This is a genomic window from Streptomyces hokutonensis, from assembly GCF_000376565.1.
Classification (GTDB): domain Bacteria; phylum Actinomycetota; class Actinomycetes; order Streptomycetales; family Streptomycetaceae; genus Streptomyces; species Streptomyces hokutonensis.
The window spans coordinates 56,264-102,324 of the sequence record NZ_BARG01000017.1 but is presented as its reverse complement, the minus strand read 5'-3'; the positions used below and the strand labels follow the sequence as shown (position 1 = coordinate 102,324).

The 46,061-nt window shown below is 69.7% G+C and carries 43 protein-coding genes (1 of these 43 cut by a window edge); 24 read left to right on the top strand and 19 right to left on the bottom strand.

Annotation, left to right across the window (positions count from 1 at the left end; genetic code table 11):
• Window positions 1-88: 88 nt before the first annotated feature.
• Window positions 89-1,087: an NADP-dependent oxidoreductase gene (locus SSP08S_RS08120; RefSeq protein ID WP_019067078.1), complete on the bottom strand. Its 999-nt coding sequence runs from the start codon at window positions 1,085-1,087 to the stop codon at window positions 89-91.
• Window positions 1,088-1,209: 122 nt separating this feature from the next.
• Here SSP08S_RS08120 and SSP08S_RS08115 point away from each other — a divergent pair, with 122 nt between their 5' ends.
• Window positions 1,210-1,674 (top strand): MarR family winged helix-turn-helix transcriptional regulator, encoded by a 465-nt coding sequence (locus SSP08S_RS08115; RefSeq protein ID WP_019067077.1) that lies wholly within the window; start codon window positions 1,210-1,212, stop codon window positions 1,672-1,674.
• Window positions 1,675-1,706: 32 nt separating this feature from the next.
• Here SSP08S_RS08115 and SSP08S_RS64770 read toward each other — a convergent pair whose 3' ends face one another.
• Entirely contained in the window at window positions 1,707-2,468 is a 762-nt protein-coding gene (locus SSP08S_RS64770) for an SCO2400 family protein (RefSeq protein WP_078532370.1), read from the bottom strand.
• Window positions 2,469-2,691: 223 nt separating this feature from the next.
• On the opposite strand from SSP08S_RS64770, the gene SSP08S_RS08105 reads away from it, so the two are divergent.
• The 8 genes from SSP08S_RS08105 to SSP08S_RS08070 all read left to right on the top strand — a co-directional run bounded on the left by SSP08S_RS08105 (window position 2,692) and on the right by SSP08S_RS08070 (window position 13,272).
• Window positions 2,692-3,849, top strand: coding sequence for a mandelate racemase/muconate lactonizing enzyme family protein (locus SSP08S_RS08105; protein ID WP_019067075.1), 1,158 nt, complete (start codon window positions 2,692-2,694; stop codon window positions 3,847-3,849).
• Window positions 3,846-4,850 carry a zinc-dependent alcohol dehydrogenase gene (locus SSP08S_RS08100; protein WP_019067074.1) on the top strand — a complete coding sequence of 335 codons (1,005 nt, stop codon included), beginning with the start codon at window positions 3,846-3,848 and terminating at the stop codon, window positions 4,848-4,850. Before SSP08S_RS08105 ends, SSP08S_RS08100 begins: the two co-directional genes overlap by 4 nt.
• 122 nt (window positions 4,851-4,972) lie before the next feature.
• Window positions 4,973-5,947 carry a hypothetical protein gene (locus SSP08S_RS08095; protein WP_019067073.1) on the top strand — a complete coding sequence of 325 codons (975 nt, stop codon included), beginning with the start codon at window positions 4,973-4,975 and terminating at the stop codon, window positions 5,945-5,947.
• A 296-nt stretch (window positions 5,948-6,243) separates the two neighbouring features.
• Window positions 6,244-7,356, top strand: a complete 1,113-nt coding sequence (chvE, locus tag SSP08S_RS08090; RefSeq protein ID WP_019067072.1) for a multiple monosaccharide ABC transporter substrate-binding protein — start codon at window positions 6,244-6,246, stop codon at window positions 7,354-7,356.
• 47 nt (window positions 7,357-7,403) lie between these two features.
• Window positions 7,404-8,954 (top strand): multiple monosaccharide ABC transporter ATP-binding protein, encoded by a 1,551-nt coding sequence (gene mmsA / locus SSP08S_RS08085; protein WP_019067071.1) that lies wholly within the window; start codon window positions 7,404-7,406, stop codon window positions 8,952-8,954.
• Complete coding sequence (gene mmsB / locus SSP08S_RS08080; RefSeq protein ID WP_019067070.1) at window positions 8,951-10,195, top strand: multiple monosaccharide ABC transporter permease; 1,245 nt, start codon at window positions 8,951-8,953, stop codon at window positions 10,193-10,195. The genes mmsA and mmsB overlap by 4 nt, the downstream gene beginning before the upstream one ends.
• Before the next feature lie 73 nt (window positions 10,196-10,268).
• A complete protein-coding gene (locus tag SSP08S_RS08075) occupies window positions 10,269-11,423 on the top strand; it encodes an aldose epimerase family protein (protein ID WP_019067069.1) in 1,155 nt (384 codons plus the stop codon).
• Between the two features lie 181 nt (window positions 11,424-11,604).
• Window positions 11,605-13,272, top strand: a complete 1,668-nt coding sequence (locus tag SSP08S_RS08070; protein ID WP_019067068.1) for a pyridoxal phosphate-dependent aminotransferase — start codon at window positions 11,605-11,607, stop codon at window positions 13,270-13,272.
• Window positions 13,273-13,338: 66 nt separating this feature from the next.
• On the opposite strand, the gene SSP08S_RS08065 is transcribed toward SSP08S_RS08070, so the two are convergent.
• From SSP08S_RS08065 to SSP08S_RS08045, 5 genes are all read right to left on the bottom strand, one after another.
• Complete coding sequence (locus tag SSP08S_RS08065) at window positions 13,339-14,943, bottom strand: methyltransferase (RefSeq protein WP_019067067.1); 1,605 nt, start codon at window positions 14,941-14,943, stop codon at window positions 13,339-13,341.
• A gap of 27 nt (window positions 14,944-14,970) precedes the next feature.
• Window positions 14,971-16,146 (bottom strand): 4-hydroxybenzoate 3-monooxygenase, encoded by a 1,176-nt coding sequence (locus SSP08S_RS08060; RefSeq protein WP_102133301.1) that lies wholly within the window; start codon window positions 16,144-16,146, stop codon window positions 14,971-14,973.
• A 125-nt stretch (window positions 16,147-16,271) separates the two neighbouring features.
• A complete protein-coding gene (locus tag SSP08S_RS08055) occupies window positions 16,272-17,648 on the bottom strand; it encodes a DUF3500 domain-containing protein (RefSeq protein ID WP_019067065.1) in 1,377 nt (458 codons plus the stop codon).
• A gap of 71 nt (window positions 17,649-17,719) precedes the next feature.
• A complete protein-coding gene (locus SSP08S_RS08050) occupies window positions 17,720-18,028 on the bottom strand; it encodes a hypothetical protein (RefSeq protein ID WP_019067064.1) in 309 nt (102 codons plus the stop codon).
• 144 nt (window positions 18,029-18,172) lie between these two features.
• A complete protein-coding gene (locus SSP08S_RS08045; protein ID WP_019067063.1) occupies window positions 18,173-18,565 on the bottom strand; it encodes a DUF302 domain-containing protein in 393 nt (130 codons plus the stop codon).
• A 119-nt stretch (window positions 18,566-18,684) separates the two neighbouring features.
• Here SSP08S_RS08045 and SSP08S_RS08040 point away from each other — a divergent pair, with 119 nt between their 5' ends.
• Together SSP08S_RS08040 and SSP08S_RS08035 are read left to right on the top strand one after the other, a co-directional pair.
• A complete protein-coding gene (locus SSP08S_RS08040) occupies window positions 18,685-20,853 on the top strand; it encodes an MMPL family transporter (RefSeq protein ID WP_019067062.1) in 2,169 nt (722 codons plus the stop codon).
• A 76-nt stretch (window positions 20,854-20,929) separates the two neighbouring features.
• The gene (locus SSP08S_RS08035) at window positions 20,930-21,217 is read left to right on the top strand and encodes a metal-sensitive transcriptional regulator (RefSeq protein ID WP_026178287.1); all 288 of its coding nucleotides are present in this window, start codon (window positions 20,930-20,932) and stop codon (window positions 21,215-21,217) included.
• Window positions 21,218-21,247: 30 nt separating this feature from the next.
• On the opposite strand, the gene SSP08S_RS08030 is transcribed toward SSP08S_RS08035, so the two are convergent.
• Window positions 21,248-21,613, bottom strand: coding sequence for a MerR family transcriptional regulator (locus SSP08S_RS08030; protein ID WP_026178286.1), 366 nt, complete (start codon window positions 21,611-21,613; stop codon window positions 21,248-21,250).
• 61 nt (window positions 21,614-21,674) lie between these two features.
• Here SSP08S_RS08030 and SSP08S_RS08025 point away from each other — a divergent pair, with 61 nt between their 5' ends.
• Window positions 21,675-22,070 (top strand): hypothetical protein, encoded by a 396-nt coding sequence (locus tag SSP08S_RS08025; protein ID WP_019067059.1) that lies wholly within the window; start codon window positions 21,675-21,677, stop codon window positions 22,068-22,070.
• A 7-nt stretch (window positions 22,071-22,077) separates the two neighbouring features.
• Entirely contained in the window at window positions 22,078-23,055 is a 978-nt protein-coding gene (locus SSP08S_RS08020) for a catalase (protein ID WP_019067058.1), read from the top strand.
• A 25-nt stretch (window positions 23,056-23,080) separates the two neighbouring features.
• Here SSP08S_RS08020 and SSP08S_RS55000 read toward each other — a convergent pair whose 3' ends face one another.
• Window positions 23,081-23,599, bottom strand: coding sequence for a hypothetical protein (locus SSP08S_RS55000; protein WP_019067057.1), 519 nt, complete (start codon window positions 23,597-23,599; stop codon window positions 23,081-23,083).
• 146 nt (window positions 23,600-23,745) lie between these two features.
• On the opposite strand from SSP08S_RS55000, the gene SSP08S_RS08010 reads away from it, so the two are divergent.
• Complete coding sequence (locus SSP08S_RS08010) at window positions 23,746-24,513, top strand: intradiol ring-cleavage dioxygenase (RefSeq protein WP_019067056.1); 768 nt, start codon at window positions 23,746-23,748, stop codon at window positions 24,511-24,513.
• A gap of 57 nt (window positions 24,514-24,570) precedes the next feature.
• Here SSP08S_RS08010 and SSP08S_RS08005 read toward each other — a convergent pair whose 3' ends face one another.
• The 3 genes from SSP08S_RS08005 to SSP08S_RS07995 all read right to left on the bottom strand — a co-directional run bounded on the left by SSP08S_RS08005 (window position 24,571) and on the right by SSP08S_RS07995 (window position 27,265).
• Window positions 24,571-25,227 (bottom strand): DUF4360 domain-containing protein, encoded by a 657-nt coding sequence (locus SSP08S_RS08005; protein WP_019067055.1) that lies wholly within the window; start codon window positions 25,225-25,227, stop codon window positions 24,571-24,573.
• A gap of 353 nt (window positions 25,228-25,580) precedes the next feature.
• Window positions 25,581-26,504, bottom strand: a complete 924-nt coding sequence (locus SSP08S_RS08000; protein WP_019067054.1) for a sulfite exporter TauE/SafE family protein — start codon at window positions 26,502-26,504, stop codon at window positions 25,581-25,583.
• A gap of 302 nt (window positions 26,505-26,806) precedes the next feature.
• On the bottom strand, window positions 26,807-27,265 hold the full coding sequence (locus SSP08S_RS07995; RefSeq protein WP_019067053.1) for an RrF2 family transcriptional regulator: 459 nt from the start codon (window positions 27,263-27,265) through the stop codon (window positions 26,807-26,809).
• Between the two features lie 119 nt (window positions 27,266-27,384).
• Here SSP08S_RS07995 and SSP08S_RS07990 point away from each other — a divergent pair, with 119 nt between their 5' ends.
• The gene (locus SSP08S_RS07990) at window positions 27,385-30,360 is read left to right on the top strand and encodes a glycoside hydrolase family 35 protein (RefSeq protein ID WP_019067052.1); all 2,976 of its coding nucleotides are present in this window, start codon (window positions 27,385-27,387) and stop codon (window positions 30,358-30,360) included.
• A 12-nt stretch (window positions 30,361-30,372) separates the two neighbouring features.
• Here the strand turns inward: SSP08S_RS07990 and arfA are convergent, their stop codons facing one another.
• Both arfA and SSP08S_RS07980 read right to left on the bottom strand, forming a co-directional pair.
• A complete protein-coding gene (gene arfA / locus SSP08S_RS07985; RefSeq protein WP_019067051.1) occupies window positions 30,373-31,893 on the bottom strand; it encodes an arabinosylfuranosidase ArfA in 1,521 nt (506 codons plus the stop codon).
• Window positions 31,894-31,913: 20 nt separating this feature from the next.
• Window positions 31,914-32,882, bottom strand: a complete 969-nt coding sequence (locus SSP08S_RS07980) for an arabinan endo-1,5-alpha-L-arabinosidase (RefSeq protein ID WP_019067050.1) — start codon at window positions 32,880-32,882, stop codon at window positions 31,914-31,916.
• Window positions 32,883-33,368: 486 nt separating this feature from the next.
• Between SSP08S_RS07980 and SSP08S_RS07975 the strand changes: the two genes are divergently transcribed.
• Genes SSP08S_RS07975 through SSP08S_RS07960 form a run of 4 tightly spaced genes read left to right on the top strand, consistent with a single transcriptional unit; the run spans window position 33,369 to window position 37,687 of the window.
• Window positions 33,369-33,905, top strand: coding sequence for a hypothetical protein (locus tag SSP08S_RS07975; RefSeq protein ID WP_019067049.1), 537 nt, complete (start codon window positions 33,369-33,371; stop codon window positions 33,903-33,905).
• A complete protein-coding gene (locus SSP08S_RS07970) occupies window positions 33,902-35,074 on the top strand; it encodes an MAB_1171c family putative transporter (RefSeq protein WP_019067048.1) in 1,173 nt (390 codons plus the stop codon). Before SSP08S_RS07975 ends, SSP08S_RS07970 begins: the two co-directional genes overlap by 4 nt.
• A complete protein-coding gene (locus SSP08S_RS07965) occupies window positions 35,071-36,246 on the top strand; it encodes an MAB_1171c family putative transporter (RefSeq protein WP_019067047.1) in 1,176 nt (391 codons plus the stop codon). The genes SSP08S_RS07970 and SSP08S_RS07965 overlap by 4 nt, the downstream gene beginning before the upstream one ends.
• A gap of 49 nt (window positions 36,247-36,295) precedes the next feature.
• Window positions 36,296-37,687, top strand: coding sequence for an NAD(P)/FAD-dependent oxidoreductase (locus SSP08S_RS07960; RefSeq protein WP_019067046.1), 1,392 nt, complete (start codon window positions 36,296-36,298; stop codon window positions 37,685-37,687).
• A 218-nt stretch (window positions 37,688-37,905) separates the two neighbouring features.
• On the opposite strand, the gene SSP08S_RS07950 is transcribed toward SSP08S_RS07960, so the two are convergent.
• The gene (locus SSP08S_RS07950; RefSeq protein WP_019067044.1) at window positions 37,906-38,520 is read right to left on the bottom strand and encodes a TetR/AcrR family transcriptional regulator; all 615 of its coding nucleotides are present in this window, start codon (window positions 38,518-38,520) and stop codon (window positions 37,906-37,908) included.
• A gap of 105 nt (window positions 38,521-38,625) precedes the next feature.
• Between SSP08S_RS07950 and SSP08S_RS07945 the strand changes: the two genes are divergently transcribed.
• Together SSP08S_RS07945 and SSP08S_RS07940 are read left to right on the top strand one after the other, a co-directional pair.
• Window positions 38,626-39,360 carry an SDR family NAD(P)-dependent oxidoreductase gene (locus SSP08S_RS07945; protein WP_019067043.1) on the top strand — a complete coding sequence of 245 codons (735 nt, stop codon included), beginning with the start codon at window positions 38,626-38,628 and terminating at the stop codon, window positions 39,358-39,360.
• A 39-nt stretch (window positions 39,361-39,399) separates the two neighbouring features.
• On the top strand, window positions 39,400-40,023 hold the full coding sequence (locus SSP08S_RS07940; protein WP_019067042.1) for an NADPH-dependent F420 reductase: 624 nt from the start codon (window positions 39,400-39,402) through the stop codon (window positions 40,021-40,023).
• Window positions 40,024-40,080: 57 nt separating this feature from the next.
• On the opposite strand, the gene SSP08S_RS07935 is transcribed toward SSP08S_RS07940, so the two are convergent.
• The 4 genes from SSP08S_RS07935 to SSP08S_RS62475 all read right to left on the bottom strand — a co-directional run bounded on the left by SSP08S_RS07935 (window position 40,081) and on the right by SSP08S_RS62475 (window position 43,268).
• Window positions 40,081-40,923, bottom strand: a complete 843-nt coding sequence (locus SSP08S_RS07935; RefSeq protein WP_019067041.1) for an SMP-30/gluconolactonase/LRE family protein — start codon at window positions 40,921-40,923, stop codon at window positions 40,081-40,083.
• Window positions 40,920-41,693 (bottom strand): IclR family transcriptional regulator, encoded by a 774-nt coding sequence (locus SSP08S_RS07930; protein ID WP_026178285.1) that lies wholly within the window; start codon window positions 41,691-41,693, stop codon window positions 40,920-40,922. The genes SSP08S_RS07935 and SSP08S_RS07930 overlap by 4 nt, the downstream gene beginning before the upstream one ends.
• Before the next feature lie 146 nt (window positions 41,694-41,839).
• Window positions 41,840-43,111 carry a PucR family transcriptional regulator gene (locus tag SSP08S_RS07925; protein ID WP_019067039.1) on the bottom strand — a complete coding sequence of 424 codons (1,272 nt, stop codon included), beginning with the start codon at window positions 43,109-43,111 and terminating at the stop codon, window positions 41,840-41,842.
• A 4-nt stretch (window positions 43,112-43,115) separates the two neighbouring features.
• Window positions 43,116-43,268: a hypothetical protein gene (locus SSP08S_RS62475; protein ID WP_019067038.1), complete on the bottom strand. Its 153-nt coding sequence runs from the start codon at window positions 43,266-43,268 to the stop codon at window positions 43,116-43,118.
• 174 nt (window positions 43,269-43,442) lie between these two features.
• Between SSP08S_RS62475 and pgfA the strand changes: the two genes are divergently transcribed.
• The 3 genes from pgfA to SSP08S_RS07905 form a co-directional block, all read left to right on the top strand.
• Window positions 43,443-44,420 carry a cell envelope lipid trafficking protein PgfA gene (pgfA, locus tag SSP08S_RS07915; RefSeq protein WP_026178283.1) on the top strand — a complete coding sequence of 326 codons (978 nt, stop codon included), beginning with the start codon at window positions 43,443-43,445 and terminating at the stop codon, window positions 44,418-44,420.
• Window positions 44,421-44,621: 201 nt separating this feature from the next.
• On the top strand, window positions 44,622-45,773 hold the full coding sequence (locus SSP08S_RS07910; protein WP_019067036.1) for a glycosyltransferase family 4 protein: 1,152 nt from the start codon (window positions 44,622-44,624) through the stop codon (window positions 45,771-45,773).
• Window positions 45,770-46,061: the beginning of a class I SAM-dependent methyltransferase gene (locus SSP08S_RS07905; protein WP_043259321.1), read on the top strand. 443 nt of this gene lie beyond the right edge of the window; the window shows 292 of its 735 coding nt (coding positions 1-292); it begins with the start codon at window positions 45,770-45,772; the stop codon falls past the right edge of the window. The genes SSP08S_RS07910 and SSP08S_RS07905 overlap by 4 nt, the downstream gene beginning before the upstream one ends.

Genomic DNA, 46,061 nt, shown 5'->3' with positions numbered 1-46,061 from the left:
GCGCGGGCGCCTACCCAACACCGGCCCACCTCCGCAGGCGCCCACCAACACCGACCCACCTCCGCAGGCGCCCACCAACACCACCCGCTCAAAGCTTGACGATCATCTTCCCCGTGTTCTCCCCCCGCAGCTGCCCCAGGAACGCCTCAAGGTTGTTCTCGATCCCCTCGACGACGGTCTCCCGGTACTTCAACTCCCCGGAAGCCACCCAAGCGCCGACCTCCCGGACGAACTCCGGCTGAAGGTCGTAGTGGTCGCCGACGAGGAAGCCCTCGATGCGCCCCCGGGTCTGGATGAGCCGCCCGAGGTTCTTCGGCCCGGGAGCCGGCTCGGTGCTGTTGTAGACGGAGATCATGCCGCAAATGGCAATGCGCCCACGCTCGTTCAACGAACCGATCGCGGCCTCGAGATGGTCGCCCCCGACGTTGTCGAAGTACACATCGACACCACCCGGAGCAGCCTCGCGCAGCTGCTGGCTCACCGGCCCGTTCTTGTAGTTGAAGGCAGCGTCGAACCCGTACTCCTCGACCAACAGCTTCACCTTCTCGTCGGACCCGGCGGACCCGATGACCCGAGACGCCCCCTTGAGCTTGGCGATCTGCCCGACCTGGCTGCCGACGGCACCAGCCGCACCGGAGACGAAGACCGAGTCGCCCTCCTTGAAGGAGGCGGTGCGCAGGAGCCCGGCGTAGGCGGTGAGGCCGGTCATGCCGAGGACGCCGAGGTAGGTGGAGAGCGGGGCGAGGTCGGGGTCGACCTTGACGGCGCCCTTGGTGTCGATGGTCGCGTACTCGCGCCAGCCGCCGAAGTGCAGTACGTGGTCGCCGGCGGCGAACCCCTCGGCGTTGGACTCGACGACCTCGCCGACCGCGCCGCCCTGCATGACCTTGCCGAGCTCGAACGGGGCGACGTACGACTTGGCGGCGCTCATGCGGCCGCGCATGTACGGGTCGACGGAGAGGTACTTGTTCCGCACCAGCACCTGGCCCTCGCCCGGGGTACGGGTCTCGGTCTCCACCAGGGCGAAGTCCTCGGGCTTCGGCCAGCCGACCGGACGGCTGAGCAGGTGCCATTCGCGGTTGATCATCACAAGCGCCTTTCTTCGTGTCTCCGTGCACTCCGTGCGGGGAGCCTCAAATACTTCAGTACCTGAAACAACCATGCCTCTGAATATTTCATGATGTCAAGTAACGGGGTACGCTGGAGCGCATGTCCACACCCGAAAAGACGCGCTCCGAGACGCGCTCCGACAAGACGCGCCGCGCCGACCCCGTGACCCTGGAGGTCGTCGAGCTGATCGGCGATGTCGTGGCGCGGTTCTACGAGGACTACGAGGAGGCGGCGGGCGACCACTCGCTGACCGGCGCACAGGCGCGGCTGCTGAGCCTGCTGTCGCTCGAGCCGCTGCCGATGCGCAAGCTGGCGCAGAAGCTGAAGTGCGAGCCGTCGAACGTCACCGGGATCGTGGACAGGCTGGAGACGCGGGGCCTGGTGGAGCGCCGCCCGGATCCCGCCGACCGGCGGGTGAAGCTGGCGGCGGCGACGGACGAGGGGCGCCGGGTGGCCCGTAGCCTGCGCGAATCGCTGCGCTTCGCCCGAGAACCACTCGCCGGGCTGTCGGACGACGAAAGACTGGCACTCCGAGGCCTGCTACGACGGATGCTGGAAATCTGACCGTTCAGGCCTGGATGCCCAAGCCGAACGGCTCAGGAGCACCACCACAGGATCTGTTTGCACGTCTCCGAAGGCGACGGCGTGGGACTCGGTTCCGAGGACGAGGGCTCCGAGGTCGGAGTGGTCGTCGGATCCGTCGTGGAGGTCGACGTGGGGGACGTGTTACCGGCAGCGGTCGTCGGCTTCAACGACGCGGACGGACTCTTCGTCCCCTTCCCGGACTCCGAAGGCGAAGCCGACCGAGAAGCCGACGCATCCGGAGACGCCGAACTCGCACCCGCCCCCGCGGTCTTCGTGTCGCCCAAGGGCTCGGCCGTACCGCTCGCCTCCGAGGACGCCGCACCTTCCGCCGACGCGTCGCCCGGCGTCGCGGGTTTCGAGGTCGAGAACGGCGCGTCGGTACCCAGCTCGGCCAGGCTCAGCCCGCCGGCCGCGAGTACGAACCCGGCCGTGACCAGCAGCACCCGGCGCCGCCGCCGACGATGCGCGGCGGCCTTGCGATCGCGACGACTCGCGCTTGGCGCGTCCGGTTCCTCGGTGTCGGTGTCGGCGTCGCTGTCACGCCGCCCGCGGTTCTTCCGCCGTGCGGCCCGCCCCTCGTGTTCGCCGCCGGGCTCCTCGTCCGACTCGCCGGAGTCGGAGGCTCGGTCGCCCCCGCCGTCCGTTTGCGAACGCACGTCAACCCCCGCATCGTAGGCAGGAGTTGATACGACGGGCTTTTCGGCGGACGCGCCGCACCCCGGGCACGCGAGGGCGCCGTTCAGGTGCCGGCCGCAGGGGTGGCAGTAGTCCATGACGCCCGAAGACTAAGTTCCCCACAGGTAACGTTCATAGTCACGGCTGTGAAAATTGTGCAAGGAACCGGTCGCCCGCCCGGATCTTCGATCGACCCCGTGCCGAAACCGTTACTTGTTCGACCCATTGACACCCCAGCCCCGCCGTCCTTACTGTCTGCCCAGCATTTCGAACGTGAGCCGAAATTTCGAACAGCACCGAAGAGCACAGGGGGCATCTGCCGTGCGCATCACGGGAATCAGCACGCACGTGGTCGGGACGCCATGGCGCAATCTGACGTACGTCCAAGTGCACACCGACGAGGGCGTCACAGGCGTCGGCGAGACCCGGATGCTGGGCCACACCGACGCGCTGATCGGTTACCTGCGCGAGGCCGAGGCAAACCACATTCTCGGTTCCGACCCGTTCGCCGTGGAAGACCTCGTGCGCCGGATGAAGTACGGCGACTACGGCCGTGCGGGCGAAATCGTCATGTCCGGCATCGCCGTCATCGAGATGGCCTGCTGGGACATCAAGGGCAAGGCCCTCGGTGTGCCGGTGTGGCAGCTGCTCGGCGGCAAGGTCACCGACAAGGTGAAGGCGTACGCGAACGGCTGGTACACCACCGAGCGGACCCCGGAGGCCTATCACAAGGCCGCCCAGGGGGTCATGGAGCGCGGTTACAAGGCGCTGAAGATCGACCCGTTCGGGACCGGACACTTCGAACTCGACCACGAGCAGACTCTGTACGCCGTCTCGCTCATCGAGGCCGTACGGGACGCGATCGGTCCGGACGCCGAGCTGATGCTGGAGATGCACGGCCGCTTCTCGCCGTCCACCGCGGTACGGCTGGCGCACGAGCTCGCACCCTTCAAGCCGGCCTGGCTGGAAGAACCCTGCCCCCCGGAGAACCTGAAGGCGCTGGAGAAGGTCGCCGCGAAGGTGGACATCCCGGTCGCCACGGGTGAACGCATCCACGACCGCGTCGAGTTCCGCGAGCTGTTCGAGAGCCAGGCCGTCGACATCATCCAGCCCGACGTCGGCCACATCGGCGGCATCTGGGAGACCCGGAAGCTGGCCGCGACCGCCGAGGCGCACTACGTCCTCGTCGCCCCGCACAACGTCGGCGGGCCGGTGCTGACCGCCGCCTCGCTCCAAGTCGGCTTCTCCACCCCGAACTTCAAGATCCTGGAGCACTTCAACGACTTCGCGGACGCGGAGATCAAGAAGGTCGTCAAGGGTGCCCCGCAGGTGATCGACGGCTACTTCCACCTCTCCGACGCGCCCGGTCTCGGCGTCGAGCTGGACGTCGACGCGGCGGCCGAATTCCCGCAGCAGCAGGCCCGGTTCGACCTCTGGGCGGACGGCTGGGAGCAGCGCAAGCCGAAGGGCTCGAAGTGAGCACCGCGGTCGTCGTCGCGGGACCGGGCGAGCACAGCCTGGTCTCGCACGAGCCCCGGCAGCCGGACGCGGGCGAGGCGCTCGTGCGCGTCCACGCGGTCGGCATCTGCGGCAGCGACCGCGAGGTGTACCAGGGCAACAGGCCCGAGGGTTACGTCCGTTACCCCCTCACGCCGGGCCACGAGTGGTCCGGCACGGTGGAGGCGGTCGGCGCCGGGGTGCCGTCAAGTCTGGTCGGCCGCAAGGTCGTTGGCGAGGGTTTCCGCAACTGCCAGGTGTGCGACCGGTGTCACGCGGGCGAGACGACGTTGTGCTCGGCGGGCTACGAGGAGACGGGCTTCACCCAGCCCGGCGCGATGGCCACCACCCTCACGCTCCCCGCCCGGCTGCTCCATGTCCTCCCGGACGAGGCCGACTTGACTGCGGCGGCGCTGCTGGAGCCGGCGGCCTGCATCGCGGCGGCGGCGCTGAAGGCGAACGCGCGGCCGGGTGAGCGGGTGGCCGTGGTCGGCACCGGAACGCTCGGCATGTTCGCGATCCAGTTCCTCAAGGCGAACTCCCCGGCCGAACTCCTGGTCGTGGGCTCCCGCCCGGACCGCGCGGCCCTCTCCGAGCAGTTCGGCGCCACGGACTTCCGTACCAAGAACGAACCGCTCCCCGACGACTTCGACGTGGTGATCGAGACCGCCGGCTCGGCGGACGCGGCCCGTACGGCCGCCGCGCTGCTGAGGCGCGGCGGACGCCTGGTCCTGACGGGGATCCCCGCGCCGGGCGCGGAGGGTCTCGACCCGACCGATCTCGTCGTACGGCAGCTGGAGGTGCACACCGTCTTCGGGGCACCGCCGGACGCCTGGGCGCACACGGTGCGGGTGTTCGGGGCGGGGTTGCTCGATCCGCTTCCCCTGGTCACCCATGAGCTTCCGCTCGCCGAGTTCCCGCAGGCCATCGAGCTGGTGGGGTCCGGCGATCCCAAGGTCGGCAAGGTGCTGCTGCGGCCGTAGGAAACCCCCAGCCGTACGTCGGCACGGGGTGTCCTGACCACTCCGTGCCGACGTACCACCACAGTTTTTCTCTACCCCGAGCCGCGAACCGCGTCCGAAATACCGAACACGAAGGACAGCCAGTGACCGACACCGCGACGGCAGCCCGCAGGCCCGGGGAGCAGGCGCTCTCCGCGCTCGGCCTGGGCGCGCCCGCCCTCGACCCCGCCGACGCCTCGCCGCACACGTTCCCCGGCGGCGGTCGCTGGCGCACCGAGATCCCCTCCTGCGAGGGTCCCGAGGCGCTGGCGGTCATCCTCAAGGAGTCCTCGCGCCTCGACGTGCCGATCCACCGGATCAGCCAGGGCAGCGGCGTGTGGATGCTGACCGACTCCGAGATCACCGAGATGGTCGAGGCGACGGCCGAACGCGACATCGAGCTCTGCCTGTTCACGGGTCCGCGCGGGACCTGGGACATCGGTGGCTCGGTCCGCTCCGACTCGCGCGGCGGGGGTCTGCGCGCCCGGGGGCACGACGCGGTCGCCGGGTGCATCGAAGACGCCGTGCGGGCAACGGAGTTGGGCGTCAAGTGCCTGCTCGTCGCCGACGAGGGGGTGCTGTGGACGCTGCACCGGGCGCGGGTCGCCGGGATCATCCCGACGGACACGACGCTCAAGGTGTCGGCGCTGATCGGGCCGGTCAACCCGGCCGCGTACGCGGTCTACGAGCAGCTGGGCGCGGACTCGTTGAATGTGCCCAGCGATCTGACACTCGATCACCTCACCGAGATCCGGCGCGTCTCGGCCGCCCCCATGGACATGTACATCGAGGCGCCGGACGACCTCGGTGGCTACATCCGGATGTACGAGGTCGCGGAGCTGATCCGCCGCGGGGCCCCTCTGTACCTGAAGTTCGGCCTCTCCAAGGCCCCCGGTATCTACCCGTGGGGCACCCACCTCCGTGACGTCACCCTCGACACGGCGCGCGAGCGAGTACGGCGAGGGCGGCTGGCTCTCGACCTCCTCGCCCGGCACGGCGCGGAGGGCGACATGGCTCCCCTGGGTTCCAGGTTGCCGGGCGCTCTCAACCGCTTCCCCGCAGAGAGTGCCACGGCCTGACCGTCGGGGGCCGCGGGTGCGTGGGGGCTGGTCGCGCAGTTCCCCGCGCCCCTCTAAAACACCGTGCGTTTAAGGGGCGCGGGGAACTGCGCGGCCGGCCCCCACCGGGCCGCACCACACAACACAACCGGCACCACCGAAGCCCGCACCACCCGCGCCTCTTGAACACCACCCAGCATCCAGGGGCGCGGGGAACTGCGCGGCCAGCCCCCACCGCCCCGCACACACAACTCGACCGCACCACCCCCACACACTCGCTGCACCTCTCAACGACGAGAAGAATGAGGCCAGTTCACATGCGCATCCGCAGAAGTCGCGCCCTCCCCCTCATAGCCGGCGCCGCCACCCTCGCGCTGTCCCTGTCCGCCTGTGGACAGAGTGGCTCGGGCGGCAGCAAGGAGAAGGAGACCAGCGCCAAGGGCGGCACGATCGGCATCGCGATGCCGACGAAGTCCTCCGCGCGCTGGATCTCCGACGGCGACAACATGGTCAAGGACCTCAAGTCCAAGGGCTACAAGACCAAGCTGGTCTACGGCGAGGACGACCCGGACACCCAGGTCTCCCAGATCGAGAACATGATCACCCAGGGCGTCAAGGGCCTGATCATCGCGGCGATCGACAACAAGTCCCTGAACAACGTGCTCCAGGAAGCCGCGTCCGCGAAGATCCCGGTCATCGCCTACGACCGCCTGATCCTCGGCACGAAGAACGTCGACTACTACGCCTCCTTCGACAACACGAAGGTCGGCGTGCTCCAGGGCACGTACCTCATCAAGAAGCTCGGCCTGGACAGCGGCAAGAACGGCCCGTTCAACATCGAGCTGTTCGCCGGCTCGAACGACGACAACAACACCAAGTACTTCTTCAACGGCGCGATGAGCGTGCTCCAGCCGTACATCGACCAGAAGAAGCTGGTCGTCAAGTCCGGCCAGACCGAGCTCAACAAGGTGACGACCCTGCGCTGGGACGGCACCAAGGCGCAGAACCGTATGGAGGACATCCTCACCGGCTCGTACAAGACCGGCCGGGTCGACGCGGTGCTCTCGCCCTACGACGGCATCTCCATCGGCATCCTGTCCGCGCTGAAGTCGGACGGCTACGGCTCGGCCAGCAAGCCGCTGCCGGTCATCACCGGCCAGGACGCCGAGCTGGCGTCGGTGAAGTCGATCATCGCGGGTGAGCAGACGCAGACCGTCTACAAGGACACCCGTGAGCTCGCCAAGGTCGCGGACACGATGATCGACGACGTGCTCAACGGCAAGACGCCGCAGACCAACGACACCAAGACCTACGACAACGGCACCAAGGTCGTCCCGGCCTATCTGCTGCAGCCGGTGAGCGTGGACAAGTCCAACTACGAGGACGTGCTGGTCAAGGGCGGGTACTACACGGACGCGCAACTCAAGTAATTCCGCGGCCAGTTACCCGACCCCACACTTGATTGGAAGGCACGACCATGGCGGGACCCGTCCTGGAAATGCGCTCGATCGTCAAGACCTTTCCCGGTGTCAAAGCGCTCTCGGACGTCACTCTGACGGTCCGTCAGGGCGAGGTCCATGCCATCTGCGGTGAGAACGGCGCCGGGAAGTCCACCTTGATGAAGGTGCTCTCCGGCGTCCATCCGCACGGCAGTTACTCGGGCGACATCCTCTTCGAAGGGGAGGAGTGCCGCTTCCGCGACATCCGGGCGAGCGAGCACCGAGGCATCGTCATCATCCACCAGGAACTGGCGCTGGTGCCGTTCCTGTCGATCGCCGAGAACATCTTCCTCGGCAACGAGCACGCGACGCGCGGGCTCATCAACTGGAACGAGACCCTGCGGCACGGCACCGAACTGCTGCGCCGGGTGGGTCTGAGCGACCACCCGGAGACCCGCGTCGCCGACATCGGCGTGGGCAAGCAGCAGCTGGTGGAGATCGCGAAGGCGCTGTCGAAGAAGGTGAAGCTGCTCATCCTGGACGAGCCGACGGCGGCTCTGAACGACGAGGACAGCGGCAAACTCCTGGATCTCATCCTGGAGTTGAAGAAGCAGGGCATCACCTCGATCATCATCTCCCACAAGCTGAACGAGATCCGCAGGGTCGCCGACTCGGTGACGATCCTGCGCGACGGCCGCTCGATCGAGACGCTCGACGTGAAGGCGCCGGAGACGACCGAGGAGCGGATCATCTCCGGCATGGTCGGCCGCGACCTCGACCACCGCTTCCCCGAGCGCACCCCGTACGAGGGCAAGCCCGAGGCGGCGCCCGCGCTGGAGATCCGCGACTGGACCGTGTTCCATCCGATCGACCAGCAGCGCAAGGTAGTTGACGATGTGTCAATAAATGTGCGCAGGGGCGAGATCGTCGGCATCGCCGGACTCATGGGCGCCGGCCGCACCGAACTCGCCATGAGCGTCTTCGGGCGCTCCTACGGCCGCTTCGCCGGCGGCACGGTCCTCAAGGACGGCCAGGAGATCCGCACCAAGTCCGTCGCGGAGGCGGTCGGACACGGCATCGCCTATGTCACGGAGGACCGTAAGCACTACGGCCTGAACCTCATCGACACGATCAACCGGAACATCTCGCTGGCCGCCCTGGGCAAGGTCGCCAAGCGCGGTGTGGTCGACGAGCAGGAGGAGCGGCAGGTCGCCGAGCGGTTCCGCACCTCGATGAACATCAAGGCGCCGACCGTCTTCGAGCCGGTGGGCAAGCTGTCCGGCGGCAACCAGCAGAAGGTCGTCCTCAGCAAGTGGATCTTCGCGGGTCCCGAGGTGCTGATCCTGGACGAGCCCACGCGCGGCATCGACGTGGGCGCCAAGTACGAGATCTACACGGTCATCGACCAACTCGCCGCCGAGGGCAAGGCGGTGGTCTTCATCTCCTCCGAACTGCCGGAGCTGCTCGGCATGTGCGACCGCATCTACACGATGGCGGCGGGCCGGCTGACCGGTGAGGTGCCCCGGGCCGAGGCCACGCAGGAAGTGCTGATGCGCCAGATGACGAAGGACAAAGAGGTAACGCGATGAGCACGGACGTCACCGACAAGATCCCGGCCGCGGCACCGCCGGGCAAGGACGGATCGGGCGCGGGCGGCGGCCTGTTGCGGCTGGTGCTGGACGGACTGCGGCGCAACATGCGGCAGTACGGCATGCTGATCGCCCTCGGCCTGATCGTGATCCTCTTCGAGATCTGGACCGGCGGGGACCTGCTGCTGCCGCGCAACGTCTCCAACCTGGTGCTGCAGAACAGCTACATCCTGATCCTCGCGATCGGCATGATGCTCGTCATCATCGCCGGGCACATCGACCTGTCGGTCGGTTCACTGACCGCGTTCGTGGGCGCCTTCGCGGCGGTCCTGATGGTCAATCACCAGGTCCCGTGGCCGGTCGCGCTGGTGCTGTGCCTGCTGATGGGCGCCGTGGCGGGCTCGGTACAGGGGCTGTTGATCGCCTACGCGGGCATACCGTCCTTCATCGTCACCCTCGCCGGCATGCTGCTCTTCCGCGGCCTCACGGAGATTCTCCTCCAGGGCCAGACGCTCGGCCCCTTCCCGGGCGGCCTGCAGAAGATCGGCAACGGCTTCCTGCCCGCGGTCGGCCCGAACACCAACTACCACAACATCACGCTGCTGCTGGGCCTCGTGATGATCGCCGCGGTGGTGTGGCAGGAGTTCCGCGACCGGCGCCGGCAGCAGGAGTTCTCGCTCGACGTACCGCCGACCAAGCTGTTCCTGCTCAAGCTCGTCGCGATCGTCGCCGCGATCCTCTGGCTGACCCTGCTGCTCGCCAGCTACGACGGCGCGCCGATCATCCTGATCATCCTCGGTGTCCTGGTGGCCGGTTACGGCTACGTGATGCGCAACACCGTCTTCGGCCGCCACATCTACGCGATCGGCGGCAATCTGCCGGCCGCGAAGCTGTCCGGCGTCAAGGACAAGCGCGTCACCTTCCAGGTGTTCCTGAACATGGGCGTGCTCGCGGCCCTGGCGGGGCTGGTCATCACCGCCCGCCTCAACGCGGCCTCGCCGAAGGCGGGCGACGGTTTCGAACTGGAGGCCATCGCCTCCTCGTTCATCGGCGGCGCCTCCATGAGCGGCGGTGTCGGCACCGTCCTCGGTGCCATCATCGGCGGTCTCGTCCTCGGCGTGCTGAACAACGGCATGAACCTCCTCAGCGTCGGCACCGACTGGCAGCAGGTCATCAAGGGCCTCGCCCTGCTGACCGCGGTCGGCTTCGACGTGTGGAACAAACGCAAGTCCGGATCGTAACTTCAGCCCGGGCCCCGCACGTCTGTCGTTCGCACAGCACGGCGGGGCCCCTTCCATGTGCAGGAGCCGCTCAATGGAACTGAACAGACGCACGGTCATTGCAGGCGCCGCGGCAGCAGGCATCGCCGCGAGCACCCTCGGTACAGGTACGGCGCAGGCGGCCTCGGGAGGCAGAAAGCCCGTGAAGGAACTCTTCGGCACGCTCGCCGACGGCAGCAAGGTCTACCGCTGGTCGCTGGAGAACGGCGGCACCCGGCTCAAGGTGCTGTCGTGGGGCGGAGTCGTCCAGTCCCTGGAACTCCCGGACCGGCACGGCAAGTACGCCAACGTCTCCCTGGGCTTCGACAACATCGCCGACTACGTGGCGAAGACCCCGTACTTCGGCGCGCTCATCGGCCGCTACGGCAACCGCATCGCCAAGGGCCAGTTCACCCTCGACGGCAAGAGCTACCAGCTCTCCGTCAACGACGGGGTCAACAGCCTGCACGGCGGCACCCAGGGCTTCGACAAGCACATCTGGGACGTGGAGGGCTTCACCGCCGGCTCGGACGTCGGCCTGCACCTCTACTACACCAGCGTCGACGGCGAGATGGGCTACCCGGGCACCCTCAAGGTGAAGGTGACGTACACGCTCAACAAGCACGGCGACTGGCGCATCGACTACGAGGCCACCACCGACAAGGCCACGGTCGTCAACCTGACCAGCCACGTCTACTGGAACCTCGCCGGCGAGGGCAGCGGCACGATCGAGAACCACCAGCTCACGATCCCCGCCTCCCGCTACACGCCCACCGACTCGGGGCTGATCCCCACGGGCGAGCTGGCCAAGGTCTCCGCCACCCCCTTCGACTTCCGCAAGACGAAGCCGATCGGGCGTGACATCCGGGCGGCGCACGTCCAGCAGGTGCAGGCCAAGGGGTACGACCACAACTGGGTCCTCGACAAGGGCATCACCGCGAAGCCCGAGCACGCGGCGACCCTGCACGACCCGCGCTCAGGCCGCACCCTGAAGATCGCCACCGACCAGCCGGGGCTGCAGTTCTACTCCGGCAACTTCCTCGACGGCACCCTGACCGGCACCGGCGGCCACACCTACCGCCAGGGCGACGCGCTCTGCCTGGAGACCCAGCACTTCCCGGACTCGCCGAACCACGCGAACTTCCCGACGACAGTGCTGAGGCCGGGTCAGACGTACAAGACGTCGACGATCCACACGTTCAGCGCGTGACCATCCACTAGGTGACGCGAGACTCGGGCCAGGGGTTCCCGAACTCACACTAATTTCACATCCGTTGAACAGCGCCACTCTCGTCTCCGTATTCAAGGGTGGCCCGTGCTCCCCCGCGCGGGCCACCCAAGACGACGGGCCCGGTCGTCCCCGCCGGGCCCGCCTTCATACGGAGGTTCCATTGGCCGACTCCAACGTCACCTCGCTGTTCCGCAGTACGGCGGCGCACAGCCCGTCGATGGCAGCGCTGGCGCGTGAGAGCGACGGCACAGGCCCCGTGGACTTCTGTATCCCGTGCAACCCGTACTTCCCCACGCCCGCCATGTTCGACCAGATGGCGGCCCGGCTGCGCGAGATCATCACGTACTACCCGAGCAGCGCCGACACCATCACGGCCGAGCTCTGCAATCTGCTCCAACTCCCGCCGAGCTGCGTCGCGATGGGCAACGGTTCCACCGAACTGATCACCTGGATCGACCACTTGCTGGTCCGCGAGTCGCTCGCCATCCCCGTCCCCACCTTCGGCCGCTGGACCGACCAGCCCATGGAGACCGGCAAGCGGGTCGACATGTTCCCGCTCCAGGAGTCCAACGGCTTCGCCCTGGACCTCGCGCAGTACGCCGAGTTCATCCGCAAGCGCAACACCAAGGTCGCCGTCATCTGCAACCCGAACAACCCCGACGGCGGCTTCCTCCACAAGCAGGCGCTCGTCCAGTTCATGGACGCGATGGCCGACCTGGACCTCATCGTCATCGACGAGTCGTTCCTCGAGTTCGCCGACGCGGAGGTCGAACCCAGCGTCGTGCAAGAGGCGATGCTCCGCCCCAACGTGGTCGTCCTGCGCAGCCTCGGCAAGAACTTCGGCCTGCACGGCATACGGTTCGGCTACCTCGTCGCCAACCCCGCACTCGCCGGGCGCGTCCGCTCGATGCTGCCCAAGTGGAACCTCAACGCCTTCGCCGAACACGTGGTGTTCATCCTCAAGGAGCACGGCGCGGAGTACGCGCAGAGCCTCCAGCAGGTGCGCCGCGACCGACTCGACATGGCGAGCCATCTCTCCGCGCTGCCCGGTCTGACGGTCTATCCGTCGCAGGGCAACTTCCTCTTCGTACGCCTTCCCGTGGGCGCCGAGGGGACCGTGGTCCGGGACCGGATGCTCACCGAGCACCGCATCCTGGTCCGCGAGTGCGGCAACAAGATCGGTTCGTCCAGCCGCTTCCTGCGCCTCGTGGTGCGCCCCCAGGTGGACGTGCGTCGCCTGGTGTCCGGCCTGGAACAGGTGCTCTACGGGACCAGGAGGGGAGCCGCCGTACCCGAGCTGAGCACAGGGACCAGCTACAGCTCGGGTACGGCGGCCGTGGACCGCCTTGTCGGCGCGACCAACGGTGCGGGCATGCAGATGCCCGCCGCGATCACCCAGATGCAGCCGCAGCCCGTGCCCATGCAGGCACCGGCGGCTGCGGCCGCGGTGCCTCAGCCGCAGCCTGTGCCAGTGCCCGTACCGCAGCCCCAGCCTCAACAGCAGCCGCAGTACCAGCCGATGGTGGCCGCGGCGCAGGCTCCTCAGATGCCGATGCAGCCTGTTGCGCAGATGCCGGAGCAGTTGGCTCAGGTGTCGCAGCAGATGCCGGTCATGCAGCAGCCTCAGCAGCAGCCGTACGGTGTGCCTGCGCCGGCTCCTCAAGGGCCTACGCCTACTGGTGTGCCTGCGCGTAATGGGCTTACGGCCGCGCAGGTGCGGGGGGCTACGAGTCCTAATGGGATGCAGAATCTTGCGCCTGCGCCCGCCACCGGGTGGCCCAATGCGCAGAGTTGGCCCAATGCTGCGGGGATGGGGCAGGCCGGTTAGGTCTCGTTGCCGGGTGCGGGTGCGGGTGCGGGTGCGCTGTGGCTGGTCGCGCAGTTCCCCGCACCCCTAGGGAGTTGCCCGCACCGCGTTTAGTAGTGACGCCCCTAGCGGCAAGGCGTGGCATCCCTCTACCTCGAAGCCTGTCTTCTCCAGTAGTACGCGGTAGTGGTCCTCGTCCCTCTCCCGTCCCCCCACGTTGCACAGCATGTGGATGTCCCATGCCACCGCCGTCGGAGTCGGCAACAGGCGTTCCACTACCAGTAGTCGGGCTCCCGGGCGCATTGCGTTGGCGCAGTTGTCGAGGATGGTCAGGCAGCGGTCGTCGTCCCAGTCGTGGAGGACTCGGGACAGGAGGTAGATGTCGCCGCCGGCCGGTACGGACTCGGTGAAGTCGCCCGGTACGAAGGTGCAGCGTTCGGGGAGCTGGGGGCGGGCCGCTTCCAGGGCCTCGGGGCGTTCCAGGAGTACGCCCTCCAAGTGGGCGTGGGTGCGCAGGAGTCGGGACAGCAGGGCGCCGTTTCCGCCGCCCACGTCGACCACGCGTCGTGCGGCCGAGAAGTCGATCAGGGTCGGCACCGGGGCGAACATCTCCGCGCTCGCCGCCATCGCTCGGTGGAACAGGTCGCCGAGTTCCGGGTGTTGGGCGAAGTACGGGAAGTGGTGCTGGCCGTAGCGGTGGGCGAAGGCTTCCTCGCCGGTGCGTACGGAGTGGGTCAGGCCGGCGAAGGAGTCGTAGAACGGGCCCGCGTAGAGGCGTGCCAGGGGGTGGAGGCTGAACTCCGTTCCTGTGCGCAGGGGTTGGCCCGTGGCGGTGAGGTGGTATGTGCCGTCGGACGAGGTGAGCAGGCCCAGGGAGGTCAGGTAGCGCAGCAGGCGGCGCAGGGCCTCCGGGTGGGTGGCCGTGAGGTGGGCCAGGGTGTCGGCGTCCGTGCCCGGGTGGGCGGTCAGGTGGTCGGCGATGCCCAACTCGGCCATCGTGGCCACCGCTTGGGTGGCCCAGGCTCCCGTCATGACGCCGAGGAGTGAGGTCGTGGGGTCGGGGAGCGGGGTGTGGCGGCCGGGGAGGCGGAGTTCGAAGCGGCGGTGGGTTCGGGTGCGGTGGTAGAGGACGGTGACGTTCTCGTGGCCGTTGTAGCCGCCGCCGTCGGGGACCGCGCCGCCCCGCTCCTGGAGGAGGAGCCGCAGGCCTGCGGGGACCACCGGGCCGGGGGCCGTGACCGCAAAGGCGTGGTGGGACTCGTGCTCGGCGGCGCGTTCGTCTGCCGCCACCGCCTCCAGCGGGGAGTCCGGGGGGACGGGGAGCGCGAAGATCTCCACGCTGCGGGTGCCTGCCGTGACGTGCACGATGGCGACCGGGGTCTCGGCGAGGGTGGGGCCGTAGCGGCGGGCGAGGCGTTCGCGGACCACGACGCTCGGGGTGACGGAGCCGGGTTCGAAGCCCTGGCGGCGGAGTTCCTCGCAGAGGCCGTCGAGGGAGTCGGGGAAGACCAGGACCGCGGTGTGGTCGAAGACCAAGTGGCGGGCCACGTCGGCCCGTTCGGCCGGGGTGAGGTCCGGGAGCAGTTCGGCCAGGACGGTGTCCGTGTCGTGGGCCTCGACGTAGGCCGCCGCGCGCCGGATGCGGTGTACGTCGGCCTCGGCAAGGCGCGCCTGTACGACGGGGAGGTTCATGTGGGGTCCCGATGATCGTGGGGAGGGTCAGATGCCGGTGTAGTTCTCGGCGAAGAAGTCCTGGTGCGTGCGGGAGGTGCGCAGGCTGTCGAGGCGGGCGTACTGGAGCGCGCGGCCGTAGCGGGCCTCGGCGTCCTCGGCGGTCGGGCCGTGCAGGAGTGTGCTCATCCAGTGGGAGAACTCGTGGGCCCGCCAGACGCGGGGCAGGCAGTCGGCGGCGTAGCGGGCGAGACCGCTGTCGTCGTCGCGGGTGAGCACCCGCGCGAACGCCTCGGCGAGCCGTTCCGCCTGGAGTACGGCGAGGTTGGCGCCCTTGGCGGCGGAGGGGCTGATGAGTCCGGCGGCGTCACCCGCCAGCCAGAGTCGTCCGGTGCCCGGCCGGTCCAGTACGTCGGAGCGCAGATCGACGACCGTCTTCTCCAGGACGGGCCCCTGCTTCAGCGCGCCGAACTCGTCGGTCCTGAGCCGGATTTCCAGCTCGGTCCAGATGCGGTCCTCGCTCCAGTCGGCGGCATCGGTGCCGCGCGGGCACTGGAGGTAGTAGCGGGTGACGGTCGCCGTACGGGCCATGTGGCCGGCGAATCCCCGTGCGTGCAGGGCGTAGCCGACGGCCGCGAGGCTGGGCGGGGCCTCGGCCAGGACCGCCAGCCAGCTCACCCCGTGGTCCCGGCGGGCCGTCCGGGTGCCCAGTGCCGCGAGGGCGGCGCGGCCCACTCCCCGGTGTCCGTCGCAGCCGGCGACATAGCGTCCGGTGACCTCCGAACCGTCGCGCATCCGCACCCGGCCCTCGGAGATCTCCTCGGCCTCCGTGCCGAAGCGGATCTCGCCGCCGCGTCGGAGGTACTCGGCGAGCAGGTCCCGTACCAACTCCTGCTGGGGGTAGACCGTGTGGACCTCGCCGCGCCCCAACTCCCCGTAGTCGAGGGTGAATTCACCCTGCTCGCTGCGGAAGAGGCAGGTGCGATGTGTACGGCCTCTTGCCAACAGGCCGGTGTCCAGGCCGTGTCGGGCGAGTACGCGGACGGAGTGGGCGGCCAGGAAGCCTGCTCTGGCCCGCCCCTCCACCGCCTCGCGTCCGCGCCGTTCCAGGATCACGCAGTCGATGCCCTGGTCCAGGAGCAGGTTCCCCAGGACCAGCCCCGCCGGGCCCGCCCCGACGATCACCACCCCGGTCCGCGTCCCGGAGTCGAATCGTTTCCCCACAAACACCCCTGATCTTGCTTTTTCGGCCAAGGGGTTTCATATCAGCAAGATCGCGGCGATGAGGAATTCATAATGACTAAATAGCCCTTAAGGCCCAATAGGGCATATGTCACTGGCTGTTGTCGTCAGTGGTCGTTCTCCAGGTGCAGCCTCAGCAGGTCCACGCCGTAGTCGCCGCCGTTGGGAGTGCGGATGATGGTGTGGATGTGCTCCTGGGACGGGGTGCCGCCGCCCATGCCGCCGCCGGGAGGGCCGCCGGCGTTGGAGCTCGCGCTGGCACTGGCACTGGCGCTCGGGCCGGCCGAGGACGCCTCGTGGTAGAAGAGCGGGGCCTGGGCGTCGTACTCGATGAGCACGACCGGGCTGTGGATGCGGTAGTAGAAGGCGGAGTCGTCCTTCGTCTCGCCCATCCAGTAGAAGTACGTGTCGTCGAGGTGCTTCTCGACCTCGGTCATCTTGACCTCGGCGTGCCCCTCGTTGATGTAGCCGATGTACACCTGGGCCACGGCCAGCAGCTTCTTCCGCTGGGCGGCGGTGAGTTCGGAGCCGCGCAGGCCCTCGTAGGCGAGCTTGAGGTTGTCCGAACCCGCCCCGGCCTTCATGTCCTCGTTGCCGTTGGCCTGCGAGGAGACCGCCTTGGCGAGCTGGGCCTTGGTGAGGGAGCGGATCATCGCCAGGCCGGCCGTCGTCTCCGGCCGGAACAGGCTGATCTTCTCGCCCTTGTACGTGGCCGTGGTCGGCTCGGAACCCATGAAGGTCGGGGTCATCACGACCTGGTCGCCGAGCACGAAGTAGTTGATGGCGACATGGTGGCCCTCGTACTGGAAGCCCCACGGCTTGGTGGTCGACGGGGTGCCCATGAAGGTGAAGAAGTAGTGGCCCTCGGTCAGGGTCTTCTGGTTGCCGCCGTTGGAGTCGCCGAGGAACTGGTTGAGCTTCATGATGTTGCGGGTCTGGGTGAGCCCGTCGGCGGAGAGGGCGACGCCGAGCAGGGAGTAGCCGAGGTTGCGCTTCTTCTCCGTGAGGTCGCCCATGCGGACGCCCTTGCGGGCGTAGCCGTCGACGTTGCTCCAGGCCGTCCACTCGTCGGCGTCGACGTCGAAGGTGCAGGACTTACGCTCCTTCGCGGAGAGCCCGTCGAGGAAGGCCTGCGCGGCCTTGACCAGTCCGTCCGTGGAGACTCCGGTCGAGTGGATCGCGAACAGGTCGTCGACGACGTTGCCGTCGGCGGTGACCCCCTTCACGTCCTTGTACTTCACCTGGGAGACCCCGGGCCCCATGCCACCGCCGCCCCCTCCCCCACCGGCTCCGGGCCCGCCCGAGGGCATACCGCTCGGGGCGCCGGACTGTGCGGCGGAGGACGAACTCGCCGTGTCCGACGAGTCGTTGGAGCATCCGGTCATGGTCGCCATGGCGGCGACGCCTCCGGCGAGCAGCGCCTTGTTCATGAACCAGCGGCGGCTGCGCTCGGCTGCGGGGGTGTGGGGTCGGTGTCCATGCATGGGGATGAGGGTCCATGCCGAACCTGAAGCGTTCTTGTCGGGAACCTGTGAGGAGAAGGCTCTGCCCGGAGCTACGCGAGCGGTCGGGCTTCGCGGCCGGCCCGCTGGGCGACCGTCATCATCACGAGGCCGCCGAGAGCCGTCGCCGTGGTGACGGCCGTCAGCACCAGTTCGGTGTCCGGGTCGACATGCACCAGCGCGACCACGGCGTGGTACAGGACGACGACGCCGAACAGGATGTATCCGGCACCCCACAGCCGAGGCCTGATCACCTTGCCGGCCAGCCAGGGAAGCACCCGCTGCGCCGCGACGGCCGTGATGCCCACGGCGAGACAGAAGAAGGCGGTGGCGAAAAGCAGCACGTTCAGGGCTATGAGCACCGGCCAATCATCGCACCGGTGGGGCCAGTTGGAAACGGGACAACCAGTGCGCGACACGTCGGCCTCCGCGCACGGTCTTCCCCGACGGGGCCCGCTGCGGGTGTCGGTGACCGGGTCACCCGAAGCCCACCCGCCTCTCCGCCTTCAGGGTCGCTCGAGGGCCGCCAGAGCCGCGTCGAGCCGGCGTCCCGCCTCCTCCGCCACGGGGCGCAGCGCCTCGAGTCCGGTGAAGGCGGTCATCGTGTCGGGATCCAGCGCCTGGACGACGGTCCCCTCGCCGTCTCCGCGCACGACGACATTGCAGGGCAGCAGCAGTCCGACGGTGCGGTCGATCTCAAGAGCCCGGTGGGCCAGGGGCGGGTTGCAGGCGCCGAGGATCAGGTAGTCCTCCATGTCCTGACCGAGCTTCGCCCTGAGCGTGGCGGCGACGTCGATTTCGGTGAGGATCCCGAACCCCTGCTCGGCGAGAGCCTCACGCACCGCCGCGACGGTGGTGGCGAAGTCGGTCCTGACGTGCACGGTGCGGTCGTAGCGCATGGCTCGGATCCCTTTCCGTAATACCCCTATGGGTATACCGGTCTGCCCTCTTGGATACCCCCGGGGGTACTCTCTTGAGCACACAATACCCCCCGGGGTATCAATGCACAGGAGGAACCATGTCCGCAGCCGTCACCGACACCACCGGCAGGAGCGCCGAAGGAGGTCCCCCGCCGCCCGGCCGGGTCGGCCCGCTGGGTCGGCTCGGGGCCTGGACCGCCGGACACTTCAAGCACGTACTCGTCGGCTGGCTGGTGGTCGTCGCCGTCCTCGGAGCGTTCGCCCCGCAGGTGACCTCCGTGCTCTCGGGTGCGGGCTGGCAGAGCAACGGCTCGGAGTCGGTGAAGGTGCGGGAGCTGGCCGAGAAGCACTTCGGCGGGACCGGTTCCTCGGCGATCCAGGTGGTCGTGGCGTCGAAGAGTCATCAGGTCGGCGATCCCTCGGTGCGGCGGGTCATCGCCGAGGTCACCAGGGAACTGAAGGCCGACGGCCGGATCAGCGAGGTCGTGCCGCCTCAGCCCGGCGCCAGTATCAGCCGTGACGGCAGGACCGCCGTCGTCCTGGGCGGAGCCGCGGGCGACACCGACGACATGGTGCGGGCCGCGGAGGATCTCAAGGAGCCGTTGCGCAAGCTGTCGACCGGCGACGTGACCGTGCGGGCCACCGGATCCTCCACGATGTGGAGCGACTTCAACACCGCCAACCTCGACGCGATGATCCACGCGGAGATCCTGTCCTGGCCGGTGACCCTCGCCGTTCTGGTCGTGGCGTTCGGTTCGCTGATCGCGGCGGGACTGCCGTTGCTGCTCACCATGGCGGGCCTGGCCGCCTCGGTCGGCTCCCTCGTCCTCATCAGCCATGTCACGCCGATCTCCATCTGGGCCATGGACTTCGCCCTGATGTTCGCGCTCGCGCTCGGCATCGACTACGCGCTGTTCCTGGTCATACGGTTCCGCGCGGCCCTGGCGCACAGCCGTGACCCGCGGCGGGCCGTCGAGGAGACCATGGACACCGCGGGCAAGGCGGTCCTGCTGTCCGGACTGACCGTGCTGGTCAGCCTGTCCGCGGTCATGCTGGTGCCCGCGCCCGCCGTGCGGACCATGGCGGTCGGCATCATGCTCTCCGTCCTCTTCGTCCTCGCCGCCACCCTCACGCTGCTGCCCGCGGTTCTCGCCGAGCTCGGGCCGAACGTCGACAAGTGGGCCCTGCCGCGCACCCGCGCCGACCGGACGCAGTCACCGCGCTTCGGTGCGTGGGGTGAGCGCCTGTGGCGGCAGCCGCTGCGTTTCGGAACTCTCGCACTGGCCGTGCTCATCGCCCTGGCCGTGCCGGTGTTCGGGCTGAAGACGGCGATGCCGTCCATCAAGGTGGTCCCCGCGAACGACAGTTCACGGCAGGGCTACACCCTGGTGCAGAAGAGCTTCGGCAAGGGTGCGCCGGGCATGCTCCAGGTCGCCGTACCCGACACGTCGGTCGCCGCCGCACTCACGGCGCTCAAGTCGGCCGACGGCATCGCGGGCGTCCTGCCGGCCCGGCGGGCGGCCGACGGATCCGGGTGGAACCTCATCCAGGCCGTGCCGTCCGTCGACCCGTCCGACCTCTCGCTGACGAGGACCGTCAGCACGGTGCGCACGGAACTCCCGGCCGACGCGCTGGTCGGCGGCGCGGCCGTGGAGAACCTCGACCTCAAGCAGGCCCTCGACGACAAGGCGCCTCTGGTCATCGGAGTCATCCTGGTTCTCGGATTCCTCCTGCTGCTGGTCGCGCTCCAGGCCCCATTGGTCGCCGCCGTCGGCGTACTGACGAACCTGCTCGCGACCGCCGCCGCCTTCGGCGTCGCCAGGCTGGTCTTCCAGGACGGCCGTCTCTCGGGCCTGCTCGGCTTCGAACCACAGGGCTTCCTCGACGGCTGGGGGCCGGTGTTCTTCTTCGCGATGATCTTCGCCATCGCCATGGACTACACGGTCTTCCTGCTCTCCTCGGCCAAGGAGCACCACGAGAGGACGGGCGACCCGAAGCAGGCGGTCGTCGGTGCGCTCGCCCACTCCGGCCGGGTCGTCTTCGCGGCCGCCGCGGTCATGGTCGCCGTGTTCTTCACCTTCGCGCTCGCCGATCCACTGCCGCCCAAGGAAATGGGCATCGTCCTCGGTGTCGCGGTCCTGCTCGACGCCTTCCTCATCCGGCTTCTCCTGCTCCCGGTCCTGCTCCGCCTGACCGGCCGGGCCGCCTGGTGGTCCCCGGCCTGGCTGCGCCGGGCGCTGCCCGCGATCCGCTTCTCGCACGACTGAGGCCGGTCCTGGGCCGTCTCCTGCGTGATGGCCGGATTTGTTACATTACCCCTAGGGGTATCGGTGAGGAGCGATGGTGGATCTGGAACTCGCGGGTGCGGAGCTGAAATCCGTGCTGAACCGGCTGCGCAGGGCCCAGGGCCAGATCTCCGGGGTGATCCGGATGATCGAGGAAGGGCGGGACTGCGAGGACGTGGTGACACAGCTGTCCGCCGCCTCCCGTGCGCTCGACCGGGCCGGGTTCGCCATCATCGCCACCGGTCTGCAGCAGTGCCTGACGGATGCCAACGGCGACGCCACGTCCGACGAGAGCCGCGAACAGATGCGCGCCCGCCTGGAAAAGCTCTTCCTCTCGCTGGCCTGAGGCCGACGGCGAACACGCCGGTTAAGCAGGTCATCCGGCGCGAGGGGCAGGCCTCAGGGGACATCCGGTACCGGCCCGGGCCGTCAACTCGGCGCGGAGGGCGGCCAGTTCCGCCATGCGGGTGTCGATGATCCGGATCTTGTCGGCGAACAGGGCGGACAGGGCCGTCGCCTGGTCCGGGGCCTCGGCCAACTCCTCGCCGTGCCGGGCGATTTCGGCCAGGGTGAAGCCGAGGGCCTGGGCCGTGCGGACGTATGCGAGCCAGGGGACCGCCTCGGGCGGGTAGTCGCGGTAGCCGTTCGGCCGGCGCTCGCTCGTCAGGATGCCCACCTGTTCGTAGAAGCGGAGGGCGTCCCTGCTCAGGCCCACCCGTGTCGCCAACTCCCCGATACGCATGCCCACATGATGACCTGATGGCTTGACCTTGGACCGCACTCCACTGTTTAGCGTCGGCGGCATGACGATCACCTCCTATCTCCGGGTCGTACGGGCCAGCGCCTGGTACGACCTCGTCGTGACGGCCGGCTTCGCGACCCCGTGGACGTACGCGCTGGTGCACGACGCGCTGGGCGGACTGCCCGAACTCGACCCGGTTCAGACCCTGTACGCGAATCTGCTGGGGTCGGTGGTGGTCGTCTGGGCCGTGCTGCGGATCGTCCGGCCGGTGGCGCTGCACGGTCTGCTCGACGGGGTGGCGCGTGTGCTGTTCACCGCCTGGCAGGGGTACGCCCTCGCGCAGGGTGCCCCCCGGTTCCTGTGGCTGTTCCTCACCGTGGAGGCGGCGTTCGGCGTGCTCCAACTGGCGCCGTGGGGGCGGCCGGGAACGGAGTTGCGGGGGCCGCTGGTGCGATGATGCGGGCATGGCTCAGTCATCGCAGGACTCCTCGGTCACCAAGGACGGCATGACCGCGGCACAGGCCGTCGACCGGATCGAGGCCGCGGCGCCACCGCGCCCGCACGACCGCCGGCTGCACGCGCGCGGCGCCGTCTACGACGCGCGCTTCGTGCCCAGCGGGCAGGTCTCGCAGTGGACGACCGCCGCCTGTCTGACCGCCGAGTCCGAGGCGGTCGTACGGTTCTCCAACGGGTCGGGCCGCTACGACGCCGACGACCGGGTGCGCGGCGTACGCGGGATGGCCGTGAAGTTCCTCGACGCCGGCAAGGGCGTCATGGATCTGGTGGCGGCCACCTTCCGGGTCTTTCCCAGTCACAATCCCGAGGGGTTCATCGACCTCGTCGAGGCGCTGGGCAAGGCGGGCACGGAGGGCGGGCTCGCCGACCGGGCGAAGGGGAAGCTGGCGGCGGCCGGGAAGTTCGCCACCGTGCTCGCCCAACACCCGGAGAGCCGGGGGGCGTTGAAGTCCTTCGCCGGTCAGCAGGCGCCCGCCAGTTTCGCCACCGCCCGCTACGACGGCCTGCACGCCTTCGTGTTGGTGGACGAGACGGGTGAGCGGCGGCCGTTCCGCTACCGGCTCGTGCCCCAACTCGGCGAAGTGGAGCTGGATTCGGCCTACGGCGAGACGCTGGCCCCGGACTTCCTCATCGGCGACCTCGACTCCCGGCTCACGACCGGACCGCTCTCCTTCACCCTGGTCCTCCAGTTCGCGGAGCCGGGCGACCCGACCCACGACCCCTCACGGGCCTGGCCCGAGCACCGGCCGCTGATCCCGGCCGGGCAGCTGCACATCACGGCCCGCTCGGCCCGCGAGGACCACTGGCAGCAGCAGGTGTTCGACCCCACCCGGCTCGCCCCCGGCGTGGACCTCTCCGACGACACCATGGTGACCTTCCGCCGCCACGCCTACTCCGTCTCGGCCGAACGCCGCCTGGCTCCCTGACGTGGGGTGAAGCGGGGCCGCGGCATCATCCGGTCCTGCCCCGCTTCCGCTCCCTGCGCCGCGCCTCCCGCCGCTGCCTGCCGGGCAGGGCACCGGCCAGTTCGCCCACCGGCGCGAGGTCGTGGCAGTCACCGCCGCGACGGCCCCGGCACCACCAGACCACCCCCGGGCCCCAGCTCTCCCCGTACTCCCAGTCGGCGGTCGTCCCCTCGGGACGCGGATGCGTACCGAGCTTGTGGAACGGGCACACCGGCCAGGCCTGCCAGAGCAGTTCGACCACGGTCTCCTGCGCCGCCTCCGCGACATGGACCAGAGGATCGGCGCCGGCCTCCTCGGGTTCGGACAGGCCGTTGCCCTGTGAGGTGCCGTCGGACAGCGCGACGTAGACCTGCTCACCGAGGTCCTCGTCCCCGCCCCAGACCATCAGGACCAGCGGCTCCCGGTCCGGGAAGATCGCCGCGAAGTCACGGTTGACCGTGTCCAGCGCGGCGCCCAGGCGCGGGAACTCGCCGGGTTCGGCGCGGCGGAAGTCGAAGTCGTTCACCCCGCGATCCTCTCCCGAGCCATCGGGCCGGCCGGAGGCAGGTATCGGCAGTGGCCATGTCCCGTGTCCTGCAAGGAACTTGACGAAGTGTCACTTTGCCAACCCCACAGCTGACCAACAGAATCCTCACCTAGGGTGCCGTGTCCATGACAGACACTTCTGGAGCAACCAACCCGATCGGGCGCCGCACCGTACTGATCGCCACCGGCACCACGGCCGCCGTACTGGCCGTCGGCGCCGCCGCGCCCGAAGCCCCCACGGCAGCCACGCCCGACGCGACTCCCGCCGCCGCGGCGGCAGTCTGCACCCTCACCAAGGAGATGACCGAAGGTCCCTACTACCTCGACGGCGCCCTCGTCCGCGCCAACGTCACCGAAGGCAAGGCCGGCATCCCGCTCAAGCTGGCCCTCACGGTGGTGAACGACAGCACCTGCGCGGTGATCCCCAACGCGCTGGTCGAGATCTGGCACTGCGACGCGCTCGGCGAGTACTCCGGCTACGTCGGCAACAACGGCCACAGCGAACCGGACGACGGCACCTTCCTGCGCGGCGGCGTCCTCACGAACTCCGCCGGACTCGCCAACATCACCACGATCTACCCGGGTTGGTACCGGGGCCGCTGCGTGCACATCCACGTCAAGGTGCACACCGGCGTCACGCTCACCTCGGACGGCTCGTTCACCGGCGGCAGCGAACTCCACACGGGCCAGCTGTTCATCGACGAGACCATCACCACCGCCGTCGCCAAGATCTCGCCGTACTCGACCAACACGGTCACCCGCACCACCCTCGCGCAGGACTCGATCTACGACGACGGAGGCGCCGCGTCCGGCCTCATGACCCTTACCGCGCTGGGCAGTTCGACCTCGTCCGGCTACACCGGCACGCTGACGCTCGGCGTCCAGCAGAGCTGAGCCCAAGGACCCAAGGGGGGTGGCCCGCGGTGCGACACGGGCCACCCCCACCTCACCTCAGGAGGCCGGGCACTCCTTCCACGCCATGTGGTACACCGTGCTGATGTCGCCGTCCGTCGAGTCCATGGTCATGAAGCTGACCGCGCTGGACGACGAGGTGCCGGCGGCGACCCGCAGCTCCGTGTTGATGTTGAAGTTGCGCTGAACTCCACAGGGCGCCCAGACCAGTTGGGCCCAGTCGGTGCTGTCGGTCGCCTGCCAGTTGTCGTCGTAGGGGCCGTTGAACGGGTGGTTCTTGGACGCGGTGCTCGACGAGCCCTGGAAGTAGTACGAGGCCTTCTGCGCACCGCTCGCGCCGCGCTGGAGCGAGGCGAAGCCGCGGTAGTCGACGCTCGCGATGGCGTAGGTGAAGCCCTGCGGGACATGGACGACCAGGTTGAGCTGGCAGTTCTTGCGGAACGCCGTGGGGTCGGAGTTGCCGCCGACCTGGGCGAGATACGCGCTGTAGGTCACGGTGAAGGCGGTGTTGTCCTCGGAGACGGCGACCGCCGTCGTGCCCTGCGGGCAGCCCGAGCCGTTCACGGTCGCGACGTTGATGACGATCTTGTCCGGCGGCGGGTCGTCGAAGGCCGGCGACGACGAGTGCTGCGCGGACGGCAGCGCGGTGGCGAGCAGTGCGGCGACCGCACCACTCAGGAGGAGCCCACCAGGCATGGTTTCTCCTTGGGTTGGGGGGTGGCTGTGCCCCAGGTCCTTGAAGACCCAATCTTTGAAGAACCAATGAAGTTTCTGTGAAGACCGACGGGGCGCTCGCATCGTAGGAAGCCGCACACGGAACGGTCAGGGCGAACTCAGGCCATTCACAGTTGCGCCTTTCACACCCTCTCCACAGTGTGTGAACTCTGTGGAAATAAGCGGGCGTTGACCGATCCGTCCCCAGGCCCTTCACAGCCGCACATTAAGGAACTCTTCAGGTACGGCCGTAACTTCGCTGTCCATGACAGTGGGCGTCGGCACTACTCGACCGGGAGGAAGTTGATCGCAGAGCACTGATCGGCGAGCGCCGATCACACCCTGACGGGCTGCCGCCCTTCGGCGGACTCGGACTCGGTCCGCGCCTTCCTCGCCTCGTCCCGGCGATGGGCGCGGACCGAGTACGCCAGAGCGGCAGCCCACATCCCGTACAGCAGAACGTAGACCGGCGTGCTCAGCGCGCCCGGCGCACCGATCCAGTCGCTGTGCAGCAGCGTACGGACGTTGGTGACGACGATGATCCCGCCGACCGCCGAACCCAGCACCCGGGGCGGCACCAGCCGCACCAGCCACGCGGCGACCGGCGCGGCGATCACCCCGCCGAGCAGGAAGGCGATCACCCAGGTCCACTTCAGCCCCTGGGACCCGAGCGAGAACAGGAAACCGAGGCTCGCCGCGACCGCGACCAGGAACTCGCTGGTGTCGACCGAGCCGATCACCTTGCGCGGCTCCATCCGCCCGCTGGCCAGCAGCGCGGGCGTACCGACCGGCCCCCAGCCGCCCCCGCCGGTGGCGTCCAGGAACCCGGCGACGAGGCCCAGCGGCGCCAGGAACCGCCTCCGCAGCGGCTTGCCGAGCCGTCCCTCCGGCAGCCCCTTGAAGGTGAACCGGGACATGACGTAGACACCGAGCCCGAGCAGGATCAGCGACATCACCGGCTCCGCGACCTCCGTCGAGAGCTTCGACAGCGCGGTCGCCCCCAGGAAGGACCCGACCGCGCCCGGCACGCCGATCCGCACGACGACCTTCCAGTCCACGTTCCCGAACCGCCAGTGCGAGGCCCCGGACATCAGGGTCGTACCGATCTCGGAGAGATGGACCGTGGCGGAGGCGGCGGCCGGATTGGCGCCCATGGCCAGCAGCAGCGTCGTCGAGGTGACCCCGTAGGCCATGCCGAGGCTGCCGTCCACGAGCTGGGCCCCCAGGCCCGCGAGGGCGAGCAGTATCAGCGTGCGCATGTCGAGCGGCCTCTCGTTCCCGGGTTTCCCACCGGTTGGGTAGGGATGAACGGGAGGTGACGCTAAAGGGTGATTCTGAGTGCGGCCTGAGACCGCGCGCCCCTAGGGCCTGTCTGACACTTCCCGTCGTCGCCCGGAGGGCGGCCTCGCGGCGTCAGGTGCGTGCTCTGGGGGTCCCCCCGGCCGGAGGCTGGGGGAGTGCCGGGCGTGGACCCTCGTACTGGACGTACTTGGGTCTGCGCCCGGTGCGGCGAGCGTGCGTGCATGGCGTCGCGAGGCAGACGGGAATGGTCAGACAGGCCCTAGGGGTTCTCCCAGGCCGCCGGTTCCGCGGCGAGCGCCCGTACGGGCTCGGGCAGCGCGTCCGCCGCGATGTCCGCGAGCGTGACGCCCTCCAGGATCTTGCGGACGTTGGCGCGCAGCGCGATCCACAGCGGGAGGAGGGGTTCGGCGGAGCCGGTGTAGGCGAGGCCGGTGGGGCGCTCGCCGCGCACCGACACGATCGGGCCGTCCACCGCGCGTATGACGTCCGCGACGGTGATCGCGGTCGCGTCGCGCGCCAGCCGGTAGCCGCCGCCCCCGCCGCGCCGGCTGTCGACGATCCCGGCGCGCCGGAGATCGCCGAGAATGCCCTCCAGGAACTTGTGCGGGATGCCCTGGGTGGTGGCGATGGTCTCGGCCTTCAGCGGGCCGTCGTCACCCCGTACGGCGAGCTCCAGTACCGCCCGTACCGCGTAATCCGCCCGTGCCGAGATCCTCATGCGTCCATTGTGGGCCGTTCTGGCGTACAGAATGACCCCGCACGAAAGCCTCCCGGGATCACCACGGAAAATGGCTTCGCACGTGCCGCCGACGGACCGGACCCCGAAAGGAGCTTCCAGTGGAGCTGAGCAGGCGTACCTTCAGCACCCTCGCGGGTACGGCCGCGCTCGGACTCGCGCTGGGCGGTGGCAGCGCGGCTTCCCCGGACGCCTACGCCGCGCACGTCGTGCCGACCGGCCCGCCCCCCGCCCCGCCGGGAGCGGACGGGCTGCCGCACACGATCGGCTACGACCGCTACTCCCTGCTCGTCGACGGCAGACGCCTGGTCCTGTGGTCGGGCGAGATGCACCCGTTCCGGCTGCCGAGCCCGTCCCTGTGGCGGGACGTCCTGCAGAAGATGCGTGCCTTCGGCTACAACGCGGTCAGCATCTACGTCTCGTGGAACTACCACTCCCCCGCACAGGGCCACTACGACTTCACGGGCGTCCGCGACCTCGACCTCTTCCTGCGCACGGCCGCCGAGACCGGCCTCTACGTCATCCTGCGCCCGGGCCCGTACATCAACGCGGAGATCGACGCGGGCGGCTTCCCCGGCTGGCTGACCGCCACCAAGGGCACCGCCAGGACCGCCGACCCGACGTATCTCTCGCACGTCGACGAGTGGCTGACCCAGGTCAACTCCATCGTGTCCAAGCACCTGTTCACGCAGGGCAAGGGCACGGTGCTGCTCTACCAGATCGAGAACGAGTACGACGGCCAGGTGACCCACCCGGACGGCGCCGCCTACATGTCCCACCTGTACAAGAAGGTGCGCGCCGACGGCATCGACGTCCCGCTGTTCCACAACGACAAGGGCCGCAACGGTTATTGGACCCCGGGATCGTTCGACATCGGTGGTGACACGGGCGGTTGGCTGTACGGCTTCGACGGGTATCCGACGCCGACCCAACCGCCGCCGGACTGGGGCCACTTCGGGATCGGCGGGGCCAAGGGCGGGGCGACCGCCAGCCCCAAGACCCCTGGTTTCGTACCGGAGTTCGGGGGCGGCTGGTTCGATCCGTGGGGCGGGTCCTGGTTCGAGGGGAAGGGCTACGCGGAGTCGCGCCGGACGCGGGACGCGGCGTACGAGCGGCGGTTCTATCTCACCAACCTCGCCAACGGACTGACCCTGCACAACGTCTACATGACCTTCGGCGGCACCTCGTGGGGCTGGCTGCCGGCGCCGGTCGTCTACACGTCGTACGACTACGGCGCCGCCTTCGACGAGGGCCGCAACCCGACCGAGAAGCTCGTCCCGATGCACCAACTCGGCCATCTGCTGCGGACGGTGCCCGACTTCGCCAAGCTGGACCGGGCGGCGGACGTCACGGTGGCCGGGCTGAAGGCGTACCACCTCACCAACTCCGACACCGGCTCGCACGTCTACGTGCTGCGCAACGACGGCGCGGCGGACGTCACTTCGACCCTGTCGACCGCGGACGACGACATCGAGGTCACCGTCCCGGCCCAGGACGCCCGCCTCCTGGTGACCCGACTCGCCCTCGGCGAACGCAAGTTGAGGTACTCGACCGCCACCCCGATGATGGTCCTCACCGCCGGCCGGCAGGACATCGCCGTGTTCGCCGGGAAGCGCGGCGAGATGGCGCACGCCGTGGTGGAGTGCCCGGAGGAGCCGGTGGTGACCCGGCTCGACGCGCAGGCCGCCTGGGTCTGGGACCGCGGCATCCTGCACGTCACCGTCCCGCTCGGCATCGGCGGCCTGACCCGGGTCCTCGTCCAGGGCGGCGGCGTCGACAACGCCCTCCTGCTGGTCTTCGCCGACGAGGCCGGCTCCGTACGCCTGTGGCCCTACGAGACCGGCTCGGGCACCGCGCTGGTCTACGGCCCGGCGCTGCTGCGCGAGGCCACCGTCAGCGGCACGACCGCCCACCTGACCGGCGACACCGTCGCGGAGACCGGCCTTGAGGTGTGGGGGCCGCGCGGGATCACCGAGGTCACCTGGAACGGGCAGGCCGTGCCCGCGACCGTCACCAACGCGTTCAGCCTGCGCTCGAACCCGGACGCGCTGCTGCCGGGAGTGCCCGCGGTACCGCTCCCCGCGCTCGACGGCTGGCGCCGGAAGGTGGAGAACCAGGAGGCCGCGGTCGCCTTCGACGACTCCAAGTGGGCTGTGGCGAACAAGACTTCGTCGTTCAGCACGACGGCCGTCCCCTCCGGACAGCCCGTCCTCTTCGCGGACGACTACGGCTTCCACTACGGCGACGTCTGGTACCGGGGCCGGTTCACCACGGCCGCCGCCGACGCCCTGGAATCGGTGACCCTCGCCTACAGCACCGGCACGCAGGGCCTGCTGATGGCCTGGCTCGACGGCGAACCGCTCGGCACCCACCGGATGCCGGTGCCGACCACCACCAGTGTCCGGCAAGGTAGTTGGACCGCGAAGGCGACCCTCGCGGTCCCGGAGAAGCTGCGCACGGCCGGTCCGCACGTCCTGTCCGTCCTCGTCCGGCGGATGCAGCACGACCAGGACGGCAAGGCCCTCGACACCCACAAGGCCGCCCGCGGTCTCACCGCCGTGACCTTCAAGGGCGCCTCCCCGAAGCCGAGTTGGCGCCTCCAGGGCGAGGCGGCACCCGACCCGGTGCGCGGCCCGCAGAACAACGGCGGCCTGTACGGCGAACGCGAGGGCTGGCACCTCCCGGACTTCCCGGACTCCGGCTGGGACGCCGTCACCCTCCCCCGCGCCGACAAGCGGCAGGGCGTGGCCTGGTACCGGACCACCTTCGAACTCGCCGTGGACACCGGCGTCGACGCCTCGATCGGCCTCGTCCTCGACGACGACCCGACGCGCGCCTACCGCGTCCAGATCTTCCTGAACGGCTGGAACATGGGCCAGTACATCAACGACGTGGGCCCCCAGCACACCTTCGCCCTGCCGAACGGCATCCTCCGCACACGCGGCACCAACACCCTCGCCCTGGCCGTCCTGTCCGACGGCACCACACCGGCGGGCCCGAAGGACGTACGGCTGACGCTCATGGGCAGCGCGGCCGGAGGAGTACCGGTGACACCGGTGGCCTCCCCCGGCCGATAGCGCTGTTGAAAGCTACGCGAGCCGGATCACGTTCCAGGACAGCGGCTCCAGCACGGCGGTCAGGGTGCCGTCCTGGAGGGCGGTGCCCTCGACCCGGTGCGGGGCCACGCGCTCCGGGTCGGCCAGGGTGTTGCGGGCGTCCGGGTCGGCGTCCGCGAGGGCGCTGTGCTCGACGACCGAGGTCAAGTCGAGGCCGTTCAGGCCGACTTGGAGCGGGAGCGACTCGGTGCGGCTGCGGTTGACGGCGAACACCGTGACCGAACCGTCCTCGCCGCGCACCGCCGTGGCGTGCAGCAGGTCGGCCTCGCCGTACTGCTTCGTCTCGTGGGTCGGGGAGTCGACGCGAACGTCGAGGACCTGGCCCCGGCCGTACTTCGAGGCCTGCGCGAACGGGAAGAACGTCGTCTGCCGCCAGGCCGGGCCGCCGGGCTCGGTCATGATCGGCGCGATGACGTTGACGAGCTGGGCGAGGCAGGCGACGGTGACGCGGTCGGCGTGGCGGAGCAGGGCGATCAGGAGCGAGCCGAAGACGACGGCGTCCATGACGCTGTAGTTGTCCTCCAGCAGGCGCGGGGCCTCCGGCCAGTCGGCCGGGTCCGCGTTCTTGGTGTGCTCCTCCCAGTCCGCCGTGTACCAGACGTTCCACTCGTCGAAGGAGAGGTTGATCTTCTTCTTCGACTTGAGGCGGGCGCCCACGTGGTCGGCGGTGGCGACCACGTTCTCGATGAAGGACTCCATGTCGACGGCGGAGGCGATGAAGGAGTCGAGGTCGCCGTCGAGCGGCTGGTAGTAGGCGTGCAGCGAGATGTAGTCGACCAGGTCGTACGTCTCCTGGAGGACGGTCGCCTCCCAGGCGGCGAAGGTCGGCATGGCCTGGGAGGAGGAGCCGCAGGCGACGAGTTCGACGTCGGCGTCGATCTGGCGCATCGCGCGGGCCGTCTCGGCGGCGATCCTGCCGTACTCCTCGGCGGTCTTGTGACCGGTCTGCCAGGGGCCGTCCATCTCGTTGCCGAGGCACCAGACCTTGATGCCGAAGGGCTCCTTGTCGCCGTGTGCGATCCGCTGCTCGGAGAGGGCGGTGCCGGCGGGGTGGTTGGCGTACTCCTGGAGTTGGAGGGTCTCGGCGACGCCCCGGGTGCCCAGGTTGATCGCCATCATCGGCTCCGCCTGGGGGCCGACCTTCTTCAGGAACGCGATGTACTCGGAGAGGCCGAAACGGTTCGTCTCCGTGGAGCGCCAGGCCAGGTCGAGGCGGCGGGGGCGGGATTCGGCGGGGCCGACCGAGTCCTCCCAGCGGTAGCCGGAGACGAAGTTGCCGCCGGGGTAGCGGATGGCCGTCACGCCGAGTTCGCGGACGAGGCCGAGGACGTCCTGGCGGATGCCGTCCTCGTCCGCGGTGGGGTGGTCCGGTTCGAAGATGCCGGTGTAGACGCAGCGGCCGAGGTGTTCCACGAAGGAGCCGAAGAGGCGGGGGTCGACTTCGCCGACCGTGAAGGCCGGGTCAAGGGTGAAGCGGGCGGTGCGCGTGCTCATGGGGTCCTTTCGGAAAGCGCTTACCCAACATTAGGCCAGCCGTTTTCTGTCCAGTCGAGGGTGTTGAGTCCCAGCTTCGGTGTGCCGTTGTCGTCCGCGTCGTAGTAGTGGTACGCCAAGACGTCCCGGCCCCTGTCCTTGAAGACCGACTCTCCGCCCGGGCCGACGAACCTGCCGTGGCTCGCCAGGAGCAGGTCGCCACCGCCCGCCAGCATCGGCTTGCCGGTGCTGTCCGCGTACGGGCCCGTGACCGACGTGGAGCGGCCGACCCGGATCTTGTAGGTCGAGTTCACGCCCGCGCAGCAGGCGTCGTAGGACGCGAAGAGGTAGTAGTGGCGGCCGTGCTTCAGGACGTACGCGCCCTCGACCGCATACGGCGCGTCCGGGCGGGTGGCCAGCTGGGCGACCGGCGCGCCCGGGATCGCCCTGCCGGTGGCGGGGTCGAGTTCGACCATGCGGATGCCCGTCCAGTACGAGCCGAACGCCATCCAGAGTTTTCCGTCGGCCCGGACGATCGCCGGGTCGATGGCGTTCCACACGTCCATGGTCTCGGAGGTGAAGGCCTTGCCGTGGTCGGTCCAGGTGCCGGGGAGGCCGGTCGGGGAGGTGGCGACGCCGATTGCGGAGTGGTTGCTGCCCCAGGAGGAGACGGCGTAGTAGAGCCAGTAGCGGCCCGCGCGGTAGGAGAGGTCCGGGGCCCAGGGATCGCCGGTGGAGTTGTAGTCGTACCACCAACTCGGCGGCGCGGCGAAGGCGTTGCCCGCGTCGTCCCAGTGGACGCGGTCCTTCGACGTGCGGGCGCCGATGACGCCGCCGGTCGAATAGGCCACGTAGCCACCGGACTTGAGGCGGAGGACCGTCGGGTCGTGGATGATCTGCTGACCGGTGATCGGCTGCGGGTCGGGGTAGGTGGTGTCGGCCTCGGCCTTGGCGGGGAGGAGTGCGATCACCGCGGCGGCGAGCAGGGTCGCGAGTCTCGGGTGCTTCAACTCGGTACCTCCGTCGGTGAGTCACCGGCCCGCCGCGCGCCCGCATCTTTCACGCCGTACTTGGCGAGCGGGTCCGGGCGCCGGAGATCCGGGAGACGGCCGGGCGTGCGGCCGGGGCCGGCCGTGTTCGGGAGGTGCCCGTGCTTCGGCTCATGTGGTCCCATGGCCCGCCCCCTGCCGGTAGGAGTCCCATCCCGTTCGAAATACCGCATAGCGCTCGCAACTTCGAACGGGACCGTAAAATCGAAGCGCGTCCACGTCAATGGGTTGAGCACAGTGCAACATTCATTCTTGGGGTCGATTTCCGGACACAGCGGTCGTTCCCGGTCCCACAACGGCCACCGAACGACATGACGTCGGCAGTTGTGGACGCGTAACCTCGGACCGGCTGTGCGGCGGACGGCGAGACGAGGGAGCGGCCGGTTTCCTGCTGCCGCGGCGACGGTGAGGTGGCTGAGTCGACGTATGTCCTGGCATATTGCAGCGGTGCGCACGAAGAAGGAGATGAGGCGGCTCGCCGGCGCCCTCATCGACCCCATGCACGTCCCGGTCCCCGCCGACCCCGAGGCCCTCTTCGACGCGCTGGTCGACTCCGTCATCCGCTGGCGGGGACGTGAAGTCGTGGTGCGCCGCGAGGTGTTCCCGCCGCACACCGCCAGCGGGCTCTGGCTGGAGGGCGACACCTACGACGTCATCGTCATCGACAAGCGGGCCGCCGCCTGGCACCAGATCGTGATCTTCTGCCACGAGGTGTGGCACATGCACCGGCGCACCACGGAGCGTCCTCCCCAGCTGACCGCCGAACGCGGCCCCCGGCCCGTCGCCGCCCGCACCGACTTCAGCGTCGCCGACGAACAAGAGGCGGACCGGTTCGGCATGTTGATGAGCGGGCGGCTGCGCCCCTGGCTGGAGTCCGCGGCCGGCGCCGACTCCGGGTTCGGTCCCGCCGAGGCCGACGACGGTACGCAGGGCGTCGCCGGGCGCATCGGCGCCGCCCTCAACTACCGCGGGACCAGAAAATGAGCGGCCTGATCAACTACCTCAGCTGCGGCCTGCTCTGGCTCGGCATGCTGGTCAAGGCCCCGGATCTCATACGTCATTGGCGCGACCCCTATCTCCGCGTCATCTGCGTGCTCCTCGCGCTGGCCGGCGCCTGCTTCTTCCTCGGAGCGCCTCCGACCGTCGGCGCGGTCAACCGGCTCAGCGGTGTCCCGAACCTCGCCGCACCGCTGACGTACGCGTCGATCACCGCGTACAGCGCGTCCTCCCAGGTCCTGATCGTCTACTGGCGGGGCGGACCGCACGTCCACCGCACCGCCCGCCGCTGGATCGTGGCCTACACGATCGTCCTGGTCGGCATCGCCGTGATGTTCGCGCTCGGCGACACCCCCGTGGAGCGCCGCACCGACTTCGACACCTACTACGCGACGACACCGTTCACCGCCGAGATGATCGTGCTGTATCTCGCCGGGCACCTCGCCGCCGTCAGTGTCACCACGGTCTCCTCGCTGCGCTGGGCCCGGCAGGTGCACGGCTGGCTGCGCGCCGGGCTGGTCACGCTGGGCGTCGGCTCGCTGTGCGGCGCCGGGTACAGCCTGACCAAGTTGGCGGCGGTGGTCGCGGGTTGGTTCGGGCGGGACTGGACGAAGCTCGGGACGACCGTCTCGCCGGCCGCCGCCGGCCTCGGCGCGGTCCTGATCGTCGTCGGCGTGCTGATCCCGCTGGCCGGCCCCCGGCTGACCCAGCGCCGGCAGGCCCGGCGGACGTACGCCCGCCTCGAACCGCTCGCACACGAACTGGACGAACTCCTCACCCGCCGTGCGCTACGGCTCCCCCGGCCGCGCTTCTCCTCCCCCGCGACCCGGCTGGTGTGGCGGCAGACCAGCATCCACAACGCGCTCGGCCACCTGGACGCGTTCTTCGACCGGGCCCTGTACGAGCGGACCTTGGAGGCCGCGGCGCGCACCACGGGCGGGGCGGAACAGGCCGAGGCGACCGCGTGGGCGGCGGTCGTCGCCGCGGCGGTGGCCGAGGAGCGCACCGGCGACCCGGACGGCACGCCCACCGACGCACTGGACCGGGCTCCCAGCACCGCTCTCCTCGTGCCCATCGCCGACGCGCTGACCCGGTCCCCGCTCGTCGCCGCCGCGCGGGTCCGTGCCGGTACGACGGAAGGGAGCACCCGGGCATGAGCCTCATGGTGTATCTCGCCGCCGCCGTCTTCCTGCTCTCCTGCACCGCCCTGCTGGCCCGGCCCTCGAACGCCCCGCGCGACCCGCTGACCGTGTCCACCTGCGCGGCGATCGTCCTCGGCTCGCTGGGCCTGGTCTGCGCGGCGCCGACGACTTTAAGCGCGGTCAACGGCCTGACCGGCATCCCGAACTTCGGCGCCCCTCTCACCTACGGCATGATCTCCGCGTACAGCTGCTCCCTGCTGGTCCTGCTGATCCACTGGCGGGGCGGTTCCCCGGCCCGGATCCGCCGCATGGTGCTGCGCAGCATGGCCGCCTACGGCGCGCTGATCGTGGCCATCGTCGTGCTGTTCGCGCTGGCCGACGCGAGCACCGAGCGGCTCACCGACCTCGACACGTACTACGCCAACACTCCCTACATGCGCGAGATGATCGTGCTCTATCTGCTCGGGCACAGCGCGGCCACCCTGGCGATGTGCTCGGTGTGCGTGACCTGGGCCCGGGAGGTCACGGGTCTGCTGCGGACCGGGCTGCAACTCATCCTGGTCGGCACGCTGTTGGACGTGGTCGGCTTCCAGCTCACCAAGTACACGGCGGTGGTGGCCCGTTGGAACGGTCACGACCTGGACTTCCTCTCCACCGGACTCGCCCCGCCGATGGCCTCGCTGGCCGCGCTCACCTGCTCCGCGGGCTTCGCCCTGCCGAGGCTGCTGCCGGCGCTCCGCGCGCACCGGCGCGACCTGGGCGCGCTGCGCGGACTGGGTCCGCTGTGGGCGGAGGTCCGGTTCGCGTCCCTCGCGCCGAAGCCGCCCAGCGCGCTCTGGCAGCTGCCCCGGATGCGGCTGCACTGGCGTGAAGTGTCCATACACGACGGCCTGTTGGCGCTCGCCCCGTACTTCGACGACCGGGTCCGCGAACGCACCCGCGACGCAGCCCTGCATGAGGGCCGTTCCGCGCACGAGGCGCGGGTGGCGGCCGAGGCGGCGATGGTGGCCGACGCCGCCCGCCGCGCCGCCGCCCGCGAGAAACCCTTCGACACCCCGAGCACCTACCGGCTCTACGCCACCGAGGTCTCCGACACCTACGGCCTGGTCGAGCTGGCCCGGGAACTGGCCCGCTCGCGGCTCGGCACGGCCGTAGCGGAGAGTACGGTGAAGGCCACCCCGCGCTGACCGATGGTTGCGTGAACACCCCTGTTTCCAGGCTTACTTGAGGAGCTTCATGTCCCGCAGAGCTGTCGTCGTCGGTGCCGGACTGGCCGGTCTGCTGGCCGCGGCCGCGTTGTCCGCGCACGCCGACGAGGTGATCGTGCTGGACCGGGACGAGCTGCCCGACGGGCCGGAGCACCGCAGGGGTCTCCCGCAGGGGCGCCACGCGCATCTGCTGATGTCCGGCGGTCTGGCGGCGATCGACGACCTCGTGCCCGGCCCGAGCGTGCGCGACCAGCTGCTCGCCGCCGGCGCCCACGAGATCTCCCTCAGCTCGGGCATGCTCGCCCTGACCTCCGAGGGCTGGCTGCGCCGCTGGAAGCAGGAGGGCCCCCGGATGCTCACGTGCACCCGCGCGCTGCTGGACTGGGTGGTGCGTTCGGCGGTCCTGGCCAACACGAAGACGGAGATCCGTACGGCCCGGGGCCTGGACCTGCTCGGCGACGCCCGGCGGGTGACCGGCGTACGGATCTCGACGGACGCCGGGATCACGGAACTCGACGCCGATTTCGTGGTCGAGGCCAGTGGCCGCGGCTCACGGATCGTGCGCTGGCTGGGAGCGCTCGGGGTCACCGGGATCGACGAGAAGACCGTCGACTCCGGCCTGGTCAACGCGACCCGCATCTACCGCCGCCCCGAGGGCGCCGAGCACTTCCCGCTCACGATCCTCCAGGCGAACCCGTACGAGTCCCGGCCCGGCCGCGCCGGAATGGTCCTGCCCATCGAGGGCGACCGCTGGATGGTCAGCCTCGCCGGCACCCGGGGCGGCGAACCGCCCGCCGACCCCGACGGCTTCCTCCAGTACATCCGCGACCTGCCGCACCCCATCCTCGGCCGCCTGGTCTCCGGCGCCGAACCCCTGACGGACATCCACACCAGCCACAGCAGCAAGAACGTCCGCCGCTATCTGGAGAAGGTCCAGGACTGGCCCGACGGCCTGGTCGTCCTCGGCGACGCCCTCGCCACCTTCAACCCGGCCTACGGACAAGGCATGTCGGTGGCCGCGCTCGGCGCACAGATACTCTCCCGCGAACTGGACCACGAGGGCTTCACCGCCCCCGGCCTCGCCGCCAAGGTCCAGCGTGGAGTCGCCGCCCCCGTGGAGGGCGCCTGGTCGATGGCGGTGGGCCAGGACATCTGGTACCCCGAGACGAAGGGCCCCGAGCCGACAAGGGCGGACCGCCTGATCACCGGCTACTCCCGCCGCCTCCTGAAGTCGGCCACGGGTTCGTACAAGGCGGCGGCAGCACTGGCCGCGGTGACGAGCATGGAGGCGGACGCGTCGACCCTGATGCGCCCCGGCACCCTGCTGGCGGCCCTCAACGGCCCACTCCTGCCGCCGCTTTCGGACCCGCCAATGACCCCGTCGGAACGAAAGACACTGGCCGAACTGGCAGGCTCCTAGCCCTCGCTCCCCCGGCCCCCGTCCGTCGCCGGGAGGGCCTTCTCGATGAGGACAGCGGCAACGACGGCAGCCAAAACGCGGACCACCTGATCACCCACTCATCCCACGGCAGTGACAAGCACAGAGCCGGCGGCCCTCAACGACCCACTCCTGCCGCCGCTTTCGGACCCGCCAATGACTCCGTCGGAACGAAAAACACTGGCCGAACTGGCAGGCTCCTAGCCTTCGCTTCCCCGGTCCCGGTCCGTCGCGGGGAGGGCCTTGTCGATGAGGACAGCGGCGATGGCGGCGGCGGTGGGGAAGGACTCGGCGTTGAGGACCCGGGTGCGGGCCGAGGCGCCGTCGAGGAGCAACGCCAGCTGTTCGCCGAGCTGTTCGGGGTCGGTGGCACCGCCCTCGCGGGCCGCCGCGGCGAGCCGTGCGGCGAGGGCGAGCTTGTAGTCGCGTGCGTACTGGGACGCAGGGTGGCGGGGGTCGTGGATCTCGACGGCCGCCTCGATGTACGGGCACAGGGGCGTGAGCTCGTCCGAACCGGACGCGGGCAACTCGAAGGCGGCCAGGAGCCGTTCGCGGGGCGTGAGGTCGGTGCGGTCGAACACTCCGGCCATGACCTCGGGGTCGAACCGGCGCAGGTACTCGGCGACCAGGTCGTCCTTGCCGGCGAAGTGCTGGTAGGCCGTGCGCTTGGAGACCTGGGCCTCCGCGCAGAGCTGGTCCATGCCGGTGCGGTTGATGCCCTGAGTGCGGAACAGCCGCTGTGACGCGCTGAGGATGCGCTCACGCGCGCCCCTGCCGCGACGCCTGCCCTGTGGGCCCATTTCCACCTTCGTCATGACTCCATCGTAGCCCCGTTCGGTACTGATCGGTGTACATAGCTTGCGCTCCCCTCGGGCCGTCGCCTACGTTAAGTACACAGCCCGGTGTACAAAGGAGTGATCGTGGGAAAGCTCGACGGCAAGACTGCGGTGATCACAGGCGGTTCGACCGGCTTGGCGCTGGCCGGCGCGAAGCTGTTCGCCGAGGAAGGGGCCCATGTCTTCATCACGGGCCGACGACAGGAGGCTCTGGACGACGCCGTCAAGGTGATCGGCCGGAACGTGACCGCCGTACAGGGGGACGCGGCCGACCTGGACGACCTGGACCGCCTGTACGAGACGGTCCGGCGGGAGAAGGGCTCGATCGACGTGCTGTGGGCGAGTGCCGGCACGGGCGAGCAGGGCAAGCTCGGTGAGATCACCGAGGAGCAGTTCGACCGCACGTTCTCGCTGAACGCGCGCGGCACGCTGTTCACGGTGCAGAAGGCGCTGCCGCTGTTCAACGACGGCGGCTCGATCCTCATGACCGGGTCGAACGCCTCACTCAAGGGCTTCCCCGGCTGGAGCGTGTACGCGGGGAGCAAGGCCGTGCAGCAGGCGTGGGCCCGGGGGTGGCTGAACGAGCTGAGGGACCGGCGGATCCGGGTGAACGTACTGACCCCCGGCCAGGTCGCCACGGCCAAGCAGGCGGAGCTGTTCGACGAGGAGACGAAGCGGCAGTTCGAGTCACTGATCCCGCGGGGCGCGATGGGCAGCCCCGAGGAGATCGCGACGGTCGCGCTGTTCCTCGCCTCGGACGACTCGAGTTATGTGAACGGGCTGGAGCTGACCACCGACGGCGGCACCACGGCGATCTGAACCGGCACACCGGACGACTACAAGAAGAGAGCACATCTCATGAGCAGCATCAGCATCATCGGCACCGGGAACATGGCCCGCACCATCGGCGCGCTGGCAGTGGCGGGCGGCAACACCGTCGAGGTCATGGGCCGCGATCACGCCAAGTCCGCCGCCCTGGCCAAGACACTCGGCGGCGACACCACCGCGGGAGAGTGGGGCGCCGTCCCGGCCGGGGACATCGTGATCATGGCCCTGCTGGCCGAGGGTGTCGTGCCGGCCGTCGCCCACTACGGAGACGCCCTCGCGGGCAAGGCCGTCGTCGACATCAGCAACTCCTTCGATGCCGCACTCGACGGTCTCACCCACCGTGAGGCCACCTCGATCGCGCAGGAAGCCGCCAAGGTGGCCCCGGCCGGTGCCAGTGTGGTGAAGGGGTTCAACACCGTCTTCCGCCACGTCCTGGAGAACGGCCGGCCCGACATCTTCATCGCCGGCGACGACGAGTGGGCCAAGACGCGCGTCGAGGAGTTCATCAAGAGCCTCGGGATGCGCCCGATGGACACCGGCGGCCTGAAGATGGCGCACTGGCTGGAAGGAGCGGGTCTGCTCACCATGGGCCTCGCCCGCAATGGGGTCGGGGGCTGGGACTTCGCCCTCGGCGTCGCGGAACTTCCCGCCTGAGCCGACGGGGGCATGAACGCGGCGCCCGCCGGCGGACGGCCGCCAGCACCCCGACTCTCAGCCCGCGAACGCCGGTTGCGCCAGCCCCTTCCCCGCCCCCGGCACCACCAACAGCGAACCGGCAACGGGATGCGGGGAGTTGAGCCCGACCCGCGCCGTGGTGACGTAGAGGTCGGTCAAGTCCGCACCGCCGAACGCGCACGCGGTGACCAGCGGAACGGGCAGCCGCACCTCACGGTCCAACTCCCCGTCCGGCGCGTACCGCCGCACCGCGCCCCCGTCCCACAAGGCAACCCAGACACACCCGTCCGCATCGACGGTCAGCCCGTCCGGGAACCCGGCACCGTCCTCGATCTCGGCGAACCGCCGCCGCTTCGAAACCCGCCCGTCCGCGTACTCGAAGACATCGATCCGCCGCGTGGGCGAGTCGATGTAGTACATGAGCCGCCCGTCCGGACTCCACCCGGTCCCGTTGCTGACGGCCACGTCGTCGAGGACCAGCTGCACCGAGCCGTCCCCGGTGATCCGGGACAGCGTGCCGCCGCACGCGGCCTCGTCGTAGCGCATCGTGCCCACCCACAGCGCGCCGTCCGGCGCCACGGCCGCGTCGTTGGCGCGCCGCCCGGGCACCGGGTCCCGGTGCAGCCACCGGAACCCGTCGTCCTCGTCCACGAGTCCGACCCCGTCCCGGAGATTGAGGACCAGTCCCCCGCCGACCCGGGGCTTCGCCGCGCCGACGTGCTGTTCGGTCACCCTGACCGTGCGCGCGCCGGTCGCGGGGTCGTACGTGTGGACCCTGGAGCCGAGGATGTCGATCCAGATCAGCCGCCCGGCCGCCGCGTCCCACGTCGGCCCCTCGCCGAGGGTGGCCTCGGCGCGTACCGCCACCTCGTACGTCATGCCACGCTCCGGTGTCCGAGTCGCTCAGACAGTTCCGCCGCGCCCTTCACGGCGAGCTGCTCCAGCTCGTCCCGCCGCTCGTCGCTCCAGCGGATCATGGGGACGGAGATGGAGAGCGCGGCGACGACCTGCCCGGTGCGGTCCCGGACCGGGGCCGCGACGCAGGAGACGTCGGGGTTGGACTCGCGGCTCTCGACCGCGACCCCGCGCTGCCGGATCTCGGCGAGGGCCGCGCGCAGGGCGTCCGGCTCGACGATGCTGTTGGGCGTCATCGCGACCAGCGTCGCGCCCGCGGGGATGCGGGCGGTGAGCTCCGGCTCGGGGAGGGAGGCCAGCAGCATCTTGCCCACGGAGGTGCAGTGGGCGGGCAGCCGGCGGCCGGCCGCCGACACCATGCGCACCGCGTGCGTGGAGTCGACCTTGGCGATGTAGATGACGTCGGTGCCTTCGAGGATGGCCACGTGCACGGTCTCGTCGCAGGTCTCGGCGACGGACCGGGCGACCTGCTGGCCCTCGGCGGCGAGGTCGAGCTGCTCGGCGTACCGGCTCCCGAGCTGGTACGGACGGACCCCGAGCCGGTAGCGTCCGGGTTGTCCGGGCACGGGCACGATGTACGACCGGGCGGAGAGCGTGGTGACGAGTTCGTGCACGGTGGTGCGCGGCAGTTGCAGCTTGCGCACGATGTCGGGGGCGGAGAGCGTCCCGTCCCCGTCGAGGAAGAGCTCAAGGATGTCGAGAGCCCGGGTCACGGCAGGTACGAGGCGTCCCACAACCGGCCCCCTTCTTGGATGTCGATGAGTGGCCGCACCGCATGGCGCGTTCACAGGACGTGTTCGAAATTTCAACTGACGATCGGGATAACGAACACAGGCTAGCCATAGAGGGTTGCACGGGCAATGGTCGGGTGATCGCCCGATTACCGCCGGGCCCTGGGATCGCCCAGCGCACCCCTCAACCGCTGCGCCCGCAGGACGAGTTCGAGCTCGAAGCGACGGTCGGGATCGTCGATCTCGCCGCCCCACAGTTCGCGGATCTGGCGCAGCCGGTAGCGCACGGTCTGCGGGTGCACGCCGAGTCGCGCGGCCACTTCCGGCGCCCCGCCCCGGGTCTCCAGCCAGGCCAGCAGGGTCTCCGCGAGCCGCCGCCCGTGCGTCGGCCCGCAGTGCGCGAGCGGCGCCAGACACCGCAGCGCGAGATCGTCGATCAGCTCCTCGGGCTGGAGCAGGACCAGCGCCTCGGTGTGCTCCGTGCAGTACAGCACCCCCCCGGCCGGCAACAGCCCCCGCTCCATCAGCCCTACGGCGGCCTCGGCCCAGCGCGCCGACTTCACCGCGTCGGCCAGCGGCACCGGGGGCCCGATCGCGCCGGCCCAGCCGGTCAGCGCGCGGTGCAGCAGCTCGGGGCGGCCGGCCGCGTCCGGTTCCGGGACGACCATGCGGGGCTGCTCGTACTCCATGTCGAGCAGGACCTCCTGGCCCACGGCGGGGGCGACCGCCTCGCGGGCCGGGCGCAGCAGCACGCCGACGGAGACCTTGTCGGGCAGCGGCCAGCCGATGCGGGCGGCACGCTCGGAGAGGGCCTCGGCCGGATCGCCGCGGTGGTGCTCGGCGAGGAGGAGTTCCATCAGCCGCCGCTGGAGGCGCAGCCGCTCCCCCGCCTGTCTCGCGGCGGCCTCCGCGTAGCCGCGCACGGACTGGTCGACCAGCCCGTCCAGGTACTCGTAGCCCGCGTCGACGAGTTCGTACATCGCGGGCGGCGGGATCTCGACGCGCTGGCCGATCTCGGCGAAGCGCCGCCAGGCGAGCCGTACGCCCATGCGGTAGATCGCCTGGAGCGAGTCGAGGGTCCGGCCGTGCAGGCCCTCGCCGCGCCCGAACTCCTGGAAGACGCCCGGCGGTACGGTCGGGCGGCCCTCGGCGGTGTCCAGGTGCTGGACGAAGACCTCGATGGCGCGGCGGATCCCGATCAGCGCCATGGGTTCGCCCGAGTCATCTAGGACCAGGGGCAGTTGGGGGTGCTCGCGGCGGATCTCGCGCAGGATCTCCTCGGCGAGCGCGGGCGCCTCGGCCATGGCGATCGCGGCGAACTCGCGCACCTGGGTGCGTGGCACGTCGAGCCACGCCGAGCGTGCCGTCACGGTCGCCGGGCGGACGGTCGCCGGTGGTGCGGTCGCCGGTCGAGCGGCCATGGGGTCAACTCCCTTGACCCGCTTGCTCGTACGTGATCAGCGGCGTGTTCGGCTGGTCGGGCCCGGCGTCGAGCAGCGCGACGATGCCGAGCGCGGCGCCGACGGCGAGGGCGGCGGCGAGAACCATGGTGAGTACGGCGGCGAGCAGTCTGGACATCGCAGGGTCGGCCTCTCTGTCCTGAGGTTCTGTCCCGAGGTGCCGCCCCGGGGTCGTCCGCCCCTGCCCGTCGGCCCAGTGTCGGCAGACATTGACACTCCGTCAAGGGGCGCCTACGGTTCCCGCCCCAAGGGCCGGCCCGAACTCCTCACCACCTTCCACTGGAGTGTCCGGATGCGCCGTACAGCCTCTCCACTTTCGTTGATCCTCCTGGGACTTGGCACGTTCTTGCTGGTCCTGGCGCCGCTGCTGGCGTGGTACGTCGAGCCGCGGGCCGCCGTGACACCGATCGACATCGACACGACCGCCGTCTACCGGGGCACCGGAAGCTACTTCGACACCGGCGAGTTGCGGACCGTCGACGACAAGCGGATCACCGTCACCCAGCAGGTCCGCGGCGATGTCGCCGACAGCGAGAAGAGCGGGGACGCGGTGTGGGACGTCACCACGACCGTCGACACCGACAAGTCCCTGCCGGCCGCCGATCCGCACGACGCGCTGGAGTTCTTCCCCAACCGCTGGGTCACGGACCGTAAGACGAACAAGCCGGTGCACTGCTGCCACGAGAACCCGTACTTCGAGGGCGACGCCTACCTGAAGTTCCCCTTCGACGTGCGGAAACAGCCGTACCAGTGGTGGGACAACTCCCTTGGCGGGACGGTCACTCTGCGTTACGCGGGGACCAAGAAGGTGCAGGGCTACTCGGGTTACGTCTTCAAGGGCACGGTCCCGGCCACGAAGATCGGCACCCGGCTGGTCCCGGGCAGCCTGGTCGACCAGCCCAACTCCCCCCAGATCCTGGCCGAGGAGTGGTACTCCAACCACGGCATCGAGCTGGTCGTCGACCAGCGCACCGGCCGGGTGATCTACGCCCAGACCGGCCCCCGCCGCACCCTGCGCGCCCCCGGCCACTCCTACGACTCACTGCTCCTCCTCGACGCCGACAAGCTCGCGTTCACCACGGCCACGCAGAAGGAACAGGTGAAACTCGCGAAGAAGGAGAGCGGTCAACTGCGCCTGGTGGGGCAGTCGTTGCCGATCGGTACCGCTGTGGCCGGATTCGTCCTGGCCGTGATCGGCGGGGTTTTGGTGCTACGAGGACGTCGGCGCCCGGAATCACCCGCTTCACCCGAGTATCCACCCACGATGTGACGTGACGTCAGTTCTAATAACCCCGGAAATTGTCACACGGGTGAGTAGCCGTCAGGAACGCCGAAGCGAAAACTGTCCACCCACCCGAGCACAGCCCACTCACAGAACTCCGCACCGCGCCCGCCCTTTGCCCGCCCTTGCCAGCCCTTGTCCTTCCATCTCCCCGCAGAGTTCCGCACCCCGAGACGAGTTGGAGCACCCATGCCCCAGCACGTGCCCCACCCGCTGCGTACGGCGTCCCCACCGGCCGCGCAGCACCACGCGACGCCGGTGCCGCAACCGCGCCGCATCGTCTTCCTCGCCCACCGGGATCTCGACAACCCCTCGGCCGGCGGCTCCGAACTCCTCGTGGACAGACTCGCCGACGGCCTGACCCGGCTCGGCCACCAGGTGACCCTGCTGTGCGGCGGCCCCGCGGCCTACCGCGACTACCGGGTCGTGTCGGCGGGCGGCACCTACGGCCACTTCCTGCGCGCCCGTACGGCGTTCACCCGGTCGATCGGTGACTGCGATCTGCTGGTCGAGGTGTGCAACGGCATGCCCTACTTCGCTCCCGTCTGGCATCACGGGCCCACCATCTGCCTGGTCAACCACGTCCACACCGATGTGTGGAAGATGCGGTTCGACGGGCCGATGGCCCCGGCGGCCCGGATCGGCCGACGGCTCGAACAGTGGGCGCTGACCGGGGCGCAGCATCGCGGCCTGCTGGTCGCGGTCTCTCCCTCCACCGCGCACGCGCTGCGCGGGATCGGGATCGAGCGGGACCGGATCCGGGTCGTCCACAACGGAGTCGAAGAACCCGGTCCCTGTGCCGAGCGCTCGCCGGAGCCGTTGTTCGTGGCGGTGGGGCGGCTGGTCGAGTACAAGCGGATCGATCTGCTGCTACGGCTGTGGGAGCGGGTGCGGCCGGTCACCGGCGGGCGGTTGCTGATCGTCGGCGACGGGCCCGAGCGGGAGCGGCTGGAGCGACTCGCGGGGCCCGGTGTGGAGTTCACCGGGCATGTCTCCGAGTCGCGGAAGCACGAACTCCTTTGCGCCGCCTGGCTGTTGCTGCATCCCTCCGCGCTGGAGGGGTGGGGGCTGGTGGTGACGGAGGCCGCCGCCCGGGAGACACCGGCGATCGCGTTCGACGTGCCTGGGCTGCGGGACTCCGTCGTGGACGGGGAGACGGGGGTGCTGGCGCGGGGGGAGTCGTCCTTCGCGGCTGCCTGGTGCACGCTCGCGCTGTCCACGCATCGCCGTGAGCTGATGGGCAAGGCGGCTCGTGATCGGGCGGCGCGTTATCGCTGGCACCGGACCGTCAGACAGTTTCGGGCTGTTGCCGCTGAGGCGGTGAGGGGCTGGGGGTCGTGACCGGCCCCAAGGATCCCTCCCTGCGCAGATCGGTGGCCCTCTTCCGTGCCTTTCTGCATGAGCAGGACGACCCGGAGTTCTGCTACTCGCTGCTCGCCCGCGACGCCGCCGATCAAGTCGAGGCCTACGACGGTCCCGTCACCGGTCGTACCGTCGTCGATGTCGGCGGTGGGAGTGGTTACTTCACCGAGGAGTTCCGGCGGCGCGGCGCCCACGCCTATCTTTTCGAGCCCGACGTACGGGAGTTGGGGCAGAAGCCGCCGGACGGGACGGTGGTCGCGGACGGGT

Bases quoted from the DNA above. Each gene is read 5' to 3' on its own strand.
- SSP08S_RS08120 (WP_019067078.1), bottom strand. From the start codon at position 1,087: ATGATCAACCGCGAATGGCACCTGCTCAGCCGTCCGGTCGGCTGGCCG.
- SSP08S_RS08115 (WP_019067077.1), top strand. From the start codon at position 1,210: ATGTCCACACCCGAAAAGACGCGCTCCGAGACGCGCTCCGACAAGACG.
- SSP08S_RS64770 (WP_078532370.1), bottom strand. From the start codon at position 2,468: ATGGACTACTGCCACCCCTGCGGCCGGCACCTGAACGGCGCCCTCGCG.
- chvE (WP_019067072.1), top strand. From the start codon at position 6,244: ATGCGCATCCGCAGAAGTCGCGCCCTCCCCCTCATAGCCGGCGCCGCC.
- mmsA (WP_019067071.1), top strand. From the start codon at position 7,404: ATGGCGGGACCCGTCCTGGAAATGCGCTCGATCGTCAAGACCTTTCCC.
- mmsB (WP_019067070.1), top strand. From the start codon at position 8,951: ATGAGCACGGACGTCACCGACAAGATCCCGGCCGCGGCACCGCCGGGC.
- SSP08S_RS08075 (WP_019067069.1), top strand. From the start codon at position 10,269: ATGGAACTGAACAGACGCACGGTCATTGCAGGCGCCGCGGCAGCAGGC.
- SSP08S_RS08065 (WP_019067067.1), bottom strand. From the start codon at position 14,943: ATGAACCTCCCCGTCGTACAGGCGCGCCTTGCCGAGGCCGACGTACAC.
- SSP08S_RS08055 (WP_019067065.1), bottom strand. From the start codon at position 17,648: ATGCATGGACACCGACCCCACACCCCCGCAGCCGAGCGCAGCCGCCGC.
- SSP08S_RS08045 (WP_019067063.1), bottom strand. From the start codon at position 18,565: ATGCGCTACGACCGCACCGTGCACGTCAGGACCGACTTCGCCACCACC.
- SSP08S_RS08040 (WP_019067062.1), top strand. From the start codon at position 18,685: ATGTCCGCAGCCGTCACCGACACCACCGGCAGGAGCGCCGAAGGAGGT.
- SSP08S_RS08030 (WP_026178286.1), bottom strand. From the start codon at position 21,613: ATGCGTATCGGGGAGTTGGCGACACGGGTGGGCCTGAGCAGGGACGCC.
- SSP08S_RS08025 (WP_019067059.1), top strand. From the start codon at position 21,675: ATGACGATCACCTCCTATCTCCGGGTCGTACGGGCCAGCGCCTGGTAC.
- SSP08S_RS08020 (WP_019067058.1), top strand. From the start codon at position 22,078: ATGGCTCAGTCATCGCAGGACTCCTCGGTCACCAAGGACGGCATGACC.
- SSP08S_RS08010 (WP_019067056.1), top strand. From the start codon at position 23,746: ATGACAGACACTTCTGGAGCAACCAACCCGATCGGGCGCCGCACCGTA.
- SSP08S_RS08005 (WP_019067055.1), bottom strand. From the start codon at position 25,227: ATGCCTGGTGGGCTCCTCCTGAGTGGTGCGGTCGCCGCACTGCTCGCC.
- SSP08S_RS08000 (WP_019067054.1), bottom strand. From the start codon at position 26,504: ATGCGCACGCTGATACTGCTCGCCCTCGCGGGCCTGGGGGCCCAGCTC.
- SSP08S_RS07995 (WP_019067053.1), bottom strand. From the start codon at position 27,265: ATGAGGATCTCGGCACGGGCGGATTACGCGGTACGGGCGGTACTGGAG.
- arfA (WP_019067051.1), bottom strand. From the start codon at position 31,893: ATGAGCACGCGCACCGCCCGCTTCACCCTTGACCCGGCCTTCACGGTC.
- SSP08S_RS07970 (WP_019067048.1), top strand. From the start codon at position 33,902: ATGAGCGGCCTGATCAACTACCTCAGCTGCGGCCTGCTCTGGCTCGGC.
- SSP08S_RS07965 (WP_019067047.1), top strand. From the start codon at position 35,071: ATGAGCCTCATGGTGTATCTCGCCGCCGCCGTCTTCCTGCTCTCCTGC.
- SSP08S_RS07960 (WP_019067046.1), top strand. From the start codon at position 36,296: ATGTCCCGCAGAGCTGTCGTCGTCGGTGCCGGACTGGCCGGTCTGCTG.
- SSP08S_RS07950 (WP_019067044.1), bottom strand. From the start codon at position 38,520: ATGACGAAGGTGGAAATGGGCCCACAGGGCAGGCGTCGCGGCAGGGGC.
- SSP08S_RS07940 (WP_019067042.1), top strand. From the start codon at position 39,400: ATGAGCAGCATCAGCATCATCGGCACCGGGAACATGGCCCGCACCATC.
- SSP08S_RS07935 (WP_019067041.1), bottom strand. From the start codon at position 40,923: ATGACGTACGAGGTGGCGGTACGCGCCGAGGCCACCCTCGGCGAGGGG.
- SSP08S_RS07925 (WP_019067039.1), bottom strand. From the start codon at position 43,111: ATGGCCGCTCGACCGGCGACCGCACCACCGGCGACCGTCCGCCCGGCG.
- SSP08S_RS62475 (WP_019067038.1), bottom strand. From the start codon at position 43,268: ATGTCCAGACTGCTCGCCGCCGTACTCACCATGGTTCTCGCCGCCGCC.
- pgfA (WP_026178283.1), top strand. From the start codon at position 43,443: ATGCGCCGTACAGCCTCTCCACTTTCGTTGATCCTCCTGGGACTTGGC.
- SSP08S_RS07910 (WP_019067036.1), top strand. From the start codon at position 44,622: ATGCCCCAGCACGTGCCCCACCCGCTGCGTACGGCGTCCCCACCGGCC.